The 57,671-nt window shown below is 70.0% G+C and carries 48 protein-coding genes and 2 tRNA genes (1 of these 50 running past the window's edge); 25 read left to right on the top strand and 25 right to left on the bottom strand.

Going from position 1 to position 57,671, the window contains the following annotated elements; all coding sequences use genetic code 11:
* The 5 genes from ABXJ56_RS12445 to ABXJ56_RS12425 all read right to left on the bottom strand — a co-directional run.
* Positions 1-281: the 5' portion of a hypothetical protein gene (locus ABXJ56_RS12445; protein ID WP_354000066.1), read on the bottom strand. 412 nt of this gene lie to the left of the window's left edge; only the first 281 of its 693 coding nucleotides appear in the window; it begins with the start codon at positions 279-281; the stop codon falls past the left edge of the window.
* On the bottom strand, positions 278-859 hold the full coding sequence (locus tag ABXJ56_RS12440) for a hypothetical protein (protein WP_354000065.1): 582 nt from the start codon (positions 857-859) through the stop codon (positions 278-280). Before ABXJ56_RS12440 ends, ABXJ56_RS12445 begins: the two co-directional genes overlap by 4 nt.
* 661 nt (positions 860-1,520) lie before the next feature.
* The gene (locus ABXJ56_RS12435) at positions 1,521-1,985 is read right to left on the bottom strand and encodes a hypothetical protein (RefSeq protein ID WP_354000064.1); all 465 of its coding nucleotides are present in this window, start codon (positions 1,983-1,985) and stop codon (positions 1,521-1,523) included.
* 91 nt (positions 1,986-2,076) lie between these two features.
* A complete protein-coding gene (locus tag ABXJ56_RS12430) occupies positions 2,077-2,859 on the bottom strand; it encodes a hypothetical protein (RefSeq protein ID WP_354000063.1) in 783 nt (260 codons plus the stop codon).
* A 206-nt stretch (positions 2,860-3,065) separates the two neighbouring features.
* A complete protein-coding gene (locus tag ABXJ56_RS12425) occupies positions 3,066-3,389 on the bottom strand; it encodes a hypothetical protein (protein ID WP_354000062.1) in 324 nt (107 codons plus the stop codon).
* 127 nt (positions 3,390-3,516) lie between these two features.
* Here ABXJ56_RS12425 and ABXJ56_RS12420 point away from each other — a divergent pair, with 127 nt between their 5' ends.
* From ABXJ56_RS12420 to ABXJ56_RS12410, 3 genes are all read left to right on the top strand, one after another.
* Entirely contained in the window at positions 3,517-3,729 is a 213-nt protein-coding gene (locus tag ABXJ56_RS12420) for a PLDc N-terminal domain-containing protein (protein WP_354000061.1), read from the top strand.
* A 40-nt stretch (positions 3,730-3,769) separates the two neighbouring features.
* Positions 3,770-3,851: transfer RNA gene (locus ABXJ56_RS12415), tRNA-Leu, on the top strand.
* A gap of 51 nt (positions 3,852-3,902) precedes the next feature.
* Positions 3,903-4,676: a DedA family protein gene (locus tag ABXJ56_RS12410; RefSeq protein ID WP_354000060.1), complete on the top strand. Its 774-nt coding sequence runs from the start codon at positions 3,903-3,905 to the stop codon at positions 4,674-4,676.
* 13 nt (positions 4,677-4,689) lie between these two features.
* On the opposite strand, the gene ABXJ56_RS12405 is transcribed toward ABXJ56_RS12410, so the two are convergent.
* Positions 4,690-5,538, bottom strand: coding sequence for a Ku protein (locus ABXJ56_RS12405; protein ID WP_354000059.1), 849 nt, complete (start codon positions 5,536-5,538; stop codon positions 4,690-4,692).
* 46 nt (positions 5,539-5,584) lie between these two features.
* Between ABXJ56_RS12405 and ABXJ56_RS12400 the strand changes: the two genes are divergently transcribed.
* Positions 5,585-8,032, top strand: coding sequence for an ATP-dependent DNA ligase (locus tag ABXJ56_RS12400; RefSeq protein ID WP_354000058.1), 2,448 nt, complete (start codon positions 5,585-5,587; stop codon positions 8,030-8,032).
* A 6-nt stretch (positions 8,033-8,038) separates the two neighbouring features.
* Here ABXJ56_RS12400 and rdgB read toward each other — a convergent pair whose 3' ends face one another.
* Genes rdgB through murI form a run of 3 tightly spaced genes read right to left on the bottom strand, consistent with a single transcriptional unit; the run spans position 8,039 to position 10,291 of the window.
* On the bottom strand, positions 8,039-8,674 hold the full coding sequence (gene rdgB / locus ABXJ56_RS12395; RefSeq protein WP_354000057.1) for an RdgB/HAM1 family non-canonical purine NTP pyrophosphatase: 636 nt from the start codon (positions 8,672-8,674) through the stop codon (positions 8,039-8,041).
* Positions 8,671-9,417, bottom strand: a complete 747-nt coding sequence (gene rph / locus ABXJ56_RS12390; RefSeq protein ID WP_354000056.1) for a ribonuclease PH — start codon at positions 9,415-9,417, stop codon at positions 8,671-8,673. Before rph ends, rdgB begins: the two co-directional genes overlap by 4 nt.
* A gap of 28 nt (positions 9,418-9,445) precedes the next feature.
* A complete protein-coding gene (murI, locus tag ABXJ56_RS12385) occupies positions 9,446-10,291 on the bottom strand; it encodes a glutamate racemase (RefSeq protein ID WP_354000055.1) in 846 nt (281 codons plus the stop codon).
* 40 nt (positions 10,292-10,331) lie between these two features.
* Between murI and ABXJ56_RS12380 the strand changes: the two genes are divergently transcribed.
* Entirely contained in the window at positions 10,332-11,672 is a 1,341-nt protein-coding gene (locus ABXJ56_RS12380; protein WP_354000054.1) for a nicotinate phosphoribosyltransferase, read from the top strand.
* Here the strand turns inward: ABXJ56_RS12380 and ABXJ56_RS12375 are convergent.
* The 3 genes from ABXJ56_RS12375 to ABXJ56_RS12365 are packed head-to-tail and all read right to left on the bottom strand — an operon-like array spanning position 11,642 to position 15,094.
* Positions 11,642-11,917, bottom strand: coding sequence for a DUF3039 domain-containing protein (locus ABXJ56_RS12375; RefSeq protein ID WP_354000053.1), 276 nt, complete (start codon positions 11,915-11,917; stop codon positions 11,642-11,644). The genes ABXJ56_RS12380 and ABXJ56_RS12375 overlap by 31 nt on opposite strands.
* 37 nt (positions 11,918-11,954) lie before the next feature.
* The gene (locus tag ABXJ56_RS12370) at positions 11,955-13,523 is read right to left on the bottom strand and encodes a hypothetical protein (RefSeq protein WP_354000052.1); all 1,569 of its coding nucleotides are present in this window, start codon (positions 13,521-13,523) and stop codon (positions 11,955-11,957) included.
* Entirely contained in the window at positions 13,499-15,094 is a 1,596-nt protein-coding gene (locus tag ABXJ56_RS12365; protein WP_354000051.1) for an ABC transporter ATP-binding protein, read from the bottom strand. The genes ABXJ56_RS12370 and ABXJ56_RS12365 overlap by 25 nt, the downstream gene beginning before the upstream one ends.
* Positions 15,095-15,293: 199 nt before the next feature.
* On the opposite strand from ABXJ56_RS12365, the gene ABXJ56_RS12360 reads away from it, so the two are divergent.
* Together ABXJ56_RS12360 and ABXJ56_RS12355 are read left to right on the top strand one after the other, a co-directional pair.
* The gene (locus tag ABXJ56_RS12360; protein WP_354000050.1) at positions 15,294-15,986 is read left to right on the top strand and encodes an NTP transferase domain-containing protein; all 693 of its coding nucleotides are present in this window, start codon (positions 15,294-15,296) and stop codon (positions 15,984-15,986) included.
* A gap of 105 nt (positions 15,987-16,091) precedes the next feature.
* Complete coding sequence (locus tag ABXJ56_RS12355; RefSeq protein WP_354000049.1) at positions 16,092-17,480, top strand: maltokinase N-terminal cap-like domain-containing protein; 1,389 nt, start codon at positions 16,092-16,094, stop codon at positions 17,478-17,480.
* A 15-nt stretch (positions 17,481-17,495) separates the two neighbouring features.
* Here the strand turns inward: ABXJ56_RS12355 and ABXJ56_RS12350 are convergent, their stop codons facing one another.
* Positions 17,496-18,785: a CDP-glycerol glycerophosphotransferase family protein gene (locus ABXJ56_RS12350; RefSeq protein ID WP_354000048.1), complete on the bottom strand. Its 1,290-nt coding sequence runs from the start codon at positions 18,783-18,785 to the stop codon at positions 17,496-17,498.
* Positions 18,786-18,917: 132 nt separating this feature from the next.
* Here ABXJ56_RS12350 and ABXJ56_RS12345 point away from each other — a divergent pair, with 132 nt between their 5' ends.
* Positions 18,918-19,943 (top strand): glycosyltransferase family 2 protein, encoded by a 1,026-nt coding sequence (locus tag ABXJ56_RS12345; RefSeq protein WP_435405009.1) that lies wholly within the window; start codon positions 18,918-18,920, stop codon positions 19,941-19,943.
* 1 nt (position 19,944) lies between these two features.
* Here the strand turns inward: ABXJ56_RS12345 and ABXJ56_RS12340 are convergent, their stop codons facing one another.
* Genes ABXJ56_RS12340 through ABXJ56_RS12330 form a run of 3 tightly spaced genes read right to left on the bottom strand, consistent with a single transcriptional unit; the run spans position 19,945 to position 24,158 of the window.
* Positions 19,945-21,396, bottom strand: coding sequence for a CDP-glycerol glycerophosphotransferase family protein (locus ABXJ56_RS12340; RefSeq protein ID WP_354000046.1), 1,452 nt, complete (start codon positions 21,394-21,396; stop codon positions 19,945-19,947).
* Positions 21,393-22,664, bottom strand: coding sequence for a CDP-glycerol glycerophosphotransferase family protein (locus tag ABXJ56_RS12335; protein WP_354000045.1), 1,272 nt, complete (start codon positions 22,662-22,664; stop codon positions 21,393-21,395). The genes ABXJ56_RS12340 and ABXJ56_RS12335 overlap by 4 nt, the downstream gene beginning before the upstream one ends.
* Positions 22,665-22,700: 36 nt before the next feature.
* A complete protein-coding gene (locus tag ABXJ56_RS12330; RefSeq protein WP_354000044.1) occupies positions 22,701-24,158 on the bottom strand; it encodes a S1C family serine protease in 1,458 nt (485 codons plus the stop codon).
* Between the two features lie 89 nt (positions 24,159-24,247).
* Here ABXJ56_RS12330 and ABXJ56_RS12325 point away from each other — a divergent pair, with 89 nt between their 5' ends.
* The gene (locus ABXJ56_RS12325; RefSeq protein ID WP_435404996.1) at positions 24,248-25,489 is read left to right on the top strand and encodes an aminotransferase class I/II-fold pyridoxal phosphate-dependent enzyme; all 1,242 of its coding nucleotides are present in this window, start codon (positions 24,248-24,250) and stop codon (positions 25,487-25,489) included.
* Here the strand turns inward: ABXJ56_RS12325 and ABXJ56_RS12320 are convergent.
* Positions 25,473-26,291, bottom strand: coding sequence for a carbon-nitrogen hydrolase family protein (locus ABXJ56_RS12320; protein WP_354000583.1), 819 nt, complete (start codon positions 26,289-26,291; stop codon positions 25,473-25,475). The genes ABXJ56_RS12325 and ABXJ56_RS12320 overlap by 17 nt on opposite strands.
* A gap of 112 nt (positions 26,292-26,403) precedes the next feature.
* On the opposite strand from ABXJ56_RS12320, the gene ABXJ56_RS12315 reads away from it, so the two are divergent.
* The 8 genes from ABXJ56_RS12315 (at position 26,404) to ABXJ56_RS12280 (ending at position 32,256) form a co-directional block, all read left to right on the top strand.
* Positions 26,404-26,477, top strand: a tRNA-Met gene (locus tag ABXJ56_RS12315).
* Between the two features lie 158 nt (positions 26,478-26,635).
* Positions 26,636-27,184 (top strand): isopentenyl-diphosphate Delta-isomerase, encoded by a 549-nt coding sequence (gene idi / locus ABXJ56_RS12310; RefSeq protein WP_354000043.1) that lies wholly within the window; start codon positions 26,636-26,638, stop codon positions 27,182-27,184.
* Positions 27,181-28,233 carry a polyprenyl synthetase family protein gene (locus tag ABXJ56_RS12305; protein ID WP_354000042.1) on the top strand — a complete coding sequence of 351 codons (1,053 nt, stop codon included), beginning with the start codon at positions 27,181-27,183 and terminating at the stop codon, positions 28,231-28,233. Before idi ends, ABXJ56_RS12305 begins: the two co-directional genes overlap by 4 nt.
* Positions 28,230-29,108: a phytoene/squalene synthase family protein gene (locus ABXJ56_RS12300; RefSeq protein WP_354000041.1), complete on the top strand. Its 879-nt coding sequence runs from the start codon at positions 28,230-28,232 to the stop codon at positions 29,106-29,108. Before ABXJ56_RS12305 ends, ABXJ56_RS12300 begins: the two co-directional genes overlap by 4 nt.
* Positions 29,105-30,697: a phytoene desaturase family protein gene (gene crtI, locus ABXJ56_RS12295; RefSeq protein ID WP_354000040.1), complete on the top strand. Its 1,593-nt coding sequence runs from the start codon at positions 29,105-29,107 to the stop codon at positions 30,695-30,697. The genes ABXJ56_RS12300 and crtI overlap by 4 nt, the downstream gene beginning before the upstream one ends.
* A 1-nt stretch (position 30,698) precedes the next feature.
* Complete coding sequence (locus tag ABXJ56_RS12290; protein WP_354000039.1) at positions 30,699-31,058, top strand: lycopene cyclase domain-containing protein; 360 nt, start codon at positions 30,699-30,701, stop codon at positions 31,056-31,058.
* Positions 31,055-31,369, top strand: coding sequence for a lycopene cyclase domain-containing protein (locus ABXJ56_RS12285; RefSeq protein ID WP_354000038.1), 315 nt, complete (start codon positions 31,055-31,057; stop codon positions 31,367-31,369). The genes ABXJ56_RS12290 and ABXJ56_RS12285 overlap by 4 nt, the downstream gene beginning before the upstream one ends.
* The gene (locus tag ABXJ56_RS12280) at positions 31,366-32,256 is read left to right on the top strand and encodes a prenyltransferase (RefSeq protein WP_354000037.1); all 891 of its coding nucleotides are present in this window, start codon (positions 31,366-31,368) and stop codon (positions 32,254-32,256) included. The genes ABXJ56_RS12285 and ABXJ56_RS12280 overlap by 4 nt, the downstream gene beginning before the upstream one ends.
* A gap of 71 nt (positions 32,257-32,327) precedes the next feature.
* On the opposite strand, the gene ABXJ56_RS12275 is transcribed toward ABXJ56_RS12280, so the two are convergent.
* Positions 32,328-35,246 carry a UPF0182 family membrane protein gene (locus tag ABXJ56_RS12275; RefSeq protein ID WP_354000036.1) on the bottom strand — a complete coding sequence of 973 codons (2,919 nt, stop codon included), beginning with the start codon at positions 35,244-35,246 and terminating at the stop codon, positions 32,328-32,330.
* 67 nt (positions 35,247-35,313) lie between these two features.
* Entirely contained in the window at positions 35,314-36,432 is a 1,119-nt protein-coding gene (locus ABXJ56_RS12270) for a YlbL family protein (protein WP_354000035.1), read from the bottom strand.
* Positions 36,433-36,558: 126 nt separating this feature from the next.
* Between ABXJ56_RS12270 and ABXJ56_RS12265 the strand changes: the two genes are divergently transcribed.
* Entirely contained in the window at positions 36,559-37,929 is a 1,371-nt protein-coding gene (locus tag ABXJ56_RS12265; protein ID WP_354000034.1) for a zinc-dependent metalloprotease, read from the top strand.
* 773 nt (positions 37,930-38,702) lie between these two features.
* Here the strand turns inward: ABXJ56_RS12265 and ABXJ56_RS12260 are convergent.
* Positions 38,703-40,481, bottom strand: a complete 1,779-nt coding sequence (locus ABXJ56_RS12260) for an ATP-dependent helicase (protein ID WP_354000033.1) — start codon at positions 40,479-40,481, stop codon at positions 38,703-38,705.
* Positions 40,478-41,392: an NAD(+) diphosphatase gene (gene nudC / locus ABXJ56_RS12255; RefSeq protein WP_354000032.1), complete on the bottom strand. Its 915-nt coding sequence runs from the start codon at positions 41,390-41,392 to the stop codon at positions 40,478-40,480. Before nudC ends, ABXJ56_RS12260 begins: the two co-directional genes overlap by 4 nt.
* Positions 41,393-41,451: 59 nt before the next feature.
* On the opposite strand from nudC, the gene ABXJ56_RS12250 reads away from it, so the two are divergent.
* Positions 41,452-42,693, top strand: coding sequence for a phosphotransferase (locus ABXJ56_RS12250; RefSeq protein ID WP_354000031.1), 1,242 nt, complete (start codon positions 41,452-41,454; stop codon positions 42,691-42,693).
* Positions 42,694-42,713: 20 nt separating this feature from the next.
* Here ABXJ56_RS12250 and ABXJ56_RS12245 read toward each other — a convergent pair whose 3' ends face one another.
* Together ABXJ56_RS12245 and ABXJ56_RS12240 are read right to left on the bottom strand one after the other, a co-directional pair.
* Entirely contained in the window at positions 42,714-46,034 is a 3,321-nt protein-coding gene (locus ABXJ56_RS12245; RefSeq protein WP_354000030.1) for an ATP-dependent DNA helicase, read from the bottom strand.
* Positions 46,035-46,045: 11 nt separating this feature from the next.
* A complete protein-coding gene (locus ABXJ56_RS12240; RefSeq protein WP_354000029.1) occupies positions 46,046-49,165 on the bottom strand; it encodes an ATP-dependent DNA helicase in 3,120 nt (1,039 codons plus the stop codon).
* A gap of 136 nt (positions 49,166-49,301) precedes the next feature.
* On the opposite strand from ABXJ56_RS12240, the gene ABXJ56_RS12235 reads away from it, so the two are divergent.
* Together ABXJ56_RS12235 and ABXJ56_RS12230 are read left to right on the top strand one after the other, a co-directional pair.
* Positions 49,302-49,526, top strand: a complete 225-nt coding sequence (locus tag ABXJ56_RS12235; protein ID WP_354000028.1) for a DUF3107 domain-containing protein — start codon at positions 49,302-49,304, stop codon at positions 49,524-49,526.
* A 3-nt stretch (positions 49,527-49,529) separates the two neighbouring features.
* Positions 49,530-49,826, top strand: a complete 297-nt coding sequence (locus ABXJ56_RS12230; RefSeq protein WP_354000027.1) for a hypothetical protein — start codon at positions 49,530-49,532, stop codon at positions 49,824-49,826.
* Between the two features lie 15 nt (positions 49,827-49,841).
* On the opposite strand, the gene ABXJ56_RS12225 is transcribed toward ABXJ56_RS12230, so the two are convergent.
* Positions 49,842-50,555, bottom strand: coding sequence for a ferritin-like fold-containing protein (locus ABXJ56_RS12225; protein WP_354000026.1), 714 nt, complete (start codon positions 50,553-50,555; stop codon positions 49,842-49,844).
* A gap of 210 nt (positions 50,556-50,765) precedes the next feature.
* On the opposite strand from ABXJ56_RS12225, the gene ABXJ56_RS12220 reads away from it, so the two are divergent.
* Positions 50,766-52,265, top strand: a complete 1,500-nt coding sequence (locus ABXJ56_RS12220; protein ID WP_354000025.1) for a DEAD/DEAH box helicase — start codon at positions 50,766-50,768, stop codon at positions 52,263-52,265.
* Positions 52,266-52,305: 40 nt separating this feature from the next.
* Here ABXJ56_RS12220 and ABXJ56_RS12215 read toward each other — a convergent pair whose 3' ends face one another.
* The gene (locus ABXJ56_RS12215; protein ID WP_354000024.1) at positions 52,306-53,169 is read right to left on the bottom strand and encodes a PHP domain-containing protein; all 864 of its coding nucleotides are present in this window, start codon (positions 53,167-53,169) and stop codon (positions 52,306-52,308) included.
* Between the two features lie 87 nt (positions 53,170-53,256).
* Here ABXJ56_RS12215 and ABXJ56_RS12210 point away from each other — a divergent pair, with 87 nt between their 5' ends.
* From ABXJ56_RS12210 to ABXJ56_RS12200, 3 genes are all read left to right on the top strand, one after another.
* Positions 53,257-54,279: an endonuclease/exonuclease/phosphatase family protein gene (locus tag ABXJ56_RS12210; protein ID WP_354000023.1), complete on the top strand. Its 1,023-nt coding sequence runs from the start codon at positions 53,257-53,259 to the stop codon at positions 54,277-54,279.
* A gap of 33 nt (positions 54,280-54,312) precedes the next feature.
* Entirely contained in the window at positions 54,313-55,734 is a 1,422-nt protein-coding gene (locus ABXJ56_RS12205; protein WP_354000022.1) for an aminopeptidase P family protein, read from the top strand.
* An 89-nt stretch (positions 55,735-55,823) separates the two neighbouring features.
* Positions 55,824-57,557 (top strand): gamma-glutamyltransferase family protein, encoded by a 1,734-nt coding sequence (locus ABXJ56_RS12200; RefSeq protein WP_354000582.1) that lies wholly within the window; start codon positions 55,824-55,826, stop codon positions 57,555-57,557.
* The last annotated feature ends 114 nt before the right edge of the window (positions 57,558-57,671 follow it).

The raw sequence follows: 57,671 nt of genomic DNA, 5'->3' as shown, positions 1-57,671 counted from the left end.
AAAGTGTCACCGCGGGTGAACGTCAAAGCGTGCTCACCGAAGATGGTCACACTCTGGGGAATGGTGATCCCGCGATCGTCGAGGCAGTGCACGACCGTGCCGGGATCGACCGTTGGCGCTGTCCTGGCGTCTGCGGGCTTGGAGGTAGTGAGAGCATCGCGAAGGGCACGGGCCTCACGCAGACGGCGCTGTGCGGGCGTCTCGTGCGGCTCAGTCGCCACTCCCCTGCGTTCGGCAAGCTCGGTCTCCAGCTCGGCGAGGCGTGCTCGTTTCGAGTTCACGGGTGAATCTCCTGACTGCTGATTCGCGAAACGAACGCTGACAGCTCGTCTGCGATGTGGACATGTCCTGCATTCCTGAGCGCCGCCTGAATTGTGGCGGCGACGTGTGCGTCCAGTCGGGCCGCGGTGAAGACGGCCTTAGCGATCTCGCGGGAGTCTGCGTCGATTTCGATCTCGGACTCGGTCGCATCGGGACCGCGCATCGCTACGAGCGCCAACAGGGCTCGCAGTTCGCTGTCTCCTGCTCTGGCTAATGCCGCGTGGTTGTTCTGCTCTTCAGCGACGAGGGCGGAGGTGCGGGCGCGTCTGGCGATGTCCAGGACTCGGGAGGCGACCGCCACTGAGTCGAGACCGGTCAGCCGCAACACTCGTTCTTCGATCTGCTGAGGCAGATGACCACCGCGAATATGACGGGCGATGCTGTGACGGCTCGGAGCACCCCGCCCGCGCGACAGGCGCGAAATCGACACACCCGCGGCGAGCTGTTGTTCGAGCTGTGTCCGCAGGTTGGGCGCGAGCAGACAAACATTGCACGCTCTCCCCGGGCGGCGTGTCGTCGAGGTCGCAATATCCGTCATACCCATGAGTATCGGCCGCAAGCCCCAAAACGTTATCGGGGCTGGGGATGACGCTCGACTGCCCTTGTGGGCACGTCTGCGATGACCTCGGGTTCGCTACGTCCACCGTCCCAAGCGCGTGTGATCTCGGCAACGATCTGCTGGGGTGCAACGAGAGCCGAGACGATGTGGTGCTCTTTTCCAAAGCGGCTATCGCGTAGGGTGCGGAACTGTCGTGCGAACTGAATGCTGGGCGTCCAGCTCAACCCCATGTCGTCGCCCTCAGTCTCGGACAGGAGCGCGACTCGATACAGGCGCACCGGACGTATGCGACGGCGACGGGGCGCATCCACGCCGTCGTAGCTGTAGCCAGCATCCGCCCACAGCCAGAGCCAGTCCTCACGGTCTAGAGCGTGGCCGGGAATCTCAGCGCTGGTCCAAGCATCCGGAACCGCGTGCGCAAAGAAGTCGCTCCCGAACTGGCCGTCCGCCGCAATCCACAAGTCGTAGAGGCACGCGGGTAGGTCGTTTCGTCCGGGCGGGTAAGGCGTCCCATTCCAAACGCTCTGCCAGGCGCACCAGGCCACGGTGGGCGATGATCCAGCGTGCTCCTCTGCGAACGCCTCAACTCTGCTGAGCGCGTGCAACGCCTCGCGGAGCGGGGCTCGCTCATCGAGGCCGCTCATGTCGCGTCCGCCGCATCGTCGTGCGCCCAGTCCTGGAGCACCCTGCGGGCCTCGATGACGGCGGCGGCGAGTTCGGTGCGACCGCGCGCGATGAAGTACTCGCGGGCCGCGTCGGAGCGCTCGGTCAGCATCCAGCCGTCGAAGATATCTCCGCCGACGTGAAGACGCGGAGTCCACTCCAAGATGGGGCGGGCGTCGTGGCTGTACGCGCCAGCGGGATTTGCGAAATACACATCAAAGCCGTCTGCACCCGCAAGGTAGACCTCGATCTCATCTTCATCCATGGAGTAGCCCAGAAGGTCACCTCCGACCACGATGCAGTTGTTCTCGTCCACAAGCCGGAACAGCCCGTAGCTGACCGCCTGAGGGTCGCGCGTGCGGGACTTGTGCAAGCTCAAACCCTGACGCCGGGCGGCGTTGCGGAGTCGGATCTCGCGAGTGCGGGTTGTGACATCGTTCATTTCTTGCTCCTGTTCTGTACTCGTGCCGGTGAGTAGGCACAGGGGTAGTACGCCGCGGATGACAGGAAGAGAAACCCTCTGGCGAGAAATTTCATGTTGACCTCGCACGGAGCGCTCGCCGCATCCGGTCGATGGTGCTCATCGAGACACCGAGGGTGGCGGACTGCTCAGCGACCGTCTGCCCAGCCAGAGCCGCGAGCTTGTCGAGGTCAGCGTCAGTCCACATCGGCCCGCGCTTCGAAGTCTTCCCGCCACGTCGGCCCCGCTCCTGCATCTCGCGTATGTAGTCGGGTGTCCAGGTGGCTAGCGCGTATCGCGCGCTTACTCGCGCGACGCTCTCGACCGCGCGCTCTCCATCCAAGTAGGTGCGTCGCACGCGGCCTGGTTCGCGAACTTCCCCGTAGTCCTGGATGTACAAGAGATGCCAGCATTGGTCGCGCAGATAGCGCTCCAGCGCCGCCGCGAGAAGCCCTTCGGTCGGCGGCTCCAGCCCATCCCGGCACCGGTCGTTGAGTACACGTCGAGCGAGACGCTTCAGGTGTAGTCGAACCACGTCGAACAGCTCGCGCTGTCCACGACGGCGGAACGGTCGGCGCATCGCCTTGCGCTGACCGCGAGCGTCCCGTGCGGAGATGAGGTTTGCAACGAGAGCGGAGGTGTCCTGTCCCTCTTCATACTCCCTGGAAGGTCGTGGGTTATCTGACGTGCTCGATTCGTGTTGTTTCGAGCTAACCCAAGTGCGCTTATCTGACGTTCTCGCGCTGACCATCGAGGCGCGCATCTCGTCAAGGGTGAGCTTTCGTGGTCGAGTGGGCGTCTCGTCCACGAGGGCGAGGAGGTCATCAAACGCGGGGTCGGTCGTCGGTAGACTCATGCCGAGATCTCGAATCTTCAGCCGCCTCACGTCTGCCAGGACGGGGGCGGCTTTCTCATGCCAGCCCGCGGACGGTCGTAGAGAGTATCGGCATCGTTTAGCGCTGAAGCAGGTTCTTGCGCTTCCTCCACACTTGGTTTGTAGGTTATCTACAACTTGCTCGGACGTGCTCCCGGACGTCAGTACGGCTCGCTAGGTTGTGCCTATCAAAACGCCCCGTCGGGCGCGTTGATCCACAGCTCCTCCACCGTCGGGTCGTCCAGGTAGGGCTGCAACGGGCCGTATCCGAGCAGCCGAGCCAGGATCTCGCGCTCGCATCCCTGCTCGTCCTCGACCACCGCCAGACCGCGCGCCGCGGCGACGTCGTTGTGTCGCCGGATCTCCTCCCGCACGACACGCGAAGCCTCCTCCGCCGGTAGGCGTTCCCGGCTCTCCGTGCGGAGACGGTGCTGCGTGCGCTCGAGCACACCCACCGGGACGAGCGTCGCCGTCGGCGGCGCGGCCGAGGAGGTGGGAGCGGTGCGGAACACGCCGACATCCTCGCAAGGCGGACCGCGATGGCCGGAAAGTTATCCACAGCCCGCTTCGGCGCAACCCCCTGTCCCAGGGCGCCCGCACGGGCGACAATGACGAAACCCGCACACCGGAAGGACTGCCATGACCATTACGAAGAAGGACCTCTCGCCGATCGCCCGAGCGGCGCTCGGCCTCATCGGGATCGTCCAGGTCGCGTTCGCGTTCCTGGCGTTCTGGGATCTGTCGCACCGCGATGACGCCGACGTGCGCGGGCCCAGGTCCGCGTGGGTCCCCGTGATCCTCGTGAACTGGATCGGGCCGGCTGCGTACTTCCTCTTCGGCATCCGCCGCTGAGCACGCGCGTCCCGTCCGCTCAGTAGAATGAGCGCACCTCGCGGGAGTGGTGAAATCGGCAGACACGCAGGATTTAGGTTCCTGTGCCTTCGGGCGTGTGGGTTCAAGTCCCACCTTCCGCACGTCGTGGCGAACCCCCACGACGCCGTCCAAGGCCGAACGACAGGACCGCCGTGCACCAGATCGCCCTCATCCCGTGGCTGGACCCCGCCGCGATCATCGCGGCCGCGGGTCCGTGGGCGCTCCTCGTCGTGTGCTTCATCGTCTTCGCCGAGACAGGGCTCCTCGTCGGGTTCCTGCTCCCGGGTGACACCCTGCTCATCATGGCGGGGCTGCTCTCGCACCCGAGCGACGTCGCCCCGAACGGGGTGTTCGGCGTCAGCGCGTGGGTGGTGGCGCTCCTCATCGGCCTGTCGGCGTTCGTGGGAGGCGAGGTCGGCTACCTGATCGGGCACAAGGGCGGGCCCGCCGTCTTCGAACGCAAGGAGTCCGGCGTCTTCAGCCGACGCAACGTCGAGCGGACCAATGCGTTCTTCGAACGCTACGGCGGACTCACGATCATCCTCGCCCGCTTCGTGCCGATCGTCCGGACCTTCGCCCCCGTCGCGGCCGGGATCGGTCACATGCCGTGGCGGCGCTACACGCTGTACAACTTCATCGGCGCCGTCATCTGGGGCTTCGGGCTCACGATGATCGGCTACGCGATCGGGTTCATCCCGTTCGTCGGCGATTTCGTCGCGGCATACATCGACGTCATTCTGCTCGCCGCGGTGGCCGGCACCCTCGTCTTCGTGATCTGGCACTACTTCGCCGAGCGTCGGAAGGCGCGGAAGGATGCCGAGCAGGGGCGGGATGTCGTCACCGCCGCCGAGGCGCAATCGCTCGTGCTGGATCCGCAGGTTCTGGAGCACGGAGACCCCGAAGCCGGGACCGACCGCCCGGCGTGATCGGGATGCCGGTTCACGCCTTCTTCTTGCGCGCGTCGGTCGCCGAGCGGTCGACCCCGTCGCCCTCCGATCGGGCGGCACGGGAACGCTCCACGCTCGCGCGCAGAGCAGCCATCAGATCGATGACCTCTCCCCCGTCGTCGGCCTCGGGGGCGTCACCGAAAGTGGCTGCGGTGTCGACCGCGTCGCCGTCGGCCAGCTTCGCGTCGATCAGGGCCCGCAGCTCCTGCTGATACTCGTCGGCGAATTCCGAGGGGTCGAAATCGCCGGAGAAGCTCTCCACGAGGGATGCGGAGAGTTCGAGCTCCTTCGCGGAGATGCGCACGCTCTCATCCAGCGCGGGGAACGCGGCTTCCCGCACCTCGTCCGCCCACAAGAGCGTCTGCAGGACCAGGACATCACCCCGGACACGGAGCGCCGCCAAGCGGGTCTTCTGGCGCAGGGAGAACCGGACGATGGCGGTCCGGTCGGTCTGCTCCAGGGTCCGCCGCAGAAGCACATAAGCCTTGGGCGAGGACGAGTCCGGCTCGAGGTAGTAGGCACGGTCCAGAGTGAGCAGATCGATCTGCTCGGTCGGGACGAACTCAACGACGTCGATCTCACGGCTGCGCTCGGAGGGGAGGGAGGCCAGATCCTCCTTCGTCAGGACCACCGTGCGCTCGCCGTCGTCGAAGGCGCGGTCGATCTCGGAGTACGGCACGACTTCGCCGTCCAACTCGCAGATCCGCTGATACCGGATGCGGCCTCCGTCGGCCGCATGGACCTGATGGAGCGGGACGTCGTGGTCCTCGGTGGCCGAGTACACCTTCACCGGCACGTTCACCAGCCCGAAGGTCAGCGCGCCCTTCCAGATCGCTCTCATCACACCAGTAGACACCTGTCACACCACTGACGGCTACCCTGAGCGCATGAGCGGACAGGCGCAGACGGTGCGGGTGGGATCCCGCACCCTGCGCCTGAGCAACCTCGACAAGGTCCTCTATCCCGCCACGGGGACCACCAAGGGCGAGGTGATCGAGTACTACACGCGGATCGCGGACGTACTGCTCCCCCATCTCCGGGACCGGCCGATCACTCGGATCCGGTGGCCGGAGGGTGTGGCGGAGGCGGCGTTCTTCGCGAAGGACCTCGAGGCCGGGGCTCCGAGCTGGCTGCGCCGGCGCGGCATCCCGCACTCCCGGGGGATGAAGATGTACCCCGTCATCGACGACGTCGCCGGGCTCGTCTATCTGGCACAGGTGGCCAGCCTCGAGCTGCACACCCCGCAGTGGAGGTTCCCGTGCGAGGACGGCCCGGAGACCCGGCCGCGGCGACCCGATCGCCTCGTGCTCGACCTCGACCCCGGGCCGGGCGTCGGGTTGGTCGCGTGCGCGGACGTCGCGCGGGCGGCTCGAGCCATCCTGGAGGACATGGGGATGCCGCCCCTTCCGGTGACCAGCGGAAGCAAGGGGATCCATCTCTACGCCGCACTTCCGGAGGGGGTGACCAGCGACGATGCCGGAGCCCTCGCCCGTGAACTCGCGCGCGCCCTGGAGGCAGACCATCCCGATCTCGTCGTCAGTGACATGGCGAAGAGTCGGCGCGAGGGCCGTGTGCTTCTGGACTGGTCTCAGAACAACGCGGCCAAGACGACCATCTCGCCCTACTCCCTGCGCGGCCGGGAACAGCCGACCGTGGCGGCGCCGCGCACCTGGGAGGAGCTGGAGGACCCGGGCCTGCGCCACCTGGAGTTCCGCGAGGTGCTCCGACGTGTCGAGACCGACGGCGACCTCCTCGCCCGTCTCCTTCCGCCGGACGCTCCCTCCGCCGCCGGTGACCTCGGCCCGTACCGCGCGAAGCGCGATGCCGCCAAGACCCCCGAGCCCATCCCGACCGGTCCTGCGTCGCCGACCTCCGTCGGGGGGTCCGGAAGCACGCGGTTCGTGATCCAGGAGCATCACGCCTCACGACTGCACTGGGATCTCCGCCTCGAGCGCGGCGGCGTCCTGGTCAGCTGGGCGGTGCCGCGAGGGATCCCCCGGACGACGACGAAGAACAGTCTGGCCGTCATGACCGAGGATCATCCGCTCGAGTACCTCGACTTCGCCGGAGAGATCCCGCGCGGGCAGTACGGCGCCGGCACCATGACGATCTGGGACACCGGACGCGCCGAGGTCGAGAAGTGGCGCGACGACGAGATCATCTTCACCGCCGAGGGCCGGCGGGACGGGCCGCTCGGACGGGTGCGACTCGCTCTCATCCGCACTGCGGGCACGGGCGAGAAGTCCAGCTGGCTCCTCCACCGCATGAAGACGGATGCCGCGGGCAAGCCGCAGCCGGATGCCCCTGCGTCCCCACCGGAGGCCGAGCCGCGCACGCCGGCGTACTCCGCGCCCGGATGGAGCGACATCCGGCCGATGCTGGCCGTGACCGCAACGCCCGGGCGTGCCCGCGCCGAGGCGGACAGGCACGGCCACTGGGCCGAGGCGAAGTGGGACGGCATCCGCGCCCTCGTCCGATGGGACGGACACGACGTGACGATCCGGGGCCGGAGCGGACGCGACATGACCGGCACCTTCCCGGAGCTGCGGAGCGGGCTCGCCGGCGCACCCGTGATCCTGGACGGGGAGATCGTCGCGCTGGACGCGCACCATCGGCCGAGCTTCTCGCGACTCCAGCAGCGGATGAATCTCGTCGGGGCCGCGGACGTGGCTGCGACCGCGACCCGCATCGGAGTGCACTTCTTCGTGTTCGACCTGCTCAGCGCAGAGGGCGTGGACCTCACGGCCGATCCCCTGAGCGAGCGTCGACGTCTCCTTGAGGAGGTCATGGTGGACGCGGGGTCGTCGTACGTCCTTACCCCCGTCTTCGACGACGTGGACGCCGCACTGGCAGCGGCGCGCGCGACGGACCTCGAGGGGGTCGTGGTGAAGGACCCCTCGTCCATCTACCGGGCGGGTGTGCGGGACGACGCGTGGATGAAAGTGGTCTTCACCCGTCGTCAGGAGGTCGTCATCGGCGGCATCCGTCCCGGCGGCGGCAATCGAGAGGGACGGATCGCCTCGCTCCTGGTCGGCATCCCCGACGCGGAGGGGCTGCGCTACGTCGGGCGGGTCGGCAGTGGGTTCAGCGACGCGACCCTGCGCGCGCTCACGGCGACCCTGACTCCGCTACGCGTCTCATCGACGCCGTTCCGTGCGGTGCCGGCCGCGGACGCAGCGGACGCCCTCTGGGTGAGCCCCGTCGTCGTCGGCGAGGTCGAGTTCGCGCGGTTCACGCCCGACGGCATCCTGCGCCACGCACGATGGCGCGGACTCCGTCCGGACAAGACCCCCGCCGACGTGCGTGACGAGCACGGCGCGTCGCGCGGCGGGTGAATCCCCTTACAGGTCCGCAAGCAGAGGCTGAAGAGCAGCGAAGGCACGTGCGCGATGGGACTGCGCGTTCTTCTCAGCCGCCGACCACCGTCCGACGGTCCGCTCCGCGCCGGGATCCTGACCGTCGGGGATGAAGACGGGGTCGTAGCCGAACCCGCCACTCCCGTCGGCCTCGCGGGCGAGGCGACCGGGCCACAGACCCTCGACGACGTGCTCGGCGGCTGCCCCGCCGTCCCGGTCCGGAATCACCAGGGCGATGGTGCATGCGAAGTGGGCGCGGCGATGAGGGTCGGCGACGTCGCCGAGCTGATCCAGGAGGAGCGCGAGATTCGCCTCGGCGTCCTTCGCGTGGCCCGCCCAGTAGGCCGAGAAGATCCCCGGCGCTCCCCCGAGGACGTCGACGCAGATCCCGGAATCGTCCGCCAGCGCGGGAACACCCGTGTGGAGGGCGGCCGCACGCGCCTTGATCAGCGCATTCTGGGCGAAGGTGACTCCGTCCTCGACCGGCTCGGGGCCGTCGTATGCGATCACCTCGATGTCGGCACGGGTCCGCGCCACGATCTCCTGGAACTCAGCCACCTTGTGCGGATTGTGGGTGGCGAGCACGATGCGGGACCCGTTCGCAAGAGCGGTCGCTGTCACGCGAGTGCCGCCTCCTGGTGCGCACGCAGCTGTGCGCACCCGGACTCACCGAGAGCCAGCAGGGCGTCCAGCTCCGACCGGTCGAAAGGCGCACCCTCGGCGGTTCCCTGCACCTCGACGAAAAGGCCGCGTCCAGTCATGACGACGTTCATGTCGGTCTCCGCGCGCACGTCTTCCACGTACGCGAGATCGGCGAGCGGGGTGCCGTCCACGATGCCCACCGACACCGCGGACACCGAGTCGAACAGGACGCGCGACTTCTGGCCGATGAACTTCTTCGCGCGACCCCATTCCACGGCGTCGGCGAGTGCGACGTACGCGCCGGTGATCGCGGCCGTCCGCGTTCCGCCGTCTGCCTGCAGGACGTCGCAGTCGATGACGATGGTGTTCTCCCCCAGCGCCTTGGTGTCGACCACGGCCCGGAGGGAGCGTCCGATCAGTCGGGAGATCTCGTGGGTGCGCCCGCCGATCCGGCCCTTCACGCTCTCGCGATCGTTGCGACTGTTGGTGGCACGGGGAAGCATGGCGTATTCGGCCGTGACCCATCCCTTGCCCTTTCCGGTCAGCCAACGCGGCACACCTGGGGTGAACGACGCCGTGCACAGCACTCGGGTCTCGCCGAAGGCGATGAGCGCCGAGCCTTCCGCCTGACGCGACCAGCCGCGCTCGATGCGCACCTCGCGGATCTCCCCGGCGGTGCGGCCGTCGGCGCGGCGGGCGGTGTCGTTCGTGCTGTCGATCATGATGCTCCTCTGTGGAACGGCGAATGGGTCAGGAGAGGTCCGAAGTGGCGGTGCGCGTTCCGGGTAGCTCGATCGCGCCGGTCTGCACCAGGCGCACGGTCTGGACTTCGCGCCCCATCAGACGGTGGGCCAGGCGGAGGAAGTCGTCTGCGGAGTCGCCGGTGGCCTCGTAGAGGTGCTGCGCCCGGGCATCCGGCCCCGCGAGGAGGCCGCGGGACACCAGCTGACGGTACACGTCCTTCGCGGTTTCGGTGTCGCTCGACACCAGGCTCACGTCGGGGCCCATCACGTAGCTGATGGCACCCTCGAGGAAGGGATAGTGCGTGCAACCCAGAACGAGGGTGTCGACGCCGGCGTGGCGCAGCGGCGCGAGGTACTCCTCCGCCACCGCGAGCACCTCGGCGGAGTCGGTGACACCGGCCTCGACGAACTCGACGAAGCGGGGGCAGGCCTTCGGGAACACCGTCAGACGCGCGTTGACTTCCAGCATGTCCTGGTACGCGCCCGAGCCGATGGTGCCGGTCGTGCCGATCACCCCGATACGTCCGTTCCTGGTGGTCGACATGGCGGTCCGCACCGCAGGGGCGATGACTTCCACCACCGGCACGTCGTAACGCTCCCGCGCGTCGCGCAGGACGGCCGCCGACGCAGTGTTGCACGCGATCACGAGCATCTTCACACCCTGCGCGACCAGGTCGTCGAGGATCTCTATGGCGTAGCGACGCACGTCGGCGATGGGCTTCGGCCCGTAGGGCGAGCGGGCGGTGTCGCCGATGTACACGAGCGATTCCCGTGGGAGTTGGGCCGAGATGGCCCGCGCGACGGTGAGGCCCCCGACCCCCGAGTCGAAGATCCCGATCGGTGCGTCGTCCACGGTGGACCAGCCTACGCCAGCGCCTCACTAGGCTTGCGCCATGAGTTCCGGGCGCAGCACGGCCTTGCTTACCGACCGCTACGAGTTGACGATGCTCGACGCAGCCCTGAGGGACGGCACGGCGGCCCGTCGATGCGTCTTCGAGGTGTTCGCCCGGCGCCTGCCGGGGGGACGACGCTTCGGCGTCGTGTCCGGCACCGGGCGTCTGCTGTCCCTCCTCCGCGATTTCCGGTTCGGGGACGAGGAGCTGCGGTTTCTCCGCGACGCGCGCGTCGTGGAGGCGGACACCCTCGCCTGGCTCGAGGGATACCGGTTCTCCGGCACGGTGAGCGGGTACCGCGAGGGGGAGCTGTATTTCCCCGGCTCGCCGATCCTCACGGTGGAGGGCACTTTCGCCGACGCCGTCATCCTCGAGACCTTGATCCTGAGCGTCCTGAATCACGATTCCGCGATCGCGACCGCCGCCGCGCGCATGAGCATCGCCGCCGCCGGACGCCCTCTGGCGGAGATGGGCTCACGCCGTGCGGGCGAGGAGTCCGCGGTGGCGGCGGCGCGGGCCGCCTACATCGCCGGGTTCTCCGCGACGTCGAACCTCGAGGCCGGTCGGCGATGGGGGATTCCCACGATGGGCACGGCGGCCCATGCCTGGACACTTCTTCACGACGACGAGGAGTCGGCGTTCCGATCTCAGGTCGAGGCGCTGGGGTCCGGCACGACCCTCCTCGTGGACACCTACGACATCTCCGAGGGTGTGCGCGCCGCCGTGCGCGTGGCGGGCCCACACCTCGGCGGCGTCCGCATCGACTCCGGAGATCTCCCCACCGTCGCCGCCGCGGTGCGCGCCCAGCTGGACGGCCTCGGCGCCACGCGGACCAGGATCACCGTCACGAGCGATCTCGACGAGTTCGCCATCGCCGCGCTGGCCGCCTCCCCCGTGGACGCGTACGGTGTGGGAACGTCGGTGGTCACCGGCTCCGGTCACCCCACGGCCGGCATGGTCTACAAACTGGTGGCTCGGGAAGGCGTCGCCGGCGGCTGGATTCCCGTCGCGAAGGCGTCGACGGAGAAGTCCTCGCGCGGCGGGCGGAAGCGGGCCGCGCGCGTTCTCGAAGCAGGGACCGCGACGGCAGAGCTCATTCGGATCATCGGGGCCGGCGAGACCTCGACGGTCTTCGACGACGGAGTCCGCCCTCTCCAGGTCGTCCTCATCCAGGATGGGGAGACGGATGCCGTGTTCGAAGGTGCGGAGGGCACCGAGCTCGCGCGTCGACACCACGCGCTCGTCCGCAAGGAGTTGCCCATCGGCGGGCTCGGTCTCAGCCGATCGGATCCGGCCGTCGCCACCGTGTATCAGGAAGACGCGCCGCCGAGCGAGGCGTAGATCTCCTTGCAGGTCGGGCAGACGGGGAACTTCTCGGGATCGCGGCCCGGGGTCCACTTCTTGCCGCAGAGAGCACGCACCGGCTTGCCGGTCAGGGCGGACTCGAGGATCTTGTCCTTCTTCACGTAGTGGGAGAACCGCTCGTGATCGCCGGGCTCGACCGACTCCTCGCGGATGAGTTCTTCCAGCTCGCGGTCCAGGGTCGCGATGCCCCCCTCGTCGGGGTTTCCGGTGGGCGTGCTCATGGGGGCGAGTCTACCGTCCGCCTGTGCGGCGCACCGCTCAGCTCGCCTCCGCGAACTCCATGATGCGACCACTGCGGCGGGAGAACACCGCTGCGCCGATCGCGGTTCCGAGAAGCAGCGTGGCGGCGCCCGTGCCGGCTCCGACCCAGAGGGCCGTCGATGCCGCCTCGAGGTCGCCGGCGAGGGCTCGCCACCCCAACCAGAACGCAGGGCCCGCCAGGGCGATCGCGCCGATGAACACGAGCCCCTGCGCGACGACGCCGCGTGGGCTGGTTCGCTGCGGCTGCTGGAACGGGCTCTCCCCCGGAGGCGAGACGGCGTACGGCGCGAGGGCCGATGCGATGCTCGAAAGCCCCAGGCCCGAGAGGAAGAGCGCAGCGCAGATGCCGATCATCGCCGGAAGGAGCGCCCAGCGTCCATGGACGGCGATCGCCACCGGGATGGCGACGGCGAGCAGCGGGACGCCGATGAGGAGCACCGGCACCAGGCGGCCCCAGCGATCCGCGGCGCCGCGCACGCCGCTCGCGATGTGCATCCACACCGCGGTGGAGTCGTAGGCGATGTCGTTGTGCGGAAGCCACCCGAGGAAGAGGGCGACGAACGGGACGGGGATCAGGATCGCGTGGCTGAGCGGCACGCCCGCGACGAGCAGCGGAAGCACGGTGACGGCCGCCGCGACCGGGACGACCAGGATGTTGACGAGGTACCGACGGTCTCCGAGCCAGTAGATCAGGCTACGCGCCGCGATCGCACCGCCCGGGGTTCCCGGCGCGACGCCGAACCAGCCCAGCCCTCCTCGCTCCCGTGTCGCCGTCGGCCGCTCGGTCGTCGACAACAGGCGCTCGACGATAGCGATCCACACGACGGCAAGCGCCAGGACCGTGCCGACCGCGACGGCGAGGGAGGCCCACCCCGCCGCATCGGAGGCGGCGAACAGGAGCGGGAACGCCCACGCTGCGCCGAACGGAGTCAAAGACAGGACCGCGACGGCCTCCACCAGCTGGCTCGGAACACGACCGTCCCACTCCAGCGAGGCGAAGAAGACGGCGCCCGGAACGAGGACGACCAGGACCACGAGCAGGAAGAGTCCGGACAGCTCCCTCGATCGACGCTCGCGGAGGAACATCGAGGCGCAGGCCATGAACACCCGGGCGAGGAGCGAGCAGGTCAGGATCCCGAGGACCACACCGAGGATCGACACGCCGACGGGCGCACCCTGAGCCGTGAAGACGGCGCCCGCGGTTCCCGCCACGACGGTCAGCACCAGGATCGGGAGACTGATCAGTCCGGCGATGAGGAGGATGAGCGCGAGAGACCGCGGACGAAGTCCGAGGACCGCGAAGCGGCGCGGGTCCAGTGGGTCCGCCGCGGAGGCGATCGCCGGTGCGGCGGCGAACCCCGCCGTCACCGCTGCACCGGCCAGGACGGTCACGGTCAGAACCACTTCCGGTCCTGCCTGCTGCAACGACACGAGGGACCAGCACACCGCGGCGATCACGGCCGTGAGCGTGATCAGGCCGAGCATCGCCCTCGTGACGTGGGAGACGTCGCCGCGAAGGCTCCCGAAGAGGAGCGCCGCCCTCAGCCGGAGAATGTATGCAGCCACTCGAGCCCTTCCACGTCGCTGAGGCCTCCGGCCAACTCGACGAATCGCTGCTCGAGGGTGAGCTCGCCGCGCACCTCGTCGATGGATCCCTCCGCCAGGACCTGGCCGGCGACGATGACGGCGACCCGGGAGCAGACCCGTTCGACGAGATCCATGCCGTGGCTGGAGAGGATCACCGTGCCGCCGTGGGCGACGTAGGTGGAGAGGATGTCGAGGATGACCGCGCTCGACACCGGATCGACGGCTTCGAACGGCTCGTCGAGGACGAGCAGTCGCGGCGAGTGGATCATGGCTCCGGCGAGCATGACCTTCTTCGCCATTCCCGCCGAGTAGTCGGACACCACGCGTCCAAGAGCATCGGTCAGGTCGAATGCTCGGGCGAGATCCGCCGTTCTGCTCTCGACGACAGCGGGTCTCAGTCCCCGCAGCACGCCGTAGTAGTAAAGGAGCTGGCGGCCGGTGAGACGATCGAAGGTGCGCAGCCGGTCCGGCAGGACGCCCATCAGCTGCTTGGCGGCGTAGGGGTCCGCGGCGGCATCGATGCCGCCCACGCGGATCGAGCCCCGGTCCGGAGTGAGCAGGCCCGCGATCATGGACAGAGTCGTGGTCTTCCCCGCGCCGTTGGGGCCGACGATCCCGTAGAAGCTCCCCGCCTGGACCGTCAGATCGATGCCGTCGACCGCGCGAGTGCTGCCGAACGACTTCACGACGCTGCGCAGGCGAAGGACGTCGTCCTCCCCCTCCGCCGCACTCAGGGGCGCGGCGATGTCGACGAAGGCGAGTGCTTCGGGCTCGGGATCGGGATCGCGATCGGAGTCAGGCTCGAACTCGATCTCACGCGGGGCGATCGCTCCACCCGCGCCGTCGTCTTCGTTCGCGATCTCACCGCCGTCATCGTCCGCGGCGTCGTCGAGGTGGGCGCCCACGACATCGTCGTCGGCTGCGTCATCACCCTCGACATCGTCGTCGGCTGCGTCATCACCCTCGAGGTCGTCGTCCGCGGCCCGATCCCCGGCGAGGTCTTCCTCCGCGATCGCGTCGGGCTCATCGCCCGCGGCCGCATCGGCGTCATCGTCCGCAACCGCATCGGCGTCATCGTCCACGTCCTGGACGACGAGGTCGTCCGTATGTGCGTCATCGTCTTCGACGTCCTCGGCGACGACACCGACCGCGTCGGCGTCATCGTCCACGATGTCCGCGGCGACGACGTCGTCCCCATCGACCTCCGCGTCCGGCGCGTCGTCAGGCAGGGTCGTCGCCGACGAGGGTCCGTCGCGGTCGTCGGCACCGGGACCGCCCTCCTCCCCCCGCGGGGTCTCCTCATCGAGCGGCGCGTCAGGGTCATCGCCTTCCGGCGCGACCTCCTCCGCGACATCCGCTCGAACCGGCACCGCCGGCAGAGGGGGCCGCGGGGGGATCACGAGTCCCGCGATCGCGTGGTCCGCGACAGGCGGGAGCGGGGGCCGCGGAGGGATGACCACCGCGCGCGGGAGATGCACGACGGGCGCGACTCGGCCTCCGTCCGGCTGATCCGGTTCGGCGTCACGGGGCACCGGGAGAGAGGGAGTCACTCCTCCAAAGTAGCAAGCCGCATCGACACCCCGAAGACGAGGGCGGAGAGTGTCGGCAAACCCTCGGATTGTCACGAATACACAACGCCGGCGCGGACTTCCTGCACGTTCCCAGGTGCCATCGCTACCATTGCCCCGGCACGAGGAGGTGTCTCACCGATGAATCTCCGGTGAATCCCACTCTCTTTAGGAGAAGACCGTGACTCTTCAGACCGTCATCCTCGCCGCCGGCATGGGCTCCCGACTCGGGCGCAGCCTCCCGAAGCCGCTGACCGAGCTCAGCGACGGCCGCACGATCATGGGTCAGCAGCACGACAACATCCACGCCGCGTTCGGCGATGACGCGAAGATCACCACCGTCGTGGGCTATCGCGCGGAGACGATCGTCGAGGCCTTCCCCGCCGCAGACTACGTCTACAACGAGCGCTACGACCAGACGAACACCTCCAAGAGTCTGCTGCGCGCTCTCACGGCGACCGGCAAGGCGGGTGTCCTCTGGATGAACGGCGATGTCGTGTTCGACCCGCGCATTCTCGGTCGGGCCATCGCCCTCATCGAGCGCGAGCAGTCGTTCGTCACCGTGAACACGGCGAAGGTCTCCGACGAAGAGGTCAAGTACACCGTCGACGCTGACGGGCACATCGATGAACTCTCCAAGACGGTGGCACACGGCATCGGCGAAGCGGTCGGCATCAACTACATCTCGGCGCGCGAGAAGAAGGCGTTCATGCGCCAGCTCGCGCGGGTAGGCGATCAGGACTACTTCGAACGCGGTCTCGAACTGGCGATTCGCGAAGACGGCCTTCGGCTCGCGCCCATGGACATCTCGGACCTCTACGCGGTGGAGGTCGATTTCGCCGAGGACCTCGAACGAGCCAACCTCTTCGTGTGAGCCCCGCGCCCGGCGGCCGCTGAAACCCTAGTCCGACGGAGCCCTCTGCGCCAGTGCTGTGCATCGGCTCGACACGCAGACAGCGGCCCGCATACGCTCGCGGGTATGGACAGCACGCTCGCATGTCTGACCGCTTGGATGCCGCGTCAGCGCTGGTACGCGACTAAGGGCCGCTCGCCCCGTCTTCGGCTGGTGTCGTGGTGGGATCTCCCGTCCGCCGCGCGAGAACAGTCCCTCGACTCGGACGCCGTGTCCTTCGTGCGCACCCTGCTGGTCGCCGACGACGCGTCCGACCCCGCCGTCCTTTACCAGGTCCCTGTGGTGGCGCGCCCCACGGAGTCGGTTCCGCCAGAGGACGCGCACACGATCGGCAGTCCGATCCCGGGCACGACTCTGCGGGACGGACCTCACGATGCGGCCTACGCCGATGCGCTCTTCTCCCTCGTCACCCGTGGTGGGTCCGCGATCGGCCCGGAAGCGATCGCGACCGGCCATCCCGCGGCGCCCCCGGATGGCCGCGTCCGCGCGAGCCGCGTGATGTCCGGAGAGCAGTCGAACACCTCTCTCGTGTACGAGGGTGGAGGCGCCATGCCGGTGATCTGCAAGATCTACCGCCAGCTGCACGCGGGCCACAACCCCGACATCGAGCTGCCCGGCGCGCTGGCCGCGAGCGGGTCGATGCACGTGCCCGCCGCTGTCGGATGGGTGGAAGGTCGATGGCCGGATCCCGCCGATGCGCGCTCTCCCGGCGTGCGCGGGTCCCTGGCCTCGGCTCAGGAATTCCTGCCCGGTGTGCAGGACGCGTGGCGGGTCGCGCTGGATGCCGCCGCGTCCGGGGAGGATTTCACCGGCGGTGCGGCGGAACTCGGCGCGGCGACGGCCGACGTGCACGTGGCGCTCGCCCGCCTGTTCCCCGTCCAGGAAGGCACGCCGGCCGAGCGCGACGCCGTGGAAGCGACGTGGCAGCGTCGCCTGGCGATCGCCGTCGACGAGGTCCCCGCGCTCAGCCCCTGGCGCGCACGCATCGAGGACGTCTACGGAGAGGCGCTCACCCTGCCGTGGCCGGCGCTCCAGCGGATCCACGGCGACTACCACCTGGGGCAGGTGCTCCGGGTTCCGGATCGAGGGTGGGTTCTCCTCGACTTCGAAGGCGAGCCGTTGCGTCCGATGCGCGAGCGCACACTCCCCGACCTGGCCCTGCGTGACGTCGCCGGGATGCTTCGTTCTTTCGACTACGTCGCGGGCTCCCTCGAACTCGACCGACCTGACCGCGCGCCCGATGTCCGAGACTGGGCTCGCCGTGCGCGCATGTCCTTCTTGGAGGGCTACGCCGCCGCATCCCGGACGGATCTCCTCGCCGCGGCGCCACTGTTGACCGCGCTCGAACTGGACAAGGCCGTGTACGAGGCGATCTACGAGGTGCGTAATCGTCCGACCTGGTCGGCGATTCCTCTCGGCGCGGTGCGGCGTCTCATCGGCATCGCCGACTCCTGACCCCGCGGCCGGTGATCACGTCTCGGCGCCGTCCTCCAGGTCGGCTTCGTCCTCGTCCGGCTCCGCCGCATCCGTCGCATCGGCGGATGCCGCATACCAGCGCTCCCACTCCCCCATGAGATACCCGATGGCATCGTGGAAGCGGCGTGTGGCGGATCCCGGCGTGGTGTCACCGAAATAGTGCCTCACCCAGTGCGCCAGCTTGGCGACCGCCGCCGGATCGGTCCGCACCCGATCCACCTCTTCGACGAACTCCGCGGCCCTCGACGCGTCCAGCCACTCGCAGTCCGCGAGGTAGCCGTGGGTGTCCACGACCGCCTCCGGGTCGACCGGGCGCGTGATCAGAAGGGGCTTGTCCGCCGCCAGTCGGTCATAGACCATCGCGGAGACGTCCACGACGGCGACGTCCGCTGACGCGAGCTGCCAGCCGAGATCCGGTCCGTCGTCGTAGACATGCTGCGCAGAGCCGTCCGCGGAGTTCGCCGCCGCGATCGCGGCGACGATCCGCTGGTGCGCTCGACCGTACGCCGACGAGACGACACCCGATCGAGGATGAGGGCGGTAGACGACGCGATGGCGTCCCGTTGCGAGCAGAGCGGACACGAGAGACTCACCGTGGCTCAGAATCGAACCGTAGTGCGCCGAGGGGCGGTCCCCCTCCCACGTCGGGGCGTAGAGGACGACGACCCGGTCGTCGGGGGTGTAGGGCAGGGTCCCCGAGTAGTGATCCGCTTGGGGGCGGCCGATCTCGATGGTGCGGGTGGCGACGTCGTAGTCCCACAGGACGCGGGACAGCCGGTCCCTCGCGGCCTGACCGGCCACGAGCGCATAGTCGTAGGCCTTGTACTGGTTCGTGGTCATGTACATCTTGTCGGACTCGCCGTGGTTGATGAAGACATGCCACCGTCGCCCGTATCGGAACATCTGGAAGTTGCGCGTGTTCTGGTTGACGTAGAGGACCACCCGGATCTCCTGGGCGGCGAGAAAGCGCTCGACGTCGCGGACGGTGGGCACGAAGGCGACCGGCGGCGCATCCTCGGCCATCAGCGCCCGCGCGCCGGTGGCCGATCGGCTCAGTACGACCACAGGCCACACGCGGGCGAGCTCGGCGAGCGGCTTGTACCACTGCCGCATCTGATACATGTTCACATCGCCGTCGGCGAAGTACACCGCGACGCGGAAGTGGGATCGGGGGTGACCCCCGCGCCGGGCCGATTCCCGACGGACGTGCGCGGCCGCGGATCGATTGTCGACCGCCTTGCGTACGAGCGCGACGGCCTTCCTGACATCTGAGAACACAGCCACCCGTCGAGCCTACCGACCGAGCCGAGGAGCGGTCGCGCGCGTCCGCGTGACATGATCGGACGCGTGCAGCGCGAATCCGACGGTCGACGCGATGCCCCGGTGGTCCCCCCGGACGCGGGGGTCTCCTATGTCATGCCCGTGCTGAACGAGCGCGCCTATCTGCGGCGTGCCGTGGAGTCGGTGCTCGCGCAGGAGACAGGCGGACCGATCGAACTCATCCTCGCCCTCGCACCCTCCACCGACGGGACGACCGAGCTCGCCCGCGAGCTCGCCGCGGGCGATCCCCGCATCGTGCTCGTCGCGAACCCCGCTGCGGACATACCGGTGGGCCTGAACCTCGCGATCCGCATGGGGCGCTACCCGACCATCGTGCGCGTGGACGCGCACTCCGAGCTCGCGGAGGGGTACACGCGGCGCGCGTTGGCGACCCTGTCGCGCGTGCGAGCCGCCAACGTCGGCGGCGTCATGCGCGCTGACGGACGGACGCCTTTCCAGCGGGCGGTGGCGCGCGCCTACAACTCCCCGTTCGGCCTCGGTGGCGGCGCCTACCACGGCGGCACCGTTGAGGGAGAAGCCGAATCGGCGTATCTCGGCGTCCTCCGCCGCTCCGTCCTCGACGAGGTGGGCCTGTTCGATGAGTCGATCCGCCGCGGCGAGGATTGGGAGCTCAACCTTCGGATCCGTCGATCGGGATATCGCGTCTGGTTCGATCCGGAGCTCTCGGTGACCTACTGGCCCCGCGAGAGCTGGTCGCGCCTGGCGCGACAATTCGTGGCGACGGGGCGCTGGCGGGGAGAACTGGTGCGCCGGTTCGGTCGCGGGAACTCTCTGCGGTTCTTTGCTCCCCCGCTCCTCGTGATCACCCTGCTCGCGGCCGTCCTCGTCGCCGGGGGGCAGGCGACAGGGATCCTCTCGGGGCTCGTCGGCCTGGCTGCCGCCCTGGTGTACCTCCCGGTCGCCGCCTATGTCGTGCTGATCCTGTCGGTCGCGCTCGGACGGAACGGCGGCTCCGGATGGCGTGACCGCATGTGGACGGCCGCGGTGCTGCCGACGATGCACCTCTCCTGGGGGGCCGGCTTCCTGATCGGAATCCTCCGCGGGGCCCACGACGCCGTCGACACCTCACGGCTCGGCCAGAGGAACACTCCGCTCCCCTGACTCAGCGCTCCACGAACCCCTGGTCGAGGATTCGCGCGACCACGCGCTCGGCCGCGTGGCCGTCGTCGCGGGCGTTGAATCGCTCGTGCCACCGCCGGTAGCGTTCGGCGAATCGGTCGGGATCACCGTTCCGGACGGCGTCCACCAGATCGGCCGCGGAGGCCAGCACCGGTCCCGGAGCGTGCCGAGCGAGGTCGAAGTAGAAGCCGCGGAGCTCCCCGCGATAGTGATCGATGTCCGGCACCAGGAAGTACATCGGACGACCGGTGACGGAGAAGTCGAACATGACCGAGGAGTAGTCCGTGACGAGCGCGTCCGCGGCCAGCAGGAGCTGCGCGGTGTCCGGGAAACCGGTGACATCGATCACCCGGGGCCCTTCGACGTCCCTGCCGGGGAGAAGGGTCCGGGAGTGCCCGCGCACCAGCACGACGGAATCCGTGTCCCGCGCGAACGCGACCGGGTCGAGGAAGTCGACCATCTCGGCGCGATCATCCCGCCACGTGGGCGCGTAGAGCAGCACCCGTTCGTGATCGCCGATCCCCAGCATGCGTCGGATGCCGGAACGATCCCCGTCGACGAGGACGTCGTTGCGCGGGTAGCCCTCCACCCAGATCGGTCGCCGGAGGAACGCGTAGGCCTTCCGGAGAATCCGTTCGGCGTAGGCATTCTGCGCGAGGAGCACGTTCCAGCGCAGCGACTCGCGGACCACGGCGAGCATCCGCCGGGGGTCGAAGCCGGGCCTGTGCAGCGCGAGCCTCTTCAGCGGGGTGCCGTGCCAGGTCTGCAGCACGCGCTGGCCGGGCCGTCGGGCGTATCGACGACGCAGCCAGTCGTTGACCACCAGAAGACGTGCCGCCCCGCGGGCGCGCCACCATTCGGGACTCCCCTCGACGACGGCCACCGCACCGTCCGGGACGGCGACCGAGTGGTCGACGACGCTCCAGTAGCGGGTCACCCACGGTGCGACGCGCGCGAGCTCGCGATCGATGGCGAGAGGGTTGCACCCGGCGTTCCGCCCGTAGAAGCTCTCGAAGAAGACGGCGTTCTCCAGCGGGGCGGTGCGCGTCGCGTAGCGTCGTTCGAGTGCCGCCTGAGCCTCCCCCGAGTCATAGGCGGGGTCGATGGGCGGCCCGACGCGGAGCACGCCATCTCGGAGCTCCGCGCGCAGCCGCGTGCCGGCCGTCAGGGGGACGTCGCCGATGTGCGCGGCCGGTTCCGCGTCCGGGCCGGGCGTGATCACCACGGCGTACTCGCCGCTCGGGAGCGGCAGATCCGGGCCGCCCCACTTCGCCGCGTGGAGCGGGAGGGCCGCACGCCACGTCCTCCCCCGGCCGGTGAGCCGGGCCGACACACGCGAACGCGGCCCGACGAGCTCCACGCGCTCGGGACGCGTACCGGTCCCGGCGAGGACGAGCGTGAGCTCTCCGTCGGTGTCGAAGCGGGCCTGCGTCATCGAACTCCTTCGGTCGCGCGCCCGGAGCGGCGGGTCATCACGGCACGGTACACCCTCTCGGCGCTTCGTCCGTCGCGGTGGCGGTGGACGCGGGCGCTGAGGAGGCGGCCGCGTTCGATCCGCCGATCGGCCTCCCCCGAATCCGGGTCGAGGACGGCGTCCAGGACGGCGACGGCATCTCGCCACGTGCGGGCGACGTCGGTGCCGGCGACGTCTTCGTATCGGCCGTAGAAGCCACGGCGGGCGGCGTATTCGTCCATGTCAGGGGCCAGGAACAGAACGGGAAGCGGAACGAGCGCTGCGTCGTACACGAGCGAGGAGTAGTCGGTGATGAGCGCGCTCAGCCCGGGGAGGAGCGGGGTGATGTCGGGGATCGCGGTCGCCGGAAGCGAACGGACCCGGTCGGTCGGTACCGGAGGTCGATACACTCCGGCCCCGAGCGGGTGGGACCGCACGAGGAGAACGGCGTCGTGACGTTCGAGGACGTCCAGGATCTCGCGCCACTCCTCCTCCGCGGGCACCGCGGGGTCGGGGGCGCCGTCGCGCCAGGTGGGGGCGTAGAGGACGAGGGACGTGGGTGGCGTCGTCACTCCCGCCGCCGTGAGGATCTCCTGCCGAGCGGAGTCCCGACGCGCGTCGGGATCGCCCGCGCTGAGCACGTCGACGCGCGGTTCGCCCGTTTCCGCGACGACGTGGTCGCGGACGCCGAACGCCGAGACCAGTCGTCCGCGCACCACTCCGGAGGCAGCCGGGATCAGATCGATCCGGGATGTCGCCGTCCGGTACATGACGGAGAGAAGGCGGCGCGCGCCGCGCCCCAGCGGACCCCGGTCGAGCCACGCGGGCGGGCGGAGGGTCTCGGGTGAATCGAGGCCGATGCGCTTGAGGGGGATGCCGTGCCACAGCTGCACCACGAAGGCGCCGGAGACGGCATACCTGTGGACGTCGCCGAATCCGTGCGTGATTACGATGACACCGGCCCGCGCGGTCGCCCACAGCCCCGCGGCGGACGATCTGCGCACCGCAGTCACTCCCAGGCGTGCGGCCTCCCGGGCCTGCGCCTCGTCCGCGACCAGCCACACTGCGGGATGCCGGGAAGAGACCCGGTGCCAGAGCGCGAGCGCACCTTCCCCGACGCCGGTCGCGCACCCGAACACCCAGAGATCGCGACGCCGCGGAACGACGGCGGTGAGCAGCCGACCCACCGCGTAGAGCGGCAGAGCGACCATCTTACGGGCGTTGCCCGCACCGAAGGAGAACGCCGCCACCCCGTGAGCCTATCGCGGGGTGGCGGCGTTGTGGATTCAGCCCTCGAGGGCGCCGAGCGTCACCTCGATCTGCTCGGTCGCGTCCCCTCGGACGTAGGTCAGCGTCGCGGTGCTACCGGCCGCGGCGGCGCGGACCTGTGCGGTCAGATCGGTGGCGTTCGAGATCGGCACACCGTTGAACGCCGTGACGATGTCGCCCTGGCGGAGACCGGCCGCCTCCGCGGCGCCGCCCGCGACGGCGTCCTGGATGTAGGCGCCGGTGATCTGGGAGCCTTCGACCGTCGCGGCGGACCGGACGTTCGCACCGAGCAGCCCATGTGTCGCGGCTCCGGTTTCGATGATCTCCTGCGAGATGCGCTGGACGACGTCGGACGGGATGGCGAACCCGACCCCGATCGATCCGGCCTGCCCGGACGAGCCCCCCGCGGAGGCGATCGCGACGTTGATGCCGATCAGACGGCCCTCGTTGTCCACGAGTGCGCCGCCGGAGTTTCCCGGGTTGATCGCCGCGTCCGTCTGGATCACCGCGATGGAGATCGTCTCACCCGAGCCGGTGGAGGACCGCCCCTGGCCGAAGTCGAAGTAGAACGGCGCATCGCCCTCGCCCTGCGGCTGGTCCTCATCGGCCTCCGGAGCCTCCGGCGCCGCCGCCGAGGCGATCGCGATGGAACGGTTCAGGGCGCTGACGATTCCGGTCGTGACGGTGTTGGAGAGGCCGAGGGGCGCACCGACGGCAGCCGTGGTGTCGCCGACGTTGAGATCGGCCGACGAGGCGAACTCGATGGGCGTGAGATCCGCTGCGCCCTCCAGCTTGATGACCGCGAGGTCGTACGTGGGGTCTGTGCCCACGATCTCCGCGTCGAAGACCTGCCCGTCGGAGGTCGTGGCGCGGATCGTCGCGTCGGCGCTCGCGCCGTCCAGCGTCACCACGTGGGTGTTGGTCACGACGTAGCCGTCGGAGCTGAGGATCACGCCGGAACCCGACCCGCTGCCGCTGGACCCGCTCGCCGAGATCGTCACGACGCTCGGCAGGGTCCGGGCGGCGATACCCGTGGCCTCGGTGACGCTGTCGGTGTCGTTGACCGTCACCGATACGGGGCCGGCGGCCGGGGCCGACGCGGATGTGGAGAAGATGTTGACGCCGGCGTACGCCCCGCCGAGACCGGCGGCTCCGCCGACGACCGCAGCCGCCACGAGCAGACCGACCACGGCCCCCGCCGAGGTCCGGCGTGGCGCCGAGGTCGCCGGCGAGGTCAGGGCCGGCTCCGCCGCGTACTCCAGCGGCCGCTGAGATGCCGTACCCGCCGGGCCGGCCCCGCTCGAGGGCGCGGGGGCCGCGACCCCCGCGGGCATGGTGTACCCCCGCGGCGGCGCGTAGGCGCCCGCCATCGGTAGCGGAGGACGGGGCGGAAGCGCCGACGCGGTCGGGCTGTCGGTCGCCGTCGCCTCGCCCGGAATGGGTTCGGTGGGCTCTTCGCGCTGCGGGTCGTTCATGGGTGCTCCTTCTTCCTGGCGTGTTCCACTGTCGTCGCCGATCCTGTGGATTGCTTATGCCGGGAGTGGGACGGGACTATGCGAACATCGTGAGCACGTCGAAAGGGGCGGCTGTGCACGAGGTGACCGGGGGGTGGCGACGCGTCGCCGCCGGAGCAGGGCTGCTGGCGGACAACGGGACGGTGCATCCCACCATCTTCGCGGAGATGAGTGCGCTGGCGGGTCGCACCGGGGCGATCAACCTGGGACAGGGGTTCCCGGACGAAGACGGTCCGTCGGTCGTCCTCGACGTCGCCCGCCAGGCGATCGCGGACGGGGCCAACCAGTACCCGCCGGGCCGCGGCATCCTCGATCTCCGTCGGGCGATCGCCGAGCATCAGCGACGCTTCTACGATCTCGATGTCGATCCGGAGCGCGAGGTACTCGTCACGGCCGGCGCGACCGAGGCGCTCACCGCCACCCTCCTGGCACTCATCGACGCACCGGATGACGAGGTGGTGGTCTTCGAGCCGTTCTACGACTCGTACGCCGCCGCCGTGGCGATGACCGGAGCGCGGTTGGTGCCCGTGCCCCTGACGGCGCCCAGCTTCCAACCGGATCTCGAAGTACTGAGGGACATGGTGACCGACCGCACGCGGATCATCCTGGTCAACGACCCGCACAACCCCACGGGAGCGGTGTTCACCGCGGAGGTGCGCGCCGAGATCCTTCGCCTCGCGGAGCGGCACGACGCGTGGGTGGTGACGGACGAGGTGTACGAGCACCTCGTCTTCGACGGTGCGCACGTGCCTCTCGCCACGCTGCCGGGGGCGCGGGAACGGACGGTGTCCATCTCCTCGGCGGGGAAGACCTTCTCCGTGACCGGGTGGAAGATCGGCTGGGTCACCGCACCCTCGGAGCTCATCGAGGCGATCCTCGCCGTCAAGCAATACCTCACCTACGTCAGCGGCAGCCCCTTCCAGCCGGCGATCGCGGCGGGGCTCCGGCTGCCGATCTCGTTCTTCCGCGACCTCTCCACGGCGATGCGCGACAAGGCGCGGCTGCTCGGCGCGGGACTTCGCGAAGCCGGCTTCGTTGTGTCGCCGCCCGACGGGTCCTACTTCACCGTGGCGGATGCCGCGAGTCTCGGCGTCAGTGACGCCGCGGCGTTCTGCCGGACGCTGCCCGAGCGTGCCGGCGTCGTCGCGATCCCGCTCACCGCCTTCGCGACCCCCGCGCATCGCGACCGGTATCGCACGATGGTCCGATTCGCGGCGTGCAAAAGGGTCGACGTCCTCCGTGCCGCCTCCGAGCGACTCGCCGCGCTCGGGCCGCTCAGCTCCGCGGGCTGACGCCGTATCGCCGCAACGCGAGCGCGGGGTTGATCCGACGGACGCGCTCGAGCTGGGCGCGCTCGAGGTCCGTCACCGCGATACCGGTGCCCGTTCCGATCGACGCGCGCACGACACCCTGCGGATCCACGATCGCCGAGTTCCCCACGCCCAGTGGCGGGGGGTGGTCCGCCGCCGCGACGAAGACCGTGTTCTCGATCGCACGCGCCTGCAGAAGGGTCTGCCAGTGCAGCTCCTTCAGTGGGCCGCGCACCCACTCTGCGGGGATGGCGAAGACCTCGGCGCCGGCATCCGCCAGTACCCGCCCGACCTCGGGGAACCGCAGGTCGTAACACGTCATGAGGCCGAACCGGAGGCCGCGGACGTCGAAGGTCTCCGCCACCCCGGTCGTCCCCGCCTCCACCCAGTCGGACTCGCGCTGCCCGAACGCGTCGTACAGATGGATCTTCCGATAGACGGCGCGCACGCCGGTGGCGTCCACAGCGACGACCGTATTGCGCACCAGAGCCGGATCGGATGCCTCTTCGAGGAGACCGGCGACGATGGTCACGCCGAACTCCTCGGCGCGGAGGCGCAGCTCCCGGACGAACGGCCCGTCGAGGGACTGCGCGTGGATCGCGAGTGTCGCATCGAAGGGGTCGGTGAAGTAGCTCGAGTACTCGGGGAAGACCACGACGTCGGCCCCCGCCGCGCTCGCCCGGGCGGTCAAGGCGCCGATCTCGGCGAGGTTGGCCTGTTCGTCTGCGGCCGGCGCGAACTGCGCGACAGCCACGCGCACGTCGCCGTCGTTCCCGGTGTCCATCGTCGCCTCCCGCCCTCGCGTGCCTTCCCACCCTGCCACGGACGGTCGCTAGCGCGAAGAGCCGGCGCGATTCGCGGACGGCCGGAACCCGTGATAGTGTCTCTTCTTGTGCCGCGGGGTGGAGCAGTTCGGTAGCTCGCTGGGCTCATAACCCAGAGGTCGCAGGTTCAAATCCTGTCCCCGCAACAAATGAAGAGGGCGTCTCGGAAGAGGCGCCCTCTTCGCATTCCCGCAGACCGGGCTGTCGGCCCCCCGGTGCGGCAGGATGGACACTCCTGTGCACCGCTTGTATCATCGGGCACAGCAGATCGCTAGATAAACTAGCGAAATACCTGGAGTGTGTGATGACAGCTGGCGACGATGTGGTTCTCCTCGACGACGAGGGGACGATGATCGGCACCGCGCCGAAGAGCAGCGTGCACGACACCGACACCGCGTTGCACCTCGCCTTCTCCTGTCACGTCGTCAACGACCTCGGCGAGGTGCTCGTCACCCGCCGGGCCCTGAGCAAGGTCGCCTGGCCGGGTGTGTGGACGAACTCGTTCTGCGGCCACCCGCGCCCCGGGGAGGACATCGCCGACGCGGTCCATCGCCGCGCGGCGGACGAACTCGGGATGCGTGTGGAGGGCGTGCACGTGACGCTGCCCGACTTCCGCTACCGCGCCGTGGACGCCAGTGGAATCGTCGAGAACGAGATCTGCCCCGTGTACACGGCCCGGGCCGCGAGCGAACCGGTCCCCCACCCGGACGAGGTGATGGAGATCCGCTGGGTGGAGCCCGAACGCCTCGCCGATGCTGTGCGGGCGACGCCGTGGGCATTCAGTCCGTGGCTGGTCCTGCAGGCGCAGGAGCTCCCTCTCCTGACGACCGGCCCCGGATCTCGCCTGTCATGATCGCCCTCTCTCCGCATCCGCAGATCGACGACACGATCCACGAGGCCCTGGCGCGGATGCGATGTCGGCGCGGCGCCCTCGGCGAGGCCTTCGACGCCCTGATCGATGCATCCGACCGGGCGGCCCGCGGCGGCAAGCGCTTCCGTCCCGCCCTCGTCGTCGCCGCCTTCGAGAGCCTGGGGGGCGATCTCGCGGCCGCTCCCGGAGTCTTCCCCGTGGCCGCCGCCTTCGAGTTGCTGCATACGGCGTTCGTGGTCCACGACGACGTGATCGACCACGACACCGTCCGCCGGGGCATCCCCAACGTGGCCGGCGAGTTCCGCCACCGGGCAGAGAATCAGGGAGCGGACGCCGCCGGCGCAGCGCTCCTCGGCGACGCCGCCGCGATCCTCGCCGGTGATCTCCTGCTGCACGAGGCCTTCCGGCTGATCGCGCTCGCGCCGGTCGATCTGCCGGCGCGCGTGCGGCTGATGGAACTGCTCGACGAGGCGATGTACGTCTCCGCGGCGGGCGAGCTGGCCGATGTGGAGAACAGCGTCATCGACGACGCCCCCCATCACGCGGTGCTCGACGCGGCGTACAACAAGACCGCCGTCTACTCGTTCAGCGCTCCGCTGTGCGCAGGCGCCGCGCTCGCCGGGGCGTCCCCGGAGGTCACGGGACTCCTCGAGCGGGCCGGGGGCCAGCTCGGCCTCGCGTTCCAGTTCGTCGACGACCTGATCGGCGCGTTCGGGACCGACGACCAGGCGGGGCGCGCCAGCGGCGGCGATCTGCGGGAGGGGAAGCGGACCCCGCTGGTGTCCCTGGCCCGCGAGAGCGCCACGTGGGCGCAGGTCAACGACGCCATCGCCGTCGCGCACACCGGCCCGATCGCCGTCCAGGAGGCGCAGCGGATCCTCGAAGCCAGCGGCGCCCGGGCCCAGATGCGCGCGCTCGTCGACGGCGCCCTTCTCGAGGTGCGGACCGCCTCTGCGGATCCCGCACTCCCGGCATCGGCCGGAGTGCTCCTGCGCGCACTCGCCGACGGCGTCGAGGGCCGCATCCCGTGACCGAGGACAGCGAGGGCATCACGGGTCTCGCCCTCTACGACAAGACCGCACGGGACGCCGCGGACATCGTCATCGCGCGATACTCGACGTCCTTCGCGCTCGCGTGCCGCCTCCTCGGTCCGCGCCCCCGCACCCACGTGCGCACCATCTACGCACTGGTCCGGGTGGCCGACGAGATCGTCGACGGGCCCGCCGTCGCGGCCGGCCTGTCGACCGCGCAGGCGGAGCAGCTGCTGGACGAACTCGAAGCGGAGACGTACCGTGCGATCGCGCAGGGCTTCAGCGCGAACCTCGTCGTCCACGCGTTCGCCCTCACCGCCCGGGAATGCGGCATCGGCGAGGATCTCGTCGCCCCCTTCTTCGCGTCGATGCGCACCGACCTGACCACGTCCACCCACGACGACGCCTCCCACGACGACTACGTCTACGGATCGGCCGAGGTGGTGGGGCTCATGTGCCTGCAGGTGTTCGTCAACGCCGGAGCGGCCCGCCCTCGCCCCGCCGATGCGGAATTGGTCGACGGCGCCCGTCGCCTGGGCGCGGCGTTCCAGGATGTGAACTTCCTTCGAGACCTCGATCATGACGCATTCGCGCTCGGTCGTGATTACCTCGGGATAGGCTCGGGAACTGTGAGCCGCGACGCCGTTCTGGACCGTATCGATGCGGACCTCGCCGCGGCCGCGGCCACCGTCCCGCACCTCCCGAAAGACTGCCGTCGCGCCGTGACCGCGGCGCATGATCTGTTCTCCGAACTGTCCCGCCGGCTGCGTGCAACCGACCCGGGATCCGGTCGGGTACGGGTGCCGGACCCGGTCAAAGCCCGCTTGGCGGCCCGCGCCTGGCTGGGGTTCTCGCCTCGGAAGGTCCACTCATGAGCGACTCCGCTGTCCCTTCGCGTTCCGCCGTCGTCATCGGCGGGGGTATCGCGGGCCTCGCGACCGCGGCGCTCCTCGCCGAGGAGGGATGGTCCGTCCGCCTCCTCGAGGCGCGCGGCGACCTGGGGGGCCGCGCGGGGTCGTGGGACCAGGACGGCTTCCGCTTCGACACGGGTCCGAGCTGGTATCTCATGCCGGAGGTCTTCGACCACTTCTTCCGACTGCTCGGGACGAGCGCGGAGGCCGAGCTCGACCTCATCCGCCTCGACCCCGCGTACCGGGTCTATTCCGACCCCGCCACCGGGCGCGCCCCGCTGGACGTGCGCACGGGTCGCGAGCTCGCCACCGAGTTGTTCGAGAGCGTGGAGCCAGGTGCCGGTGCGCGCCTGGCGGACTACCTGGACTCCGCGGAAGACGCCTACGACCTGGCCGTGTCGCGCTTCCTCTACGACACCTATGAAACCACCGCTGGCCTTCGGGACCCGGCGATCCTGCGTCGGATCCCGACCCTCGCACCGCTGCTGACCCGGTCCCTGGCCTCTCACGTCGATCGGAAGTTCACCGACCCGCGGCTGCGTCAGATCCTCGAGTATCCGGCGGTCTTCCTCGGTGGCTCTCCCTACGGGGTGCCGAGCCTCTACCACCTCATGAGCCACTTGGACCTCGACGACGGCGTCCTGTACCCGCGCGGCGGGTTCGTCGAGGTGATCCGGGCCATTGAGCGCCTCGCACGGGCGAGGGGCGTCGACATCGTCACGGGAGCGGAGGTCGTCGAGATCGTCACGAGCCCGCCCGCGCGCGGTTCGCGCGCGCGGGCGCGAGCGACCGGCGCCCGCCTCGCCGACGGCACGACGCTCGAGGCCGACCTGGTCGTGTCGACCGCGGACCTCCACCACACCGAGACCTCGCTCCTCCCGGCCGAGCTGCAGACCTACCCGCAGTCCTGGTGGGATGCGAAGACGCCGAGCCCCGGCGCGCTCCTGCTCCTCCTCGGCGTGGAGGGCGAATTGCCGGAGCTCGCCCACCACACGCTGCTCTTCGCAGATGACTGGCGGACGAACTTCGATGACATCTTCGGGGAGCGCCCTCGCATCCCCGATCCGGCGTCCCTCTACATCTGCCGGCCGAGTGCGACCGATCCCGACGTCGCGCCGGCAGGTTCGGAGAACCTCTTCGTACTCGTGCCCGTGCCCGCCGACCCGGGATCCGGCCACGGCGGGATCGACGGGGACGGAGACCCGCGGACGGAAGCGGCCGCCGACCGGATCATCACGCAGATCTCGCAGTGGTGCGGAATCCCCGACCTGAAGGATCGCATCACCGTTCGTCGGACGATCTCGCCCGCGGATTTCGCGACCGATCTGCACTCCTGGCGAGGCAACTCGCTGGGGCTGGCCCACACACTCGGTCAGAGCGCGATGTTCCGTCCCCGGAACGCGTCACGGAAGGTGGATTCCCTCGCCTACGCGGGGACGTCCGCCCTGCCGGGCATCGGCCTCCCGATGTGCCTGATCTCCGCTGAGCTCGTCGTGAAGCGTCTTCGCGGCGATCGCACCCCGGGCCCACTCGCGGAGCCCGCGAGGGTCTGACATGCCGGGGCTCTACCTCGCCGCCCTGCTCCTCTCGCTGGCCGGCGTGGCGCTCACCGATGCGCGCCTGAAGCTGGCGGCATGGCGCCATCCCGGGAGGACGATCGTCGCGGTCCTCCTCGGCACGGTGTTCTTCCTGATCTGGGATGCGGTCGGCATCGCGACCGGCGTCTTCGTCAAGGGGGACAGTCCTCTCCTCCTCGGTATCGACCTCGCGCCGCACCTCCCCCTGGAGGAGCCGATCTTCCTCCTCTTCCTCTGCTACCTCGCCCTGGTGCTGCACGGCGCGGCGACGCGTCTCCGTGCCCACCGCGCGGCCCGCCGCGGCGACGGCGCTGCGGGGGGAGAATCGGCGGTATGACCTATCCGCTGATCGTCGTCCCCTTCGTGGTGGTGACCCTGCTCGTCACCCTCGCCACGCGGCGGCGACCGCGCTTCCGTGAGCGCATGATCGCCTCGAGCTGGGCCGCGGGTGGACTCGTGGTCCTCACCGCGATCTTCGACAACCTCATGATCGCGGCGGACCTCTTCACCTATCCCGCCGAACACCTCAGCGGACTGAGGATCGGTCTCGCCCCCATCGAGGACTTCTCCTACCCCATCTGCGCGGCCTTCCTCCTGCCCGCGATCTTCACTCTGCTCTCCCCCCGCCTCACCCAGGAAGCGTCATGACCGCCCTCCCGCTCCGACCGGCCGCGGTCTCCCGCCAGCTGTTCGTCTCCTCCCGTCCCGTCAGCTGGGTGAACACGGCCTTCCCCTTCGCCGCTGCCTACATGCTCACGACCCGACAGGTCGATCTGACGCTCATCATCGGCGTCCTGTTCTTCCTGGTGCCCTACAACCTCGCGATGTACGGCATCAACGATGTCTTCGATTACGAGTCGGACCTGCGCAATCCCCGCAAGGGCGGCGCCCACGGCGCGATCCTCGATCGTCGCCTCCACCCGGTGACACTGTGGTCTGCCGGGCTTCTCTGCCTGCCCTTCGTGATCTATCTCGTCGCCGTCGGTCCCCCGGCATCCTGGCTGGTCCTCGCCACGAGCCTCTTCTTCGTGGTCTTCTACAGCGCCCCGCCGCTGCGCCTGAAGGAGCGGCCGTTCGCAGACTCGGTGACGAGCAGCATCCACTTCTTCTCCCCCGCGGTCTACGGCCTCGTCCTGGCGGGCGCTGCGTGGACATGGCAGCTCGGACTCGTCGTCCTCTCCTTCGCCCTGTGGGGGATCGCCTCGCACGCGTTCGGCGCGGTGCAGGACGTCGTCGCGGACAGGGACGCCGGGATCGCCTCGATCGCCACGGTCCGGGGAGCCCGATTCACCGTTCGCTTCGCGCTGGCCTGTTACACGCTGTCGGGACTCGCGCTGCTCGCGACGTCGTGGCCCGGGCCGCTCGCCGCGATCCTCGCCGTGCCCTATCTGCTGACCGTGTGGCCCTATCGGTCCATCACCGACGCGGGTGCGGCGGGTGCGACGCGCGGATGGGACCGCTTCCTGTGGCTGAACCAGCTCACCGGGTTCGGCGTCACGCTCCTGCTCATCTGGTACGCCATCCTCACCGGCTGATCCTGCCCCGCACCCACGGAAGAGGGGCGGGCCGGGTATGACCCGGTCCGCCCCTCTTCCGTGGGATGCGCTCAGTCGCCGGAGAGCTCCAGCAGCTGCTCCACCGCGGCGGTCAGTCGCTCATCGGCCTCCGCGAACGCCGTCAGGTCGCCCGAGCGCAGCGCCTCCTCACGAGCCATCATGGCCTCGCGGGCGTCCTGCAGTGCGGCCTCGTAGGATCCGGCCTCCGGTGCCGGCGTCGGCTCCTCGTCGCCCGGCTCGGCCGGTTCGGTCGGCTCGGGGGCCGGGGTGGCGTCCGGCTCAATCGGAACGACCTCGTCGTCCCCCGCCGTCGCGCCGGAGTCCCCGCCGAAGAGCACGTCGAGCGCCTCCGCCAGGGTGTCCTCGAAGGCGATGTCGTCACCGAACGCCACGAGGATCTTCCGGAGCGTGGGGAGCTGGGTGCCCTGCGAGGCCTGCACGAAGACGGGCTGGACATAGAGCAGGCCACCACCCACAGGGAGGGTGAGGAGGTTTCCGTTCAGCACCTCCGACTGGCCCTGCTGGAGGATGTTGATCTGCGACGACACCGCGGTGTCGGAGTCGAAGGTGTTCTGCACCTGACCGGGGCCGGGCACGGTCGTCGACGCCGCGATCTCGAGGAGCCGGAGCTTGCCGTAATCGTCCCCCTTGACCCCTGCTTCCTGACCGGCATTGGAATCGACCGCGAGATAGCCCATGAGGACGTTGCGGCTGGCGGCTCCGGTCGAGGACGGGATGAACGTCGTGAACATCGAGAACGACGGCGCCTCCTGTCCCGGCATCTGCATCGTCAGGTAGTACGGCGGCTGCAGCTGGTTGGGGTTCTGGGGATCCTCGGGCGTCGCCCACGCGTTGTCCCGCTCGTAGAAGGACTGCGCGTCGTCGACGTGATAGATCTGCAGCATCGCGCGCTGCACCTTGAACAGGTCCGTCGGATACCGCACATGGCTCATCAGGTCCGCCGACATCTCGCTGATCGGCTGGACCGCGGTCGGGTAGACGTTCTGCCAGGCCTGGAGCAGCGGGTCTTCGGGATCCCACGCGTACAGCGTCACTGAGCCGTCGTAGGCGTCCACGGTCGCCTTCACCGAGTTGCGGATGTAGTTGATGTCATCGAGGGCGAATCGCGGCTGCGTGTTGTTCGAGTCCGCGATCGCCTGCGAGAGCGGCACCGTCGTCGAGTACGGGTAGTTCGAGCTCAAGGTATAGCCGTCCACCACCCAGACGATGCGGCCGTCCACGACGGTCGGGTACGGGTCGCTGTCGAGCTCGAGATAGGGGGCGACCTTCTCCACGCGCGTGAGCGGGTCCCGGTCGTAGAGGATCTGGGACTCCTCGTTCACATCCTCGGAGAACAGGATCTGCTCGGACTGGAAGCGCAGCGCGTAGATCAGTCGGTGGAACATGTTTCCGACCGAGGGTCCGCCGTCGCCGTCGAAGGTCACGCGCGGGCCCGCACCGCCGTCTGCGCCCGACGGGTAGTCCAGTTCGATCGGCGTCGCCCCTTCCGGTGCGCCCACGATCGAATACGTCGGAGAGTACTCGCCAAAGTACACCCGCGGCTCGAAGTCGGGGTTGTCGGAGAGGAAGCCCTGGGCGGGGATGCCGCGCTCGAGGAACACGGGGTTGCCGTCGCTGGTGCGCTCGTTGCCTGCGGCCGCGACGAGACCGTAGCCGTGCGTGTAGACGAGCGTCTCGTTGACCCACGAGGACCCCGCACCGAGCTGATCGACGTTCAGCTCCCGCACGGACACGATCGTGTCCTGCATCTCGCCGTCGATCTCGTACCGATCCACGTCCAGAGGCTCCTGGAACTGGTAGTAGGCGCGATACTGCTCGAGCTGACGCACGGTCGGTCCGATGATCGCGGGATCCATGATGCGGATCTGGGTGGTCGTCTGCGCGTCCGCGCGGAGCTGCCCCTCTTCCGCGGAGGTCTCGGCGGTGAACTCGATCTTCTCAAGACCGTCGATCCCATACGCCTTCTTCGTCATCTCCAGGTTGCGCTCGTAGAACGGGCGCTCGAACGCCGCCTGGTTCGGCAGCACCTGGAAGGTGTTCACGACCCACGGATATCCGACGCCGACGACGAGCGAGGAGATGATGAGCAGCGCCGTGGCGATGAGCGGGTACCGCCACCGGCCGATCACCGCGGTGACGAAGAAGAGGACGGCGACAAGAGCCGCCACGATGGACAGAATGGTCAATCCGGGGATGACGGCGTTGACGCCGGTGTATCCGGGACCGGTGATCCGATCACCCTGCTCGACGAGGAGACGGTAGCGATCGAGGAAGAGGCTGACGGCCTGGACCGCGAGGTACAGTCCCGCGAGGATCGCGAGCTGGATCCGCGCGGCCTTCGAGATGCGCAGTTCGCGCTGGCCGACACGGACGGAGCCGTAGAGATAGGACACGACCGCCGTGACCAGGAGGCAGATCAGCAGCACCGCCGAGACGAATCCGACGACGGCACCGTAGAAGGGCATCGCGAAGAGGTAGAACCCGGTGTCCAGACCGAACTCCGGGTCGACATCGCCGGTGGGGACGCCGTTGAACCACAGCCAGGTCGTCTCCCACTGCGCGGACGCGGCGAATCCCGCGAAGAAGCCGAAGAAGACCGGGATCCCCCACATCGCCAGACGGCGCAGCGGCTCGACGACCTCCTGGTAGCGATCGAGCTGCGAGCTCAGCCGCGCGTACACCGGACGAAGCCGGTAGGCGAGCTGGATCGCCAGCCACACGGGCACCGCCATGCCGAGGAATCCGACGGCGAACATCGCGATCCGCGCGACCCACTGGGTCAGGAGCACCCCCTCGAACTGGAGCTGCTGGTACCAGAGCCAATCGGCGTAGAGGCTGGCGAAGACGAAGAACGCCACCACGAGGGCGGCGACGATCGCCACCGTGATGCCGAGGATCCGTCGAGGTCGGGAGGGCGTGGCCGGGGCCGGCGCAGAGGTCGTGGTCACCCCTCCATCCTAGGTGCGCGGTTCTGGAGGGTCGCCGAGGGTGTGCTGAGGGACTGCCCGAGGGCGGTCAGGAGTCGCAGGTCGGGAGTGCGTCCAGATCGCCGTCCTCCGCGATCGCATCGAGGGCGGTCAGCGCGTCGTCGAGATCCTCCACCGCGAACACGCGGAGACCGTCCGGTACGTGCCCGACGACCTCCCCGCAGTTCGCCTCGGCGGCAAGGAAGTACGACGCGCCATCGCCCACGGCCCCCCAGAGCTTCTGCCGCACCCCGCCGATCGGTCCGACCGTGCCGTCGGCGGTGATGGTCCCGGAACCGGCGACGCGCTGGCCTCCGTTGAGCTGGCCCGGGGTGAGGACGTCGATGATGCCGAGCGCGAACATCATCCCGGCGCTGGGACCGCCGACGTTGTTCAGCTGTATCTCGACGTCGAAGGGGAAGTCGTAGTCGCTCATCAGTGTGACGCCGATGAGCCACGGCGCGTCGGGATCCTCCTCGTCGCGCTGCGGGACCAGATCGAGGGTGCGTGTGGCGCCGTCACGAAGGACGGTCAGGACGACGGGTGCGCCCTCCGAGGCGTCGACGATGTCTCGGAGCTGCGCGACGGTCGAGACCTGCTGTCCGTCGGCGGCGAGGATCACGTCCTCCTCCCGGAGCACACCGTCGGCAGCGGAGTCCTCCACGACGGAGAACACGCGCAGCTGAGGCGAGACGTCGTACCCGAGCTCGCTCAGCGCTGCGGCTGTCGCCTCCTTCTGCGAATCGACCATGAGCGCGGCGCTCTCGCTCTGACGCTGCTCGGTCGTCTGATCGGGTGGGAACACGGCTTCGATCGGGAGCACGGCCCGCGTGCGATCGAACCACGCCGTCGCCAGCTCGAACCAGGAGGGCGTGCGCTCTCTGCTGCCCACGACCTGCACGGTGAGGAGATCCAGAGCGCCCTCGGTGGGGTAGGTCTCGGCGCCCTCCACGGTGATGAGCGGGACATCTTCGCCGTCCGCTCCGGGCGCGGAGCCGAGCGTGTTGTAGACCGGACCCGGCCGCTGGATGACGTAGCCCGTGGGGAGGAAGGTCAGGACGAGCAGCACCACGAGGGCTGCCGACAGGCTCCAGATCCCCGCCACCACGGCGCGCGAGGCGCGACGTGGTGCGGGCGTCACGGGTTCGGAGTCGTCGAAGAGCGTCACAGGAGACCTTTCTCAGCCGGGTCGTTCGCGGCCGGCGTAAGGGTTCAGGTCTCGGCCGGGATCTGCGAGGGGATGCTGCGACTAGCGTAGATCCGTACATCGGCGACCGGCTGAAAGGCGGCTGAAGTGGAAGACGACGACCGCTCTCCCGAAGACGAGTTCCAGGACCTCATCCGTCAGATCCTGGGCGGCGGCGGCCAGATCGATCCGGAGCAGCTCTCGCAGCTGTCGGGGATGAACATCGATCCGGCGATGCTCCAGACGATCATGAGCCAGATGAAGCAGGCGTTCGCCGGCGGCGGCGACGGCGAGATCTCCTGGGACATGGCCGAGCGGCAGGCGCTGCACATCGCCGGGCAGCACGGTCTGGCCATCGGCGACGGTCAGAAGCACGACCTGGATCAGGCCTTCGTGCTCGCAGACCTGTGGCTCAGCGAGGTGACGACGATCTCGGAGCTGCCCGCGCCCGCTCGATCCATCACCCGCTCGGAGTGGGTGACGGCGACTCTGCCGGTGTGGCAGGAGCTCGCGGAACCGGTGGCCACGAGCATCGCCGATGCACTCACCGAGTCGCTGCGATCCCAGGCACCCGACGACATGCAGGCACTCGTTCAGGGAGCCGGGCGCCTCATGCGGACCGTCGGCGGGTCGCTGTTCGCCTCCCAGCTCGGCCAGGTCATCGGCAATCTGTCGAAGGAGGTCGTCAGCGGAGGCGACGTCGGCATCCCCCTCATGCCGGACGGCGGCGCCGCGATCCTTCCCCAGAACTTCAGTGACTTCGGCCGCGACCTGGAGATCCCCGAGGATCAGCTGGCCCTGGCCGTGGCGACGCGGGAGCTCGCGCATGCGCGGCTGTTCCGGCACGCCAAATGGCTGCGACTGCACGTGATCTCACAGGTGACCGACTTCGCTCGCGGCGTCCGGGTCGACACCGACGCCCTCGAGGACCTCGCCTCGCGTTTCGATCCTTCCGAGCCCGAGGAGCTCCGTCGTGCCCTCGAGAGCGGCGCACTGCTGCCCGCTCGATCGGAAGCCCAGGAGGCGGCGTTGCGGCGGCTGGAGAATCTCCTCGCGACGATCGAGGGGTGGGTGGACGTCGTCACCGCCGACGCGACGACACGGCTGCCGTCCGCGGATCGGGTCGCGGAGTCCGTGCGGCGTCGGCGCGCCGTGGGCGGCCCCGCAGAGCGGGCGCTCGGATCCCTCGTGGGTCTGGAGCTGCGGCCGCGGCGGATGCGCGAAGCGGCCGCGATGTGGCGCGCGATCACGGACGCCGTCGGTCCCGAGGGCCGGGACGGCCTCTGGGACTACCCGGACCTGATGCCGAACGCCGATGACATCGACGATCCCTCCGCGCTGGTCGCGCGCCTTCAGGCTCACGCGCGAGGCGAAGAACCCGCCCCGGATGCGATGGACGACGCGCTCGCCCAGCTGCTGGCCGAGTCGGGATCCGGCGAGACGCCCGACGCGGACACCTCCGGCACCGATCGCGACTGACCCTCCTCCCCAGGGCGCGTCGGAGGCCGTTGTCCCCGCCGCGCGCGTCACCCCTGTGGACAGCCGGATCCGCGTCGCTCCGTTCGGACAGAATCGGCCCATGATCCGCGTCAACCCGGCACATCCTCCGCTGTGGCGATCGGGGACGGTCGTGCAGTTCGGCGTCCCGCCGGTGGCTGTCCTGCACGATCCGCTTCCCTGGCAGGAGCGGCTGCTCCGCGAGCTCGAGCGCGGGGTGACGGTCGACGCCGCCGAGCGGCTCTCCCGGTCCTGGGGTGCTGCGCCCGGCGAGTGCGCCGAACTGCTCTCCCACCTCGCCCCGGCGCTCGCCGCACCCCCGCAGCCGATCACGGACGGCAGGATCATCGTCGCCGGGAACGGCGACGTCGCCGCGCCGGCGACGCAGGCGATCGCGGAGGGCGTCGGCGCGGGTGGCGGCCGGGTGCACGGACCCGTGAGCGGCGGCTGGGTCTCACTCGGAAGCCCGGACGACGTGATCGTCGTCGTCGCACACCACCTCCCTCATCCCGCGATCGCCTCGACCCTGCTCTCTCGCGACATCCCCCACGTCCCCGTCGCCCTCCAGGGTGATCGGATCGAGATCGGCCCCCTCGTCGTTCCCGGCCGGACGGCATGCGCGGCATGCCTCGCGGAGGCGCGCACGCGCGAGGATCCCGCCTGGCCGATGCTCGCCGCGCAGCTGGTCACACGCGACTCCGGGCCGGCGCGGCCCGGGCTGCTGTGGGAGGCCGGCCTCGTGGCCGTCGACCTCATCACCCAGGATGCGGACGCGCGCGGTGCGATGTCGCACTCCGTGACCGTCCGGGTCGGCTCGCTCCAGAGGACCCTCCGGACGCACGCTCCATCCGAAGAATGCGGGTGCCGATCTCCTGCAGGAAGCGGGACGGGTGACGCTCGCGGGCGCCGCGGGCCCAGGTCAGAGACAGCGTTCGCGCAGCCCGCGTGATCCCGACGTACGCCAACCGCCTCTCTTCATCGACGGCCTCGAAGGTCTGCGCGTACGAGATCGGGAGCAGTCCCTCCGCGAGCCCCACCATGTGGACGTGCGGCCACTCCAGCCCCTTCGCGGCGTGCAGCGTCGAGAGCGTGACAGTGGCGAGGGACGGTTCATCGTGGGCTCGCGCCCGCGCGGCGAGGTCGTCGGTGAACGCGCGCAACGTCGTGCCGGGGGGTGCCTGCTCGGCGAGGCGGAGAAGCGCGGCGCGCGCCTCCCACGTGTCGCGGACGGCGCCCCCCGCAGCGGGCGGCTCGTCGGTGAGGCCCAGCGATCGGAGCACGTCGCGCACCGCGTCGACCATGCCCGCGGCGACGGGGGCGACGGATGCCGCCCGCAGGGCCATGACGGCCTGGCGGACCTCGGGGAGGTCGAAATAGCGTCGCCCACCGAGCACCGTCGTCGCGATCCCGGCATCCGTCAACGCACGAAGAACCTCGGCGGACTGAGCGTGCGAACGGTACAGCACGGCGATTTCCTGCGCCGCGATGCCTCGGCGCAGTTGAGCGAGGATGCGCGCAGCGACCCCCCGCGCCTCCTCCGCGTCGTCGTCGAAAGCGGTCACCGCGGTCGTCGGAGTGTCGGGCCCCGCCTCGACCCCGATCGGCTCCGACGCAGCGACGAGGCGGAGCGCCCCCGGACGGTCGCGCATGAGCTCGTTCGCGGCATCGAGAATGGGCTGCTCGGATCGATAGTTCCGCAGAAGCTGCACGACCCGGGCGTCCTCGTAGCGGCTGTCGAACTCCAGGAGGAATCGGGCGTCGGCACCGGCGAAGGAGTAGATCGTCTGGCTGGCATCCCCGACGACGCACAGATCACGCCTGCCGCCGAGCCACAGCTCGAGGAGCCGGTGCTGCAGCGGGGACACATCCTGGAACTCGTCCACCGTGAAGTGCCGGTACTGCTCGTGCACTGCGCGCGCGACCCGCGGTTCGGCCTCGAGCATTCCCGCACACGCGAGGAGGACGTCTTCGAAGTCCATCTGCCGTCGCTCGTCCTTGAGCCGCTCGTATGCGCGCTGCAGGTCGACCACCCGGTCCACTCCGAGTCGCCCCACGCCCTCCGGTCGCGCCCGAGCGTACTCGTCTATCGATCGCATGGTGACCTTCCGCCATTCGATCTGAGCCGCGACATCCCGCAGGGTGGCGGTATCGGGCGCCATCCCGATCCCGTCGGCCGCGTGGGCGAGCAGTCGCACCTTGTTATCGACCACGGCCGGCGCCGGGGAACCGGCGATGGTGGGCCAGAAATAGTTCAGCTGCGCCAGAGCGGCCGCGTGGAACGTTCGGGCTGACACGCCGTCGATCCCCAACGCCCGCAGGCGCCCGCGCATCTCGCCCGCGGCCTTCGCCGTGAACGTCACCGCCATCACGCGTCCCGGCGAGTAGGTCCCGGTGTTCACGCCATGGGCGATCCGGCGGGTGATGACCCGGGTCTTCCCGGTGCCCGCCCCCGCGAGCACCGCGACGGGGCCTCGCAGGGAGGTCGCCGCCTCCCGTTGCTGCTCGTCGAGATCGTCCAGCGGTCCGCCGCTCACGCCCGATCCTCGAACCAGTCGGTGATGAGCATGTGCGCGATGGACGCCGCTCCGGGCAGGATGATGTCGCCGTCCCCCGCGAGGGCGGCGCCGATGTCGGCGCGAGAGAACCACCGTACATCGACGATCTCCTCCCCGTCGGCACGTGCCTGGAACGCATCCTCCGCCTCCGCGAAGAAGCCGACCATGAGGGACCGGGGATAGGGCCACGCCTGCGACCCGTGGTACCGGATGCCGCGCACCTGGACGCCGGCTTCTTCGCCGAGCTCTCGGATCACGGCGCCTTCGAGGGACTCCCCCGCCTCGACGAAGCCGGCGAAGCAGGAGTAGCGCTCCGGGGCCCACGCCGCGTTCGACCCGAGGAGGAGCCGGTCGGGATCGTCGGGGTGTGTGACGGCGACGATGACCGCGGGATCCGTCCGTGGGAAGTGCAGACGTCCGCACCCGGGGCACCGTCGCGACCATCCGCCGTCGAGGACGTCCGTCAGGACGCCGCAGAACGAGCAGAAGCGCGCGTCGCGCAGCCACCCGCCGAGACTCACGGACTCGACGAACCGAGCGGAATCCTCCGGCACGAGCACACCACCCGACGCACGCAGCGACGCCCAACCCGCCGGGGCGGGGAACACGTCCCCCGCGTCGGCGGAGAGCGCACACAGGAGCAGGACTGCCCCGGCGACGTCGCGCCCGAGGAACGCCCACTCACCGTCGTGCGGAGCCTCGGCCGGACTCACCCAGCACAGGCGGTCCTCTGAGCCGAGAGGCGCACGGTCACCGCTCACGACGAGGACCCGGGTCGTCGCGTCCTGGCGGGCCGCGGCGAGCAGTCCCGGATCCGACCGGTCGGACGCCGACCGGTCGACGCCGCGATGACCGAGGGGCGCAAGGCGCGGGGTGTCGGGCGCCGTCATCGAGGATCACTCCCTAACCTGGGCACATGGCACGCTCTCCGTTCACTCTAGCCGCCTCCGTGACTTCGGCTCTGCCACAGGCGGGAGTGGTCGCGGCAGGTGCGCTCACCGAGGGTGCGGCCGGTCGATACGACTCTGCGCTCGTCGACCTCGCCGACGGCCGGCGGGTCGTGGCGCGGGTGCCCGCCGATGCCGAGGCCGCGGCGGAGTTGCTCGCCGAGGCTCGAGCGCTGCGCGCCCTCACCCCGGGCGTGCGTGCGCTCCTCCCGTTCCGGGCTCCGACTCTCTTGGGCGACATGCGTGTCGAGGGCGCCCCGGGGATCGTCGTGGATTTCCTCCCCGGCTACCGCGTCGATGCCGTCCACCTTCCTCCGGGGCGCGGCGCCGCGTCCTCGCTCGGCGCAGCCCTCGCCGCCGTGCACGCCCTCCCGACCTCGATCGTCCGCGCCGAGGGTCTGCCCTCGCGGTCGTCCGAGCAGGTCCGCGCGGACGTCGGAAGTCTCGTCGACCGCGCCGAGGACAGCGACCGGGTTCCCTTCCCCCTCCTGCGGCGGTGGCGGCGGGCGATCGCCGCGGATGAGCTGTGGGGTTTCGAGCCGCGCGTGATCCTGGGGGGCATCAGTTCGGCGTCCTTCGTCTTCGACGACGTCGCCGAGGTTCCCCGCGTGACGGGCCTGCTGGACTGGCACGGTCTCCAGGTGGGGGATCCCGCCGTCGATCTGCACTGGCTGGCCGGAGCACCCGTCGCCGCGGAGGACGTCTTCTCCTCCTACATGGCGCACAGCGACCGCGCGCCCGATCCGCGGACGCGCGACCGATCGCGGTTCTATGCCGAGCTGGAGTTCGCGAAGTGGCTCCTGCACGGGCTCGCCATCGACCGTGGCGACGTGGTCGACGATGCCGCAGAGCTGCTGTCGTCGTTGTCCGAGGGCGTAGCCGACGACGACGTGCTGGGTGGCGGAGCCGATGCCGACGTCGACGACGCGCTCACACTCATCGGCCGGATGCCGGAGGGGGCACCGTCCGGCATCGACACGTCCATGCAGACGGATGCGTACGATCCGGCGGAGCTCTCCTTCTGGACCGAGGACACCGAGACCGGGGCCGTCCCGGGCGGCGATGCGCGCGCCGACGACGCGGAGTCGGACACCGAGACTGGCGTGGTCCGCCACGCGGACACGCGCACGGACGGGGTGTCGGACGCACCGTGGCCTCGGCACGACGAGGCACCGGGTGTGGAGCGCGACGAGGAGACCGACCGAGCGTCACGCGAGGCACTGCGGCGGTGGCGCGCGCGGTGAGCGCGTAGGTACGCGCGAGGTCAGGCCCGAACGACGACGTCGTCGGCCACGTAGTACAGGACGACGTCGATCTCCGCCAGGGGAATTCCTCGTGCCAGGTGATAAGCGCGCCGATAGAGCTCGAGTTGGACGAGTCGCTCCCGGCGCTCGGCTTCCGTCGTCGGGGCCCGGCCCGTCTTCCAGTCCACGATCTCGATGCGCCCGCCTCGGTCCTCGCGTCGATAGACCGCATCCAGGCGGCAGACGATCACGCGCGGGGTGCCGTCCAGCTCGACGTCGGTGAAGTCGATCTCGCATTCCACTTCGAGCGGACGCAGATCCGCCCACTCCGAAGCGAGGAAGACGGCTTGCAGGTGCGCGAGCTGCGCGGTGTCGGCCGTCGAGGGCGTTCCATCGGGGGCCGCGGATTCGGCGACCTCGTCGTCGTTCTCCCAGAGCGCCTCGTCCCACACGCTGCGCCGCCCCACCAGTCCCGAGCGCTCCTCGACCCAGGAGTGGAACAGCGTTCCCACTCGCGTCTGCCGGTACGGCCGCTCCGGGAGAGAACGCGCGATCCGTTCGACCGCGCTGTCGTAGTCCGCGACGAACTCCTTGTACCGGGATGCCGCGATCCTGGTGGGCGGGCGCACCCGCGTCGCCGCGGCCCGCTCATCGCGTTCACGGAGGAGCAGCAGGATGTCGTCGTCCGGTGCGACGTCCTCCGCACGGGACGACCGCACGGCTTCCGCCGCCCGCATCACGGGGGCACGACGGGCTCCCAACGGATCGAGCGGCCACCGCAGCGTGCGTCGCTCGCCTTCGTACGGGTCTACGGAGTCCTCCACCACCGGCAGCTCGTACCCGAGAGCACCGCATATCTCCTCGAGGAAGATGCTGCGCGCGCGCGGCTTGCGTGTCCCGGACCAGCTGGCACCGCTGAGGAGGAGCTGGTCCCGTGCGCGGGTCACGGCGACGTACGCGAGGCGTCGATCCTCGTCGAGCTGACGGGACCGATGAGCCGCGACGAAGTCGGCGATGCCGTCCCGGAGATCTTGTTGGGTGCGAGCGCGCTCCCGCTCCCAGGCGAGGTCGGGCAACCAGCGACGGTCGCCGCGGAACTCGTAGGGCAGCACGCCGAAGCCGAGCCACCCTCGGGTGTCCCGCGCAGCCCCGGGAAGCTCATCCGTGACGAGCCGTACAACGGCCACCGCGTCCCACTCGAGACCCTTCGAGCCGTGGATCGTCAGCAGCTGGACGACGTCCTCCTCGGGCGGCTCCGTCCGCGGCGCGAGGTCGTCCTGCCGCTCGGCGTGATCGAGCCACGCGAGCAGGCTCGACACCGTCCCCGCATCGTCGGCGTCCAGGAACGCGTGCACCTCGTCGACGAAGGCGCGCAACTGTGCGGACGCGATGCGAGCGGGGCCGCGCGTCTCGTTCGCGGCCAGTTCGATGTCCAGACGCAGCTCCGCCTCGATGAGGCGGACGAGCTCCGCGATCGGCGCTCCCCTGGCCCGGCGCAGCGCGCTGAACGTCGCTCCCGCATTCGTGAGCCGGTCGCGCCCGTCCGCGGAGAAGCCCGACAGCCAGCTGTGCCCCGAGGGCTGCCGTGCGACGAAGTCGAGGGCGTCGATGAGCGACGCCCCGTCGTCGGAGGCACTGGAGCGGAGGGTCTCGACGACGGCCGGCGGGAGAGGCGCCAGCGCCGCGTCGTGCCGCGCGAGCCGGTCGGCGAGGTCTCGGAGCGCGCGGAGGTCCGGCAATCCGACCGCCCACCGCGGACCGCTCAGCAGTCGCAGCAGCGCCGATCCGGCATCGGGGTCGCTCAGTACGCGCAGCACCGCCACGACATCCACGACCTCCGGCGTGGAGAGCAGCCCGCCGAGCCCGAGGATGCGATGGGGGATCCCTCGTCGGCCCAGCGCGTCGGCGAAGCGGACCATGTGCTTCTTGTTCCGGAACAGCACGGCGCCGGTCGTGGGCCGTCTCTCTGCACTGCGACGCGCCCGCACCTCATCGAACCATTCGGCGACGCGAGCGGCCTCGGCGTCGATGTCGGGTTCGAAGACGACGTCCACTCCTCCCGAGGGAGCGTCCGGGCGGGTGGCGAGGGGCGGAACGTCCACGGGCGCGGACGCGGCGAGCGGTGCGAGCACCGCGTTCGCGGCATCGAGGACGTGCCGAGAGTTCCGCCAGCTCGTCATCAGCGTGAAGCGCGCGCCCGTCGTCTCGCGCGCGAACGCCTCGCGGAACCCGCCGAGATTCCCCGCGCTCGCACCGCGCCACCCGTAGATCGCCTGGTGCGGGTCGCCGACGGCCATGACGGCGGTGTCGGCGAACAGCGCCGCCAGAAGATCCGTCTGCACGACGGAGGTGTCCTGATACTCGTCCAGCAGGACGACACGGTACCGACTGCGCATCTCCTCGCCGACGTCCGGATGCCGCGCGACCACCTCGAAAGCGCCGGCCACCTGATCCGAGAAGTCGATCAGGCCGCGCCGCCGCTTCGCCTCGTCGTAGTCCTGCGCGAGTCCGGCGAGCAGTCCGAGCGCGTCGACCTTGTCCACGGCGGCGAGGACATCGGCGTAGACGCTCACGCCGCGAGCGATGGACGGGCGCTCGAGGACGTCACGGAAGCGATCGGGGAATCGCGTGAGGTCCTCCAACGAGACGAGATTGTCCACCCGGTCCCGCGCGATGCGCAGCGCAGCGTCCACGATGGTCCGCAGAGCCTCTCCCCTGGTCTCCAACCGCGGGTCATCGGAGGCGAGGACCACGCGGCGCATGAGGAGCCAGGCGGCGGACTCGGACAGGACGACCGCATCCGGGTCCCGTCCCAGTCGTACCGCGTGCTCCCGCACGATCTGGTCTGCGAAGCTGTTGTACGTCGCGACGGTCGGGCGATGCAGGAGCGCATCGTCGTCGAGGTCGCGCGGCAGGGCGCCGGTCTCCCTCACCAACGAGGCGAGGTGGTCGCGCCGCGCCCCGGCCCGATCGCCCGACGCCTGCTCGATAGCCCCCAGAGGGTCCAGGCGCCCGCCGTCGTGCAGGGACGTCAGATGCGGCAGGAGCCCCAGCCGCTCGAACTCCGCCAGCCGCGCGAGGCGCCGTTGGATGCGCTCGGAGAGTTCCCCGGCCGCCTTCCGGGTGAAGGTGAGTCCGAGTACCTCGTCGCGGGACACGATGCCGTTCGCCACGAGCCAGACCACTCGGGAGGCCATGGTCTCGGTCTTGCCGCTGCCCGCGCCGGCGACGACGAGGGCCGGACCGAGATCCGCCTCGATCACCGCCGCCTGCTCGGCCGTCGGCGGGAACTGCCCGAGGGCGGCGGCGATCGTCCGGGCGGTCAAGCGAGGTGCGGACACGGGGGTCGCCGTCACGCGCGGCTCACCGCCCCGACCGTGTGTATCCGGCACAGCCCGTGGGAGAACTCATCTCGACAGTGCTGCTCATACGGAGCGGAGAAGGTGTTACCCCGCATGATCGCCGCCGCGGACCGCACCCGCGAGAGGAACTCCTCCCGCGCATCGTCGGTCAGCGGCGCCTGCCGCGGCTCCACGTAGGGCTTCGATTTCGACGAGGGCCGCAGCACCAGAAGCTTGGCGCCCCCTGGGGCGAAGCCCTTCCCCTCGGGGATCGCACCGGCGTCGAAGGCGAGCTGGTAGGCGGCGAGCTGGGGATTGTCCTGCACCTTCGCGTCCGTCTGCGGCTCGCTCTTGCCCGTCTTGAGGTCGACGATGACGACTTCTCCCCGCGCCGTGAGTTCCACCCGGTCGATGTAGCCCGACACGACCGCGTCCGCACCGCCGTCGACCCCGGCAACCGGCACTTCGAAGTGCGGCTCGGCCCCGAGGAGCCGCCCGCCGGCCTCGTCGAATCGCCGGAGGTACAGGTGCAGCCGCCGCACGAGGTCCCGAGCGCGAGCCCTCTCCGCCCGCTCACGCCACGGCGAATCGAACTGCAGCTCGCTCCAGCGCGATTCCACGTGCGCCCACAGGGCATCCTCGTCGAGGCCGACGGCGTGCTCCAACGCCGAGTGGAGGATCGTTCCGAGGCCCGCGGTGGATCCACCGGAATCGCCGCCCAGCTCGGCGATCACCCAGTTCAGTTCGCACTCCTCCAGCGTGTGCAGACGCGAGGGCGACACCCGCACCGGCCGAGGGTCGCCGTCGTACAGGGAACCGGCCGCCGACACCGGGGCGACTCCGTACCAGTCCCGGGGGTCGGCCCCCGGAACCCCCGCCCGCGCCAGCACGGCGAGCTGCCCCGCGGAGTGCGCCGCGGCATCGGCCCGCGCGGTGGTGAGGATGCGTCGATGTCGTGCCACCTGCCCGCGCAGCGACAGGGGGTGACCGCCCTCGAAGGGCCGCACGGGGGGAAGCATCTCGAAGAAGGCGCTCGGACCGGTGTCGTCGTCATCGACGGCGGTCACCACGGTCACAGCGGTCGCCCGGGTCAGCGACCGCACGAGCAGCCGCATCTCGTCGTGGAGTGCCGTGCGACGCCGATCCACTGCGGCCGGGGGCTCGCGGACACCCTCTGCCGCGTCGGCGAGGCGCCACGTGTGCAGAAGCCCGCCTCGGGTGCGGGTGTTCGGCCAGATGCCGTCCTGGACACCGGCGATGACCACGGTGTCGAACTCGCGCCCGAGCGAGCCCGCCGGGGTGAGGACGCTCACCCGCCCCGCGGGGGGCGCCGCCTCGAGGCGGTCATCGGCGACGCCGCTGTCCAGAAGGGTGCGCACGAAGACCCGGGGGTCCACCGTGCCCTCGCGGTCGACCGCGCGCTTCGCCGCCTGGAAGAGCGCCACCACCGCGTCCAGATCGCGGTGCGCCTGTTCGGCCAGCGGACCCTGGCCCGCGGCCGTCTCCACCCACGAGCGTTCGGAGCCGCTCCGTTCCCACGCGGTCCAGAGGAGCTGGTGCACGTCGTCTCCGGCATCCAGCCCGGCACGGAGCGCGTGCACGGTCCGCGCGACGGATGCCGCGCGGCGCGCTTCGCGGGTGTCGACGAAAGTGAACTCCACCGGATTGCGCATTCCGGAGATGAGGAGCTCGTTGCCGAGTCGCGCGCCTCCGGCGGCGAGCTCGGCGCTGCGCAATGCGGCGCGCAGACGGCGCAGCTCGATCGCGTCGAGCCTTCCGTAGAGCCCCGTCAGGAGGTCAATCACATCGTCGACCTGGTCGAGGACCCCCATCGCCGCCTCGACCAGGCGCAGGAGATCGCGTGCCGCAGGGACCGATCCGAGCGGGCGTGCGGCCGCATCCGATCGAGCAGGGACCTCCCGCGCCGACAGCTCCCTCTCGAGGGCGACCACCTGACGAACGTCGTGAGCGATGACGGCGCACGACTCCCACGCCACGCCGTCGCGGACATGGCGCTCCCGGAGGATCCGCGCGATCGCGTCGTGCTCTTCCGCCGGCGAGCGGACCACGAGACACTGCACCGAGCCGTCGTCGGAGGCACCCGCCGGCGCGACACGGTGCGCGACGACGCCGGCAGCACCGATCCGCTGGGTCACGCCCCGCACGACGTCGGCGTGCCAGGCCGAGCCTCTATGGGTGCCGTCCAGAACACCCCGAAGACCCCACAGCGATACCGCCCGCGCGAAGTTCTCGGGTCTTGCGCCGCGGAAGGCTCCCGAACCGATGTCGGGGTCACCGAAGGCCAGAACGGCGATCCCCCGGCGGCGACAGGCCTCGAGCAACTCGATCGCGCCGAGGGTCAGCTCCTGCGCGTCGTCCACGAGCAGGACCCGCACCTCGTCGAGGGGGCCCCAGCCGGCCGGAGCCGTCCGCACCACACCCAGCGCTTCGCGCACGAGTCCGGCCGCATCCCGATGGGCCGACCTCATCCCGGCGCGGACGTCGAGGTACTCGCGGAAGAAGGATGCCGCGGCCGTCCACTCGGCCAGTCCGAGGGCGCGTCCGAGCGCCTCGAGCCCGTCGGGGTCGACACCGAGCGTCGTGCACTCGGCGAAGAACGCGCGGAGCTCGGCACGGAACCCGGACGTGGAGCGGACCGAGGCCGGCAGAGTGGACGGCCATCGCGAGCGTGCGCGGCGGTCGTCCTCCGCGTCTCCGTCCAGCAGGTCTTCCAGGATCTGATCCTCGTCCGCGCCCGTCAGCAGCTGTGGCGCCTCCCGCCCCGAGGCGACCGCCGCGGCACGCACGATCTGGAAGGCGAACGAGGCGAGAGAGCGCGCCGGAGGGCCGGATGTCGCCGCAGCCAGCCCGAGTGCGATGCGATCCCGGAGGGCGGTCGCCGTCTGCCGCGACGGTGTGACGGTCACGACCGCGTCGGGGGCCAGTCCGTGGGCGACGAGCCATCGAGCCCGCGCGACGAGCGTCTCGGTCTTGCCGGACCCGGCCGCGCCGACCACGACGCCGGAGGCGTCCCCCGGCAGTGCGATCACAGACTGCTGAGCGGCATCCTCCCGAAGACGGGCATCATCTGCGGCGTTCCGCGCCGCGGGCGTCGACGGAAGAGCGGGCATGCTTCGACGTTAGCCGCAGGCGCCGACGTCGTTCGCCCAGAGCGTCCCCGGCCCGCATCCTCCGGCGGTGCCCGTGTCGTAAAGTGTCGGAGAGCCCGCGAAACCGCGGGCCCGCAGAGTGAAAAGGGGCACGACCGTGGACATCCGCATCGGCATCGCCAACACCGGCCGCGAACTCACCTTCGAGACCAACGAGTCCGCCGCGGAGGTCAAGAAGAGCGTGTCCGACGCCCTGTCCACCGGCGCCACCCACATCGAGTTCACCGACGCGCGCGGCAGCTCCTACCTCGTCCCCACGTCGGGCCTCGCTTACGTCGAGCTGGGCAGCGATCAGTCCCGCCGCGTCGGCTTCGTCGCCTGATCCGTGCAGATCCTCCTCGGACTGATCGCCGGTGCCGTCATCGGCCTCGCCGTCCACTTCACGCTGGGCGATCGGGACGTGCGCGGCGCAGCGCTCCTGCCGATGATCGGTGCTGCAGCGGCAGGGATCGCCTGGACCGCTGCGACCTGGGCGGGAGCCGGGATCGACAGCCCGTGGCCGTGGGCGGGCTCGCTCGTCGTGCCGATCGCGGTGACCCTTCCGATCGCGCTGACGATCACCCGACGTCGTCGAGACAGCGACGCGCGCACGCGACACGAGCTGCGCATCGGCTCCGCGTAGGCGGCTGCCGTCTGCTCAGGCGGCGAGCCCCATTGCATCCATCCGCCGTGAGTGCGCGGCCAGCAGCTGGGTGAAGACCGGCTCGACCGTCGCCTCGTCAGCCGACTCGAGCGTCAGGGGGCGCAGGGCCGCACGAGCGATGAGCAGTGTGTCCCCCACGAGTCGACGTCCCCACAGCGCGAGCAGCCAGGCCCACTGCGGGTCGTCCGCGATCGTGGACGAGATGATGTCCACGATCGCCTCTCGATCATCGTCCGCCAGCAGCGCCCGCGCGACACGGCGTCCGGTTTCGCCGTAGCTCGAGGAGAGCGCAAGGTAGAAGTCATCGAGCATTCCCGCCGTGATGTGCACCGAGAGCATCGTCTCCTGCGGACGGACTCCGTGGGTGCTGCGCCGGAAGGCGTCGAGTGGTTCCCGGAACGGGAGCATGACGGCGGTGGGGTCGCCCTCCCTCTCGCGGATGATCTCCACGAGAGCCTCGTGCTTGGTCAGCGCCGCCCCCGCCGCCCGGGACAGGGACTCCTTCTGCGCGAGCTCCGGGGTGAGGGCGATCAGCTCGCTCAGGGTCTCGAAGTACCCCAGCTGCAGGTAGGCCGCCTGCCCGAGGAAGGTGTCCACGTCGGGGGCCAGCTCTGCGAAGTCCACGCGGAGCGCTTCGCCGAGCTCGTCACGGGATCGCAACTGGAGGCGACGCCCGGAATCGCGTCTCTGCCAGAACCACTTCACCACGCCGACAGCCTACGCCGCGCGTCGCTCGGCGCCGTACCGGGGGCGCGGCGCCGAGCGCGGTAGCATGGTCGTCGGCCCCGACGTCGGATCGGGGATGCCGCGCCTGTGGAAGAGAAGAGGGCGTGGATCGCACTCCGCCCGCACGGCGCCGCTGGAAAGCACGCCCGGGCATGGACCAGGCAGCGTCTCACTGCCGGACAGGCATACACCGTGACCACCTTCGCCGACCTCGGGGTCGATCAGGACATCGTCGACGCACTCGCACAGAAGGGCATCGTCGACGCATTCCCCATTCAGGAGCAGACCATCCCCCTGGGGCTCCCGGGGCAGGACATCATCGGACAGGCGAAGACCGGAACGGGCAAGACCTTCGGTTTCGGAATCCCCGTGGTCCAGCGACTCGGGCTCGATCCGGCCCCGGGAGTGAAGGCCCTCATCGTCGTCCCCACGCGCGAGCTCGCCGTCCAGGTGTACGAAGACATGGACATGCTCACCTCGAACCGCTCCACCAGCGTCGTCGCCATCTACGGCGGCAAGGCCTACGAAGGGCAGATCGATCAGCTCAAGGCGGGCGCCCAGATCGTCGTGGGCACCCCCGGACGTCTCATCGACCTCAGCAACCAGAGGCTGCTCGACCTGTCCGGCGCGGTGGAGGTCGTCCTCGACGAGGCCGACAAGATGCTGGACCTGGGCTTCCTCGCCGACATCGAGAAGATCTTCCAGAAGGTCCCCGCGGTCCGCCACACGCAGCTGTTCTCGGCGACCATGCCCGGCCCGATCGTGGCGCTCGCGCGTCGCTTCATGTCCAACCCGATCCACATGCGCGCCAACGACCCCGATGAGGGGCTGACGCAGGCGAACATCAAGCACCTCGTCTACCGGGCCCACTCCCTGGACAAGGACGAGGTGATCGCCCGCATCCTGCAGGCCGACGGGCGCGGGAAGACGGTGATCTTCACCCGCACCAAGCGCGCCGCGCAGAAGCTCGTCGACGAATTGGGCGACCGGGGGTTCAACGCAGCCGCCGTCCACGGCGACATGAGCCAGGAGGCTCGCGAGCGGTCCATGGCGGCGTTCAAGGCAGGCAAGCGCGACGTGCTCATCGCCACCGACGTGGCCGCACGCGGCATCGATGTCAACGACGTCACCCATGTCATCAACCACACGATCCCCGACGACGAGAAGACCTATCTCCACCGCGCCGGCCGCACGGGCCGCGCCGGCAAGACCGGTATCGCGGTGACGTTCGTCGACTGGGACGACCTGCACAAGTGGGCGCTGATCAACCGCGCCCTCGAGTTCGGCCAGCCCGAGCCCACCGAGACCTACTCGTCGAGCCCGCACCTCTTCACCGATCTCGACATCCCGGCGGGGACGAAGGGCCGCATCGTCACGGCTCCGAAGACGCAGCCGGCGCGGACGCAGCCCGCCCGCGCCGCGGATGCGGCGGGGGACGAGCAGGCGGCGGGGACGACGCGCCGGCGTCGTCGTCGGTCGCGCGCCTCCGGCGAGGAGCGTGTGGGCGCCACGTTCACCCCCGACGACGGATCACCCGCCGTCACGCGACCTGACTCGACTGCGGATCGCGGCACCGAGGGTGCCGGCACCCATGACGGCCGCGGACCCGAGCATCACGACGGCAGGCCCGCTCCCCGTCGACGCCGGCGTCGCGGCTCCCGAGGCGGTCAGGCCCCGGCCGCGGGAGTCTGATCCACGAGCGGGGTGGGGCGTCCCGAGGTGGCGCCCCCGCTCACGCATAGATCGGCGCCGTGCCGGAGCCGCGCTCGATCAGTCGCGCGACCATGTCGTCGGTCGTCGTGTACTCGCCCGGTTGATTCGGCTTGCCCCGACCGTGGTAGTCGCTGGAGCCGGTGACGATCAGGTCCCGTGACCGGCACAGTCGACGGAGGATCCCCGAGGCCGCGGGCAGGTTCTCCCGATGCCCGAGCTCGAAACCGGCGAGCCCGGCGTCGAGCATCTGCTCGATGATCGGCATGGGGAGGAGACCCGCCCGTCCCGCCGGGTGGGCCACGATCGCCACCCCTCCGGCCTCGGTGATCAGGCGGACTGCGGTCACGGGATCGGGGGCGTACAGAGCGACGTAGTACTCCCCCGCGGGGCTCAGGATGTCGGCGAAGGCCTGCGTGCGGTCCGTCACCAGACCGCGCGCGACGAGCGCATCGGCGATATGCGGTCGACCGACCGTTGCGCCGTCGGAGGTCTGCGCGAGGATGTCGTCCCACGTGACGTCGAAGTCGCGGGCGATGCGGTCGGCCATCAGACGCGCGCGGTCCCATCGGGAGGCGCGGATGCGGTCCGTGAGTACCCGCAGCATCGAGTCCTCGGGGTCGAACAGGTAGGCGAGGACGTGCACACTGCGCCACTCGTGCTTCGCGGAGAGCTCCATCCCCGGAAAGAAGGTCACCCCGAGCGAACCCGCAGCCTCGGCGGCCTCGGCCCAGCCGGCCGTCGTGTCGTGATCCGTGAGGGCGACGGTGCGCACTCCGTGGCGCTGGGCCGCGGCGAGAACGCCGGCGGCCGAATCGGTTCCGTCGGAATGAACCGAGTGCAGGTGCAGGTCGCTCGGCCCGTGGAAGCGTTGCGATGCCGACATCCTTCGAGCGTATCGCGGGCACCGCGAGTGGTCGCCTCCCGGAGCGCCGCTGGCCGATCTCCCAGCGGAGATGTCTAGAGTCTGGGCGTGCTTCGCCTCCTCGGAATCCTCGTCGCGGTTCTCTTCGCCGCCGGAGCGGCGGTGCTGACCTGGCCGGACTTCTTCCGTGTCGAGCGCTACTACCCCGTGGCCCAGCTGATCTCCTTCCGTGGTGCGATCACAATCGGCTTCGCCGCCGTCGTCGTCTGCGCGCTCCTGCTCGCCCTCGCACGCAGTCCTCGTCCCTTCGCCCTCACGGTCGCCGTGATCGCCGCCGTCGCGACCGGGGTGAACGGCGCCGCCCTGCACACCCGGGGTCTCGGCATCGAATCCCTTCCCGAGAAGTCGGATGCCGCCATCCGCGTGATGACGTGGAACACGGCCGGACCCGCCACCTCGGCGGATGCGGTGGCGCGTCTCGCCGTCGCGATGGAGGCCGATATCGTGTCCCTGCCCGAGACGACGATCGAGACGGGCGAGGCTGTGGCGATCGCGATGCGCGAACTCGGACACCCGATGTGGGCCCATCACGCCGAAGACCCTTCCACCGAGTGGGACGCGGGCTCCACCACTCTCCTGATCAGTCCCGATCTCGGCGACTACGCCGTCATCGAGTCGTCCGTGGACGGCACGAGCAACACCTCGACCGTACCGAGTGCGGTCGCCATGCCCGTCTCCGGTGAGGGACCGGTCGTGGTCGCCGCGCACGCGGTCGCACCACGGCCGAGCTACATGAGCGAGTGGCGAGAGGACCTGCGCTGGCTCGCCGACCAGTGCGCGAGCGACAACGTGATCCTCGCGGGCGACTTCAACGCGACCGTCGATCACATGAGCGGCCTGGGTGTCGACGGCGGCACGCTCGGTCGCTGCCGCGACGCCGCAGCGGAGACGGGCAACGGAAGCGTCGGCACCTGGCCCACAGACCTGCCGCGTCTGCTGGGAGCCCCCATCGACCACGTCATGACCACCGCGCAGTGGGAGCCGACCGGGTCGCTCGTACTGGAGGCGCAGGGTTCGTCCGCATCCGATCACCGACCCGTCGTCGTCCAGCTCGAGCCCGCGCGCGACTGATCTCGCCCCGACACTGCGTGCGAGACTGGACGCATGAGTACAGCAGGAGAGCTCGACACGATCGCGCCGACCGAGGAGGAGCGAGCGGCGGCGAACCGGCGCCAGCGCTTCGGGCAGGGATTCCTCGACGGCATATCGCGCGGGTGGGCCGACCGCCCCGACACGGTCCCCCCGGCTCGGCATTCCGCGGCCTATGCCGCGGCCCGACGCGCGGCCGTCTCGGCGAGGTTCCCCGGGGAACGCGTGGTGGTCCCCGCGGGCTCACTGAAGCAGCGGAGCAACGACACCGACTACCCCTTCCGCCCGCACTCGGCGTTCGCGCACCTCACGGGGTGGGGCTCGGATGCCGAGCCCGATTCGGTGCTCGTCCTCGACCCGCGGCCGGACGGCGGACACGAGGCCACGCTGTACTTCCGTGAACGAGCCGACCGGACGACGCACGAGTTCTACGCCGATGCCACGGTGGGCGAGTTCTGGATCGGTCCGCGTCCCTCCGCCTCGGGCGTCGCCGCCGAGTTGGGCCTGCGGACGGCGCCCGTCGAGGAGTTCGCGCCCGGTCCGGGTGATCTCGTGGTCGACGTGCACGCCGACCTCACGCAGTTCGTCTCCGAGATGCGCCTGGTCAAGGACGAGTACGAGGTCGCCCAGCTGAGACTTGCGGTCGAGGCGTCCGCCCGTGGATTCGACGACATCATCCGGGACCTCGCGCGGATCGCGGCACACCCCCGGGGCGAGCGTGTCGTGGAAGGCCTGTTCCACCAGCGCGCGCGTCTGGACGGCAACACCGTCGGATACGACACCATCGCCGCGTCCGGCCCGCACGCGTGCTACCTGCACTGGACGCGCAACGACGGCCCCGTCGTCCCCGGAGACCTCATCCTCATCGACGCCGGTGTCGAGGTCGACAGCCTGTACACCGCAGACATCACACGCACGCTGCCGGTCAACGGCCGGTTCAGTGACGTCCAACGGCGGGTCTACGAAGCGGTCCGCGAGGCGGCCGACGCCGCGTTCGCCGCGGCGCGCCCCGGTTCCCGCTTCCGCGAGGTCCACGAAGCGGCGATGTCCGTCATCGCGCGTCATGTCTCGGACTGGGGGCTTCTGCCCGTGTCCGCCCAAGAGGCGTTGGACGCCGATCTCGGCGGCCACCATCGCCGGTACATGGTCCACGGGACCAGTCATCACCTCGGGCTCGACGTCCACGACTGCGCGCAGGCGCGTCGCGAGATGTACTACGACGGGGTCCTCGAGCCCGGCATGGTCTTCACCATAGAACCGGGCCTGTACTTCCAGATCGATGACCTCACCGTCCCGGCAGAGTACCGCGGGATCGGCGTACGTATCGAAGACGACATCCTGATGACACCGGACGGGCCGGTGAACCTCTCGGCGTCGATCCCGCGGACAGCGGACGATGTCGAAGCCTGGATCGCGCGTCTGCGACCGTCCGCGTGATACCCCCGCACGGGGCGTCGGCGATCAACGAGAGCTTCACACGACCGTCGGACTTCACCACCCGGCCGACCCTCACGGGCACGTTCGGAATGGTCGCCTCCACGCACTGGATGGCCTCCGCCGCCGCGCACGGCATCCTCGAGCGCGGCGGGAACGCCTTCGACGCGGTCGTCGCGGGGGGCTTCGTCCTCCACGTCGTCGAGCCGCATCTGAACGGTCCCGGTGGCGACCTCGTCGGGCTGTTCGCGCGCGCCGACGCTCCCCGCGAACCCGTGGTCCTCGTCGGCCAGGGCCCCGCCCCCGCGGGCGCGAGCATCGCGCACTTCCAGGGCGAGGGACTCGACCTCGTCCCCGGCGCCGGAGGACTGGCCGCCGCGGTTCCCGGGGCCGTCGACGCGTGGCTCCTCCTCCTGCGCGACCACGGGTCCATGGAGCTCGCCGATGTCCTGACGCCGGTCACGCAGATCGCGCGAGATGGGGCTCCTCTCCTTCCGACGACCGTCGCCACCATCGAGCGCGTCGCCGATCTGTTCCGCCGGCACTGGCCGACATCGGCGGATCTCTGGATGCCGGAAGGCGAGGTACCGCGCGCAGGTGACCTGCATCGCAATCCCCGCTACGCCGACGTCCTCGACGGTCTCGTGGACGCGGGTCGATCCGCCTCGACGCGCGAGGAACGCGTCGACGCCGCACGCGCCGCATGGGCCACCGGCCGCGTCGCGCACGCGGCCTCCGATTTCCTCGCCGTCCCCCACCGGCACTCGTCCGGAACGGATCACTCCGCCGTGATCAGGGCGACGGACTTCGCCTCCTTCCGCGCCGGCTACGAGAGCGCCGTGGTCGCCGAGTTCCGCGATCACCGGGTCGCGAAAGCGGGTGCGTGGACGCAGGGGCCCTCGCTCCTCCAGGCGCTGCGCATCCTCGAACCGTTCGACGACGAGACCCTCGATCCCGGCACGGCGACGGGTGCCCACACGATCCTGGAAGCCCTCAAGCTCGCCCTCGCCGATCGTGACGCGCACTTCGGTGACGGGGCGGACCTCGCTCCCCTGTTCTTGGAGGAGTACGTCGCCTCCCGTCGAGCACTCATCACCCCGCGCGCGTCGCACAGCTGGCGCCCCGGCCGGCTCCCGCACGTCGCGGAATCGCCGCCGCTGCCCCCGCTCCGTCGGAGCGGAGAGACGGTCACCGCTGCGGGAACCGGGGAGCCCACAGTGCAGGCATCAGGTGACACTCGCGGAGACACCTGCCACATCGATGTGGTCGACCGCTGGGGCAACCTCGTCTCCATCACGCCCTCCGCCGGATGGCTGCAATCATCACCCGTCATTCCGGATCTCGGCTTCTGCCTCGGGACACGGCTGCAGATGACATGGCTCGACCCGAAGTCGCCGTCGGCTCTGGTGCCGGGACGGAGGCCGCGCACGACGCTGTCACCCACGATGGTGTTCGCCGCGGACGGCTCGCGCATCGCGCTCGGCACCCCCGGCGGCGATCAACAGGATCAGTGGCAGCTGCCGTTCCTGCTCCGACTCCTCGTGGGCGGTTACGAACCGCAACAGGCTGTCGACGCACCGACGTTGCACACGACCGCTCTGATCGACTCCTTCTGGCCGAGGGAATGGTCCCCCGCCGGCGTCGTCGTCGAGGACCGACTGGGCGAGGATCTCATCGCCGACCTCATCGACCGCGGCCACGACGTCGTCCGCGCGGGCCCCTGGCGTCTGGGGCGTCTCTCCGCTGTCGGGATCCAGCCCGACGGCGTCCGGCTCTGGGCTGCCGCCAACCCCCGAGGAATGCAGGGTTACGCCGTCGGGCGGTGAGGAGCACGCATTGGTCCTCCTCATCCGCCCGAGTGGTGAGTGGGTGTTAACGCGAAAGGGCCACCCAGCGTTGGGTGGCCCTTTCGTTTAAAAGAAGTCCGGCGGTGTCCTACT

It is taken from the genome of Microbacterium aurantiacum (assembly GCF_040532595.1).
GTDB lineage: Bacteria > Actinomycetota > Actinomycetes > Actinomycetales > Microbacteriaceae > Microbacterium > Microbacterium chocolatum_B.
Note: the sequence above shows the minus strand (reverse complement) of the source record. Positions and strands in the feature narration are given on the sequence as shown.

What these genes read in the sequence shown, in the direction of transcription:
- ABXJ56_RS12440 (WP_354000065.1), bottom strand. Translation starts at nt 859, where the DNA reads ATGACGGATATTGCGACCTCGACGACACGCCGCCCGGGGAGAGCGTGC.
- ABXJ56_RS12435 (WP_354000064.1), bottom strand. Translation starts at nt 1,985, where the DNA reads ATGAACGATGTCACAACCCGCACTCGCGAGATCCGACTCCGCAACGCC.
- ABXJ56_RS12430 (WP_354000063.1), bottom strand. Translation starts at nt 2,859, where the DNA reads ATGAGTCTACCGACGACCGACCCCGCGTTTGATGACCTCCTCGCCCTC.
- ABXJ56_RS12420 (WP_354000061.1), top strand. Translation starts at nt 3,517, where the DNA reads ATGACCATTACGAAGAAGGACCTCTCGCCGATCGCCCGAGCGGCGCTC.
- ABXJ56_RS12405 (WP_354000059.1), bottom strand. Translation starts at nt 5,538, where the DNA reads ATGAGAGCGATCTGGAAGGGCGCGCTGACCTTCGGGCTGGTGAACGTG.
- ABXJ56_RS12400 (WP_354000058.1), top strand. Translation starts at nt 5,585, where the DNA reads ATGAGCGGACAGGCGCAGACGGTGCGGGTGGGATCCCGCACCCTGCGC.
- rph (WP_354000056.1), bottom strand. Translation starts at nt 9,417, where the DNA reads ATGATCGACAGCACGAACGACACCGCCCGCCGCGCCGACGGCCGCACC.
- ABXJ56_RS12380 (WP_354000054.1), top strand. Translation starts at nt 10,332, where the DNA reads ATGAGTTCCGGGCGCAGCACGGCCTTGCTTACCGACCGCTACGAGTTG.
- ABXJ56_RS12375 (WP_354000053.1), bottom strand. Translation starts at nt 11,917, where the DNA reads ATGAGCACGCCCACCGGAAACCCCGACGAGGGGGGCATCGCGACCCTG.
- ABXJ56_RS12355 (WP_354000049.1), top strand. Translation starts at nt 16,092, where the DNA reads ATGGACAGCACGCTCGCATGTCTGACCGCTTGGATGCCGCGTCAGCGC.
- ABXJ56_RS12345 (WP_435405009.1), top strand. Translation starts at nt 18,918, where the DNA reads ATGCCCGTGCTGAACGAGCGCGCCTATCTGCGGCGTGCCGTGGAGTCG.
- ABXJ56_RS12340 (WP_354000046.1), bottom strand. Translation starts at nt 21,396, where the DNA reads ATGACGCAGGCCCGCTTCGACACCGACGGAGAGCTCACGCTCGTCCTC.
- ABXJ56_RS12330 (WP_354000044.1), bottom strand. Translation starts at nt 24,158, where the DNA reads ATGAACGACCCGCAGCGCGAAGAGCCCACCGAACCCATTCCGGGCGAG.
- ABXJ56_RS12320 (WP_354000583.1), bottom strand. Translation starts at nt 26,291, where the DNA reads ATGGACACCGGGAACGACGGCGACGTGCGCGTGGCTGTCGCGCAGTTC.
- idi (WP_354000043.1), top strand. Translation starts at nt 26,636, where the DNA reads ATGACAGCTGGCGACGATGTGGTTCTCCTCGACGACGAGGGGACGATG.
- ABXJ56_RS12305 (WP_354000042.1), top strand. Translation starts at nt 27,181, where the DNA reads ATGATCGCCCTCTCTCCGCATCCGCAGATCGACGACACGATCCACGAG.
- crtI (WP_354000040.1), top strand. Translation starts at nt 29,105, where the DNA reads ATGAGCGACTCCGCTGTCCCTTCGCGTTCCGCCGTCGTCATCGGCGGG.
- ABXJ56_RS12290 (WP_354000039.1), top strand. Translation starts at nt 30,699, where the DNA reads ATGCCGGGGCTCTACCTCGCCGCCCTGCTCCTCTCGCTGGCCGGCGTG.
- ABXJ56_RS12285 (WP_354000038.1), top strand. Translation starts at nt 31,055, where the DNA reads ATGACCTATCCGCTGATCGTCGTCCCCTTCGTGGTGGTGACCCTGCTC.
- ABXJ56_RS12280 (WP_354000037.1), top strand. Translation starts at nt 31,366, where the DNA reads ATGACCGCCCTCCCGCTCCGACCGGCCGCGGTCTCCCGCCAGCTGTTC.
- nudC (WP_354000032.1), bottom strand. Translation starts at nt 41,392, where the DNA reads ATGACGGCGCCCGACACCCCGCGCCTTGCGCCCCTCGGTCATCGCGGC.
- ABXJ56_RS12240 (WP_354000029.1), bottom strand. Translation starts at nt 49,165, where the DNA reads ATGCCCGCTCTTCCGTCGACGCCCGCGGCGCGGAACGCCGCAGATGAT.
- ABXJ56_RS12215 (WP_354000024.1), bottom strand. Translation starts at nt 53,169, where the DNA reads ATGTCGGCATCGCAACGCTTCCACGGGCCGAGCGACCTGCACCTGCAC.
- ABXJ56_RS12205 (WP_354000022.1), top strand. Translation starts at nt 54,313, where the DNA reads ATGAGTACAGCAGGAGAGCTCGACACGATCGCGCCGACCGAGGAGGAG.
- ABXJ56_RS12200 (WP_354000582.1), top strand. Translation starts at nt 55,824, where the DNA reads ATGGTCGCCTCCACGCACTGGATGGCCTCCGCCGCCGCGCACGGCATC.